Below are 57032 nucleotides of genomic sequence, written 5' to 3'. Positions count from 1 at the left end.
AATTGTTCTGACCGGGATGGGTAAGTCCGGACAGATCGCACGCAAACTGGCCAGCACTTTTTCTTCGACAGGGACACCAGCGGTGTTTCTGCATCCGGCGGAAAGTTCTCATGGGGATTTGGGGCTGGTGGAAAATAATGATCTGGTGATGGCCTTGTCTTATGGGGGGGAGTCGCCGGAATTTGCGGGCATCCTGCGTTTTGTGAATCGCAAAGGGATTCCTTTGGTGGCAATCACCGGGAAACCAGAGTCCTCTTTGGCTAAAGCCGCCCAAGTGACTTTGAATGTTCATGTGTCTGAAGAGGCTTGTCCGTTGGGACTGGCCCCTACGGCAAGCAGTACCGCGACGCTGGCAATGGGTGATGCCATTGCCATGGCTGTGATGGCGGAAAAAGGTTTCAGCTCTGACGACTTTGCTGAATTCCATCCGGGCGGTAGTCTGGGTTATCGTCTGCTAACCCGTGTTCGCGATGTGATGCACGGTGGGGAGGCTTTGCCAACAGTGACGTTGGATACGCCGGTTCGTCAGGTGTTCTCGATCATGACTCATAAGGATGTTCGTGGTGCTGCAGGTATTGTGGACGAAAAAGGGGATCTGGTTGGGGTTATAACGGACGGGGATATTCGTCGCCGTTTGGAAAAATCCAATGATCCACTGACGGGAGTGGCCAAAGATCTAATGACCACAAATCCACGAACGATTGATGCCAATGAACTGGCTGAAAAAGCCTTGTTTGTGATGGAACAGTTCCAAATTCAAATGGTCTTCGTATTGGATAAAGAATCCGCACAGCCGCGCAGGCCCGTGGGGATTTTGCATATTCAGGATCTTTTGCGCGCCAAAGTTCGCTAGATCTTATCGCTGCGGTCGAGGAGTCGTTCAAACAAACCCTCGATCGCGTCTTCCAGAATATCAATCACTTCATCAAAGCCGTCGGACCCGCCATAATAAGGGTCCGGAACGCCTTTGTGTTTTCTTTCAGAGCAATACTCTGTAATCAGGGATAATTTTGAAAGCAGAGCCGGGTCCGGGCAGATGCGTTTCATGAAATCCAAATTGGAAGAGTCCATCGCCAGAATCCAGTCAAAGTCATAAAAGTCGGACTCCCGAATTTGCCGGGAAACGCTGGTCAGGTCATAGCCGCGACGACGGGCATGCAGAATACTGCGCGGATCGGAAGATTCCCCGTCATGCGCGCCGGAGGTTCCGGCTGAGTCAGCCACCCAAGGCAGATCTTTCTGGCGAATAAGATGTGCCGCCACGGCTTCCGCAGTAGGGGAGCGACAGATATTTCCTAAGCAGACAAAGAGTAACTTTTGGCTTTTCATTTAAAAGATTTTAGGGCTATTATTGGATCTTGTCACTATGTGGGGCTGTAGCTCAGCTGGGAGAGCGCAACGCTGGCAGTGTTGAGGTCGTCGGTTCGATCCCGATCAGCTCCACCAACTTCTCTTTTTCCTTTTTGTAATTGTTTGTATTTTGGCTTCGTGGGTGGTTTTCCTTGGATCGGGATGCGAGCCCGACGACGTCGGGAGCCGACCCGCCTTCGCGGGGCGGCTCCTCCTTGCTCCGCACGAAAAAGCGCCACTGGCGCTTTTTCCCGCGGGCATAAGGTTCGATCCCTCGTACCGTGGGCGGTGAAGGATCGGTTAGTGGGTTATAGATATTCTTTTAAAAAAGGAATGATTGCTTTTGTTACTTCTTCGGCTTTTCTGTCGTAGAGGTCGAAGTGGCTGGCGCCTTCGATTTGTACTAGCTGTTTTTTGCCTTTGATTAGGTTGTTCCATTCTTTTGAGATCCACAGAGTGCCGGCTTTGCTTCCTGCGATCATGAGTGTTGGTTGCATCAGTAGTGCGGACAGATTTGCTGTGGTGTCGAATGCCACGATGTTTGCCAGACTTGAGAAGGTCATGTTGCCTTGTGAGTTTGGATGCATGCAGCGCGGGGTTTTGTAGTACTCGTGTCCTTCCTTCAGTTCCGCCAGAACAATGTCCTCCAATTTTTCCGGAATGTATTGGGCCATAGCGGGTTTTGTTCCCATGGCTTCTGCTTTTCTGGATTGGGCGACGGCATTTAGCAGGCCCGTGGCAGAGGTTGGATCTCCGTGGCCTTCCCAGCCTCTTCTTAGGACGGCTCCGTAGTCGGCGCCGCTGATTGTGACGACCGCTTTGATTCGGTGGTCTCTTTTTGCAGCTTCGAGGGTGTAACCACCACCAGCGCAAACGCCCAGGCCTGCGATGTTGTCAGCATCCACATAAGGCAGGGATTGTAGATAGTCCACAGCAAAGCTGACGTCCGTGCTGCGGGAATTTGGATCTTCTTTCTGACGGGGCTCGCCACCGCTGGCACCTTGATAAGCGGCATCGAATGCCAAAGCGATATATCCATTTGTTTTCTTTTTTAAACGTGACTTCTTTCATGTTTATCTCCTTGAGATGGTTCTTTTATGCAAACCATTTTTTGGTTCATATTCAGTATGTTCCTATAGAATAAATGACGGTATATCAGGTCTCCGAAGTTCTTGCCTAATCCTCCAGATATGCCGAAATTAATGTATTAACTGTCAACATTTGATAGTCTGTATCCACTATGAAACATCGGCTTAAAGAACTTCTGGAAATTGCCAAAAGGCTGGCTTCACAGGACGGGATCACCGAAACCAAGATCCCGCACCTGAAGGTGGCACGATATTCCCGAATTGAAAGAATTGATGATATCTATGTTCCTTCCATGTGCATTCTTTTGCAGGGCCGAAAAGATGTCGTACTGGGGGATGAGCTTTACACTTATGGCGCGGGTGAATACGTGCTGGCCTCGGCCCATCTTCCAGTGACCGGAAATATTGTCAGCTCCAGTGAAAAAGAACCTTATATCGGGTTTCTTTTATCTGCTTAAGTCAGAGCAGGGCGATGTGCTTAGACAACTGGGCATGGTGGGCAGTCAGGCCAGCCGGGTTCGAGCCGCTATTTCCAATATTGTTACCAACTATGCCAGGAAAATTGATATCGAGACCCTGAGTTCTGATGTGGGTATGAGCCCCTCGTCGTTTCACAAGTACTTTAAAGATGTGACGGCGATGAGTCCGATTCAATTCCAAAAGAACCTGCGTCTGATGGAGGCCCGTCGCATGTTGATGTCGGAATCCGGCGATGCTGCCAGCATTGCTTTCAAAGTGGGCTATGAAAGCCCGTCACAGTTCAGCCGGGAATATGCGCGCTTCTTTGGTGCTCCCCCGAAGGCGGATCGTGAAAGAATGAAAAAGAATTTTGAAACCTCCTTAAAACGCAAGGTGAAGAGGGCCGTATGAAGATTTTGATTGTGGCGATTGTTGGTTTGATAGTTCTGCTGGGCGGCCTGTTCGTTATTGCCTTCCCGGCAATGGGCACCAGCCCGGGGGATGAAGAAAAAAACAGACTTAAAAAATCTGCACAGTACAATCCGCAGAAGCATGAATTTCAGAATCGCATTCCTGATGTTCTGGAAAAAATGCGTAAAGAGGCGATGAGTGCCGGCACATTGATTGAATTCTTCGCGGGTGGCAAAGGGCGAGAGCCTGCAAAACGCCTGCCCGAAGTTAAGCCGGACCTGCAGGAGTTTTTAAAACCTTCGGACAAACTTAAAGTTATCTGGATGGGGCATTCAACCTTCCTGTTGAATCTTTCCGGAAAAATCATTCTGGTGGACCCCGTGTTTTCAGGAAGTGCTGCTCCGGTCAGTTTTATGGTCAAACGCTTCCAGCCGCCTCCACTAAGCCTGTCGGAACTTCCTAAGATTGATGTTATCGTGATTTCGCATGATCACTACGATCATCTGGATATGCAGGCGATAAAATTCTTTGCAGATAAGGATGTACCCTTCCTGACCCCATTGGGGGTCGGGGCGCACTTGCGTGGTTGGGGTATTGCGGATTCCCGGATTTCTGAATTTGACTGGTGGCAAGGTACAACTCTGGATGGCGTTGAGTTTATTGCCACGCCGGCACAGCACTTTTCGGGACGGGGTTTGCGTGACGGGAATAAGACCTTGTGGGCGTCCTGGGTAATTCGTTCAGAGACACACAATGTTTTCTTTAGCGGGGACTCGGGCTACGACATTCACTTTAAACAAATCGGCGACAAGTACGGTCCGTTTGAAATTGCCTTTATCGAAAATGGTCAATACAACGAAAAGTGGCGGGCTGTGCATGCCTTGCCGGAGGAATCCGTGCAGGCTTACTTTGATCTGAAAGCACAAAGATTTTTTCCGGTTCACTGGGGAATGTTCTCTTTGGCGTTCCATTCCTGGCGTGATCTGAAAGCACAAAGATTTTTTCCGGTTCACTGGGGAATGTTCTCTTTGGCGTTCCATTCCTGGCGCCATCCTGTGGACAGTCTGGTTCGTCTGGCCAAGGAACGCGGGGTTCGCATCATGACCCCTCAATTGGGTGAAATGGTTTACGTGGATGACAATTACCAAAATGTCGAATGGTGGCAGGATTTGGAATAAATCTCACGAAAACGATTTGCGGCGGCTGGCAAAGTCTGTGACACCGCAAATCGAATTGTTTTCAGTTGGGGCTGGAACAGTTCTGGCATCTGACGGAGGCATGAAAAAGTCATTGTTTGTATTGGTGTTGAGCGTTCTGGGTGGGACTCCGGCTTGGGCACAGGCCAAAGTATTTCCCGTGCAAGGTATTGAGAACTATTACTGTCAGCGTGAGCCGGGGCTTTATGACCGGATTTCCGATGACAATTTCGTATTGACGGTGGTCAGTGTGGAAACCAGTGGCCCCTATGCGGGCTACCCCAGAAAGATTGATATCTCCACCAGAGATGGCAGAATGCTGCCGGGTGAAGGCATCGTGGAGCATACTTTTGTGCAGAAGAATGGAAACCACGGTTACAGAGAAGTGGCCGCCAGCTATTCTTACAATCTCAGCACTTTGATCTGCCAGTTTACGAAATAGAAAAAGGAGGCCTCAGGCCTCCTTTATTTTTTTAGAGATCTGTAAATCCCATCCCAGTCAATGTCCTTGGTCTTGGTGAAGACCTGTTCTTCTTCATCCGCAGACAAGGCGTCATAGCCGCGATGCTGGCGCCATCCGTATCCCCAACGAAACGGTGTTTTAAATTCCGGCCCTCCGCCGACACGAACACCGACCCAGTATAAATCCCCGGTCTTTTTATCAGAGGCATTGCTAATACAGGAGCGCAGTTCTTCATCGGCACCGGCTTTTTGCTCAACAGTGCCGCCTTGCCAGTAGTGGTAGTCATGGCGGACACAGCATTGCAGAAAGGCCTCGGGTTCTTTGGGAGTGCCGTTGGGACTCATGCTGCAACCATCGCTTGTAAAGGGCAGCAGCTCATTGGATCTTTTCAAGACCGAGCTGCACGAGGTGAATATCAAGAGAACTAAAATAAGACCGGACAGTTGTTTCATCCCCTCAAGCATACGGGATATGCCGGAGGGAAAAAACTATTTTGTTTTCACGGATTCACCGCGAACCTGGCGGATGTAGTCCACGATCTGGGCTTCCGCCGCCAACCGGGCTTTGCCCTGGGATTTGGTTTGGGCGAATTGTCCGTTCATCATGACTTTTTGAATGGTTTCATCCACGACAATAGCATGACCGGTATTTCTTAAAATAGCCCGTGTATCCAGAACGGCTTTCAGGTAACGGGTCATTTCATTAATTTCAACATCGTTGTAACGATTTAGATCCAACGACCACTTCATGCCCAAAAGGCCCAGCTTGATCTTGTTCTTCAGGTTCTTGTCGATGTTGCTGGCTTTGGCAACCAGCATGGTCAGGATAAAGTTCTGACGGGCCTGAAGGATCTGGATCAGCTTGCTTTCGAAAGCAAGAAGATCGTAAGAAGCCGGAGCCAGATCATTGATGGAAATACGACCTGCATCCAGATCAACTTTTTGTTTTAGTGCACGCTCGATCAAAGACAGCATCGACATGTGCTCAATGCCTTTGGGATCAACACGGTTTTTCTGCTTGTCGTTGACTTCGTGCAGAGTTGTGACCAGTGCCAGGAAGTTCATATCGGTATTGTTGTCCGAGGTCGGGGAAATAAACTCTTCTGTCGGGGCATATTCATGAATTTCGCGGATGAATTCGCGCGCAGCGGAAGAAGCCAGTTCCTCACGACGATGATCATTGTCCAGACCCTGCATGGACCACAACTGGAATTCGTAAGCCCAGTAGTACTTCACACCCAGGCTGAGCTTCTTGGCCATTTCTTTGGATTCATTCATTTGTTGCAGGAACTCTTTGCGCAGTAGGGCGGCGTTACCCTGTCTAAGGGCATCGTAAAGCTCGGCGGTTTTATCATCCAAAGAGCCGGATTTTTTATCCAGCTCTCCGGTCTTTTCCTCCATGCGCTTGGTGGTTTCGCTCATCTCCACCGTGGCCTTGTGCATGTCATCCAGATTCTTTTTAACTTCGCAGGCTGTGGTCAGGCTGCCCACACAGGCCAGCACCAACAGGGTTTTCAAACGTGAATCCCGAATCATAGATCCTCCAGACAGATAGATATCTGGGGAGGTAAAGCATAAAGGATGCCATCAGCAATAGAGCTTGAATTCTAATACAGAGTTTTATACGGGTTTTTCTGAAATCTCTGTAATGCAAGAACTGTCCTTCTTTTTGACAGAGCGGCAGTTCTTGCAGTCACTGGAAATCAGAGGAAAACCTCATCAGCGTGCGATGTAGTAAACGCCGTCTTCAGGGGACGGGCAGGCGCCTTTGTACAGACGGCTGTGGGAAGGCACCAGATAGACGCGACTCCATTTGTATCCGTTGCTGGAAACCACGGTAGAGGAACGAGGATCAATATAGACGAGGTCCCCGCTGACTGTCTGACCGCAGACTTTGGCGTTGGTGCTGGGGGCTGCGCGGATGTTACGGGTATCCACGATTTTTACCTGAGAATAACGTCGATCTATATCTGTTGGCAGAGCAGAAAGCCAGGTGGCAATGATCTTGTTCACTCGTTCACCTTCGGCCGTGCCGTAGATCTGTTCTTTGTCTGCCGGAGGCATCGGGGTGTAACCCTCGACGCGTGCCACGGCTCCGTAGATTTTACTGCGTTCGACGTCGCCGGGCAGAATCCATTCGTTTTTTACCAGGAAATCCAAATTGCTGAAACGGTCATTGGCGATATCCTGTGCCTGCATATTGCCGTGACAGCCCAGACAGTGTTTTTGAATCAGGCCGCTTTGAATCTGGCGGTAGCCATCTTCCAGTTTTGCATTTTCGCGAATGGCTGAGCGCCATGCCAGCAATTGCACTTGCGGGTCCACGCCGGAACGCTGCCCTTCACAGGGCTCCTGATAGTTTGCAGTTTCAGTGCGGGCCAGACGCAGGATCGTGCGGTTTTCACGATCCTCGACAATCCACAGTGATCCGTCGGAGGCTTCGGTAAAGGCCACCGGAGCTCCCTTTGGACGAATGCCATTGACCGCATCCCACTTGGATATGATTTCGCGATAAGAGCCATGACGATCCATTCCGCCATGAGGGGCAAAAGCCTTTCGGGTCGGGCAGGAGCCTTTTTGATTGATATTGTAAGCCGAAGATTTCCCCTCGACGCGAGGGCGGCCCTTATCATCGACAGAGTAGGCCACCAGGCGATGACCTGCGGCCTGATAGCCGTGCCAGGTGACCAGCAGTTGTCCGCCAAAAAGATCGGCGAACATCCGGCCCTTATAGTAAGCCATATGCAGTGGTGCCACATGTGGTGGCATTAACAGCCACGGGGCTTGATAGTCGCCGACTTCACGGGGTTGAGCTTGTTCGCAGTCCACGGGTTTTTTGAACTGTTTGTGCAACGGAAGATTTCTATTTTCCGGGAACAGCCATTCAGGCGACGTGGCGTGGAAGTTATAGCAGTACGGCCAGCCATAATGGAAGCCCCGTCCGTGATCCAAATCCACAACATTGATTTCTTCATAAGGCTCTTCCAGCTCCTGGAAGTCGCGGCTGTTTTCCCCTTGAATCAGGAAGCCTGCATCGGAAACGGTCATCGCCATGGAGTTGCGCAAACCCGCAGCGGCCACTTCAAAGAAACGCAGTCCTTTAGGAGGAAGATTTTTGAGCAGCTCTGCTGGAATCCGGTAGATGGCGCCGTTGCCTTGTGCCTGTTCTTCCGGGCAGGTTTTATAAGCTCCGGTTCCCTGCACCACGCAGTGATCACTTGGTGATCCTGAGTTGATGTAAAGATCCCCGTTACGCGGATCAAACACGAACTGGGACAGCGGGTGCATGTAACCCTCTTTCCGGGAGATATCACCAATGACCAGAGTCCAATCAGTCACCTGGTTGTTGCGCAGATGGAATTTGGAAATACGTGTGCGTTCACCAATATAGAAATATCCATCAGGTCCCAAAGCCAAACCATGTGGAGTTTCCAGTCCCACTTTCAGGGCTTTGATTTCGTAAGGACCTGCAGCGGAAGGGGTTAGCAGGAACAGGCGGCCGTTCTGAGGACTCCAGCCGCCCATATCGACAACCAGAAAGCTGCGGGAGGTGCCGATCTGTAAAATCGTGCGAGGTTTGATAAAGCTTTTATCGGTGGTCTTGTCCAGTGCGCGATCGCGCGGCATGACCATTCCCAGGCAGGTGCCGGGCATGGTTTCCACTTGCAGGCGCGGGAAGCCATCGCAGGAAGTGTCCGTCGGATCATACAGATAACCACTTTTATCCAGCACCATGCGCGACGATGCGGCAGTAATCCGTTGAACGGTGTGGTTTTTACTTTGTAAATAGGAACACTGAACCAGGACCAAGGTCAGAACGGACAACAATAAAATGCGCATATTTTCCCCGGGAAAGAGTCTTTATTATAGAAGACCTTTCCGGGGTTTTAAAAACAATTCTGCTATTGCTTTTTCAGACTGACTGAAGGTGCAGGGGCAATGACGTTGTATTCAGCCAGATAGGACTGGGTATCGAACGCCAGTGGAATGAACTCAGTGTATTCAATCTTGCGTGGACCGGAGCGATTGTTAATCATCTGGGCCACTTTGTTTTTGATCATCTGAGTCGCCACACCACGATCAGAACTGTTTTGATCCATATCTGCATGCAGAAGAATTGCAAAGAAGAACTCACCGTCTTTGGTGGAAATGCTGCCAGCCAGGGTTTTGGCTTTATTCACGGTGCCTGTTTTTGCAATCATTGCACCGCTGGCAACACCGCCGAAATTATCCACGGTGGAATCAGAGTCCTTGTTGGCCACAGCGATCACATCGCTAAGTTTGTAACCTTTGGAGGTTAAAGCCTTGTTCAAAGCATAGATCGCTTTGACCATAGTTTCACAGCTGGCTTCGTTGTAAATCGGTTTTGCCGTGGTGCCTTCGTTATTGCCGGAACCATTGTGAAAGACGATTTGAGCGCTGGAGGCGTTCAAAGTGGATTGCGCGAAAGCATTGAAAGCTGTTGTGCCGCCCAGATTCCAGTAAAGGTTATCAGCGATATAGTTATTGGACTGGTTGTTCATGCGCTTTAATAGCATGCGCAAAGGCGCGGATTTCAGAACGACAGAGGCCGTCAACTGGTCCTTTTTATACTGGGATTTTGGCACGAACTCTACAGTGCGAACTGTGATGTTGGGCTTTTCCAGCATGAAGACATTGTTCTTCGTCGCTTTGGCGCGCAGGCTGGAATACATGCTCTTGTTGATGGCCGTGGCGAAGTATTCAAGCAGGTGCTTGCGAACCACAGCAGCTTGTTGCTCGATGGTGTCGTATTTCGGTGTGACTCCGCCAATCAATGGGGATTCCTCTGCCAGCCAGTGCATCAGGAAGTTTTCATCGAAAGTCAGCTTTTCGATATTGGTGATCTTCATGCGGTTCAATTCAGAGATCAGGAAGTAGCTCATGTTGCGACCAAACATAGGATCGCGGCTGCCTTCAATATGGACGTCCATACGGCCATTCGCTGTCGGAGTCAGATGTAGAATCGTCTTGTGGCGATAGTCCACACCCAGTTTGTCAATCGCCCATAAGGACGTAACGATTTTGGAGATGGAAGCCAAAGGATACTTTTTTGTGATATCGCCATCGCCTTTGATTTCCTTGGTATTGGCGGAAGTCTTCATATGGCAGACGGAGTTGACATAGACTTTTGCGGACGCGACAGAGGAAACCATCAGGGTTCCAGCCATCACCGTTAGAATATTTTTAGCGAACAGACGTACCATGGGCACTCCTTCCAGACGTTTGCCGCTGTTTCATAATCTGTGCCCGGCGGTTTTTCAATGTGCTGTCTTATATGGCGGGAAGGGCTGTAAAATACCCTGACAGGTGACAATAAAGGGACCCAAAAAAGGTCCCTTCTTAAGAAAAGGCAGATTCTTAGTAGCAGTAATCGACGGCATAGCGGGTGTTACCCCAGCGGTCCCAGGCCTCGCAATAGACACGATAGCCGGGGGTGTATTCAGCGTAGCAGCCATAGCCCCGGGCCCAGCAGGAAATTGTATAGCCATTATAGCAGCGTGTCCACGCTCGGCAGGTATAGGTTTCGGTTCCGGGTTCAGAACTAAGTCTTTCCGTTCCGCCACTGACATCCTGAGCGATATCCAAAACTTGATTCAAATAGTTCAGACCGGCACCGACATCATCGCTGGCTTGTGCAGAGGGAAGGCTGAACAGGAACGCAAACAAGGCGATTGCAAACAGAGTTTTCATAGATCCTCCTGGTTTGGAATATATGAGTCATCTGAATACAAGACTAAGCTGCGCCGATGAAATCAGCCAATCGGGGAAGGTCCTAGTGGCAGAATAAACATCAGATGATTTCCCGTGTGTAATCTGTCAGATAGCAGTGTGTGAATTGCCAGAACAAGCAGGGGCAGAGAGGCGATTAAGTCTCTGTCATTATGTTTTATTTTGGTTGAGATAGACTGTGATTGTTTGAAAAATGGGCCCTTCCTGACTAATTCTGTGGAGGCAGGGTATGCTGGATTTTGCGGTCCTTAATTCTTCATTTGCAAACCCGACTTGGATTTCTGTCGTCTATGCTTTTTTGCTCAGTTTTATTCTGGGCACAGCTTTGGCTGTGGCATATGTGCGCACTTTCCGGGGTCTTTCTTATTCACTTAACTTTTTGCACGGCTTGGTTCTGTTGCCGATTGTGATTGCCATTGCGATGCAGGCCATTGGCGACAATGTCGCGCGGGGTATCGGAATGATCGGGGCGCTGTCGTTGTTGCGTTTTCGTACCAATGTCAAAGACCCGCGGGATATGTTCTTTATTTTTGCCTCGCTGGCCGTGGGCCTTGCTTCGGGTGTGCATGCGTATGGCATTGCGATTATTGGTGCGGTCTGCTTTATCTCTGCTTTGCTGGTGTTGCAGAAATCGCCGTTTGCCTCTGGCCCGCAGTTTGATGGTTTGTTGCGTCTGAATCTGGCGCGTTCAGGGGATGATCAGCGCGAAGTCGAGGATATTCTGGGACGCTCCTGCCGGCATTTTGCCTTGGCAACCATCCGCGAGATGGCCCAGGGGGACCGTTTGGATTTTTCTTATCAGGTCCGTTTGAATGCGCGAGCCACTTCCGCAGAGCTGGTCGAGCAACTGGGGAAAGTTTCTTCAGTCAGAGGACTGAATTTTATGAATCAGGAATCGGTGATTGAGGTGTAGCTTGAAGATAGGCGAGGTCTTCGGGACCGAAAACCGATTTTTGCTGGGATGCTGGATTGTTGCTGTTGCTTTGGTGGTGGTGTTGGGACTCTTCCTTAGCTCTGATCCGGTGAATATCCTGGGTGTGGCGGAATCGCGCGAGTTTCAGGTCAATTTCGACAGCCCGGTGGAAATCAAACATATTTATGTCATGCCCAGCCAGATTGTGAAAAAAGGCGATCTGTTGGCAGAGCTGGGACAGTCTGAATGGGATGCTCAGTTACGGGTTTTAAAAAGTCGCTATGACAAGCTTCAGGCGGAAATGCGTCTGCGTCGCGAGATCGCCGGTATTGCTCAGGAACTGGGAACCACGGTGCCCAATGGCGCAGATCCGTTGCTTGTGGATTTGGAAGACACCAAACGCGAGATGGATCTGATTGAAGGTCGCCTGAAAAATCTTTTTGTCTTTGCCGAAGTGGACGGTGCTGTTGGTGCAGTTAACTTCAAAAGCGGTGAAAAAGCGCCGTCTTTTGCTCCGCTTATCACATTGCTGCCGTTAAATCCCACTTATGTAAATGGCTATGTGAACGAAAATCTGAACTCCTCTTTGTCGGTTGGGCAAGCGGTGGAGGTGGTTTCCAGTGGCGGCAAGTCGATTCGTGGTCAGGTGCTCAGTGTGGGATCACGGATTGTGCCTATTCCTGAACGTCTTCTGCGCATTCAGACCCTGTCGGCCTGGGGGCGTGAGGTGGTTATTAAAATTCCACCGACAAACGGCTTCCTGCTGGGGGAAAAGGTGTCTGTGCATAAACGCTGGGGCCTGTCTTTTGTTAACTTTGCGCAGGCTGATGAGGTGGTCGCTGATTCGGTGAGCGAACTGCCACAGGATTTGGAGTTGCCGGAGGAGGTTCTGACTCAGTTTCATCCTGAAATGTCAGGAATGGTTTTTATTCCGGAATTGCGTCAGTTTGTTTTAGTGTCCGATGATTATCCCGAAGATCGGCCAGTGCTTTTTCTGATGAATGAGCAGGGGCAGGTGCAGTCGCACCAAATTTCGATCACAGGTCTGGATCAGATGCAGGACATCGAATCCGTTTCGTTGGCGGGGGATCGTCTGTATCTGCTGGGTTCTTTGTCGAGAACAAAAAAAGGCAAATTGAAACCGGACCGTCATTTGTTTGCTAAAGTCCGCCGCAATGGTTTGCGCTATCATCTGGAACAGACCGTCGAACTGCGTGAAAAGATTTTGCAGGCCCTGTCTCAATCCAAAGAAGAGGTTCTGCGCAGGCTGGCAGGTCTGGATCAGCAGAACCCCAAAGCGGGTTTTGAAGTGGAAGGCCACGCCGTTGACGGAGAGAATCTGTATCTGGCCTTGAAAGGCCCGGCGCTGGCTTTAAATAAAGGTTTGATTCTGAAGGTCGATGATTTTCAGAATCTTTTTGAAGACCGTCCTTTAAGTGCGGATCGGGTCCATGTGGCAGCCGAGTTCGAGATGACTTTGCCGCATATAAAGGTCGAATCCGTGGTCACTGATCTGGTGAAACTGGGAGAAAACTTTTATGTCTCTTCCAGTTGCAGGAAGGCTTCATGCAGTGCTGTGTGGAAGGTGAAAGCGGGACAGGGCAAAGCCGAATTGGTTCGCGATTTTTCATATTCCCATCTGGAGGCTTTGGCTCTGCACCCGGACAGTAAAAAGCTTTTTGCAGTCTTTGAAGCAAAGTCCGGGGGACGTTTTGTTGTTCTACCCACAGCAGAAAAAAGGACACCTTAATGCTGTGGGTGTTGTGGCTTTCGCTTTTTTCCACTTCGTCGCAGGCGTTGACGGCTGAACAGGTTCTAAAAACCGCGTGGCAGGATGAAACAGTGCTTTCGCAGGAACAAATGCGTTCAACAGATTCCCGCAACCCATTAAGAAATGTGGAGGCATTTGCCTCGGTCGAAAAGGAAGATCAAAAGCGTGAATACGAAGTGGGTTTGAAATTTCAATTTCGTTCCTGGCCGGAATGGAAGCTGGGGGCTGGTGCGGAATCGCAGACGCGGATTGTGAAAGAGGCCTCTTTGGCCTGGGCCCTGCACGAACGCTATGTGCATCTGGTGTCGTTGGAAATCACCCGACAAAAGAAAGAGGCTTTGGAAAGGATTTTGAAACTGTCCGAAAGCTATCGGAAGGCGCAGGGGCTTTCCCTGCGGGCAGGCCGCAGCACCAGCAAGTCTTTTCTTGGGGCACAAGCGGACATTTACAAACTTAAGCGTCTGGAAAGTGTGGTGATTCAGGAGCACCAGACGGTTGTGCAGAAAATCAGGCAATGGGCGCCGGACTGGAAAGACGAAAATCTGACAAGTTTTGATTTGCTGGCGGTGGAGGATGTGCTGGAAGCGGTGAGTGCGCAGAAAGTGCATGAGCGTTCTTTAAGTGCGCGGCTGTTACAGGCGGAATACAAGGATCTGGGAAAAGAACTGGAAATTCTGCGTGCGCGAGAGAACCAATGGATCAAGGGCATGGACGTGTCCCAAAGCCGCAAGGACGAGGAAGTCGGCTATAAGGTCGAGCTGAGCATTCAGCTTCCCGGGCTGGGCTCGGATGATTTGTCCCGTCAGAAACAGAATGAACTGGTTTTAAAAAGAGCATTAAAGTTGAAAGAAGCCACTGGCAGTCAGGATCGTTTGCAAAGTCTGCGCAATCAGATTCAAAACTTGGGAAGCTTGTATAAGATGTCCAGATCCGGTTTGGTGCTAAGTCAAAAATCGCGAAGTGCGGATACGTTGACCGAGCTGGAAAACCGAATGTCATCTGAGCAGGCGCAGCTGGATTTACTTTCCCAGCAGCAGGAAATTTTGCTGTTGTATGTGGAATATCTTCTGGAAAATGAACGTTTAACGGAAGAACCCACACGCAATTTCTTAAGTCGAACCTTAAAAACGGTGTCTTTATGAGCGGTCCGGTTTCACCCCTGGCTTTGGAGCGCTACGAACTGAAGTATCTGATACCTCTTAGTCTGGTGGGGCCGATTTCCCAGTATGTGGAGCGCTATTGCGAGATGGATTATTACTCGCGGATTTCACCGGATTTGTTTTATACGATCAACAGCCTGTATCTGGACACTCCCAGTCTTTATATTATGCGTTTTAAGGAAACAGCGAACGCTTTTAATTTTAATATGCGTATTCGGTCTTATGGGGATTCTCCACGACCGCCCTATTTTTTTGAGATTAAATACAAGCTGCGGGACTTTGTGCGCAAAAAAAGAGCCAAAATAGATACGATGGACTGGGTCGATATTGTGGAGTGGGGGAACATTCCCTCGGATATGGAGCCGGGCTCTTTGGGGAATCTGGAAGATTTTTTGTTTATGAAGCAAACCTACAATGTCGGACCGGTTATTCTGACCCAGTATCGGCGCAAGGCCTATTTGTCGGTGGTTGATGATTATGCGCGAGTGACTTTTGATCGGGATCTGCGTTTTCAGGAAATGGATTACTGGTGTGTGAACCCGCAGGAGGAAAACTTGAGCCACTATGATCATCCCGCTTCTTTTGAAGAGCCGGGATGCAATGTCATACTGGAGCTGAAGTGTGAAAAAAAGATTCCCCTGTGGATGGTGGACCTGATTCGGTACTTCCAGCTGGAGCAGGGGTCTTTTTCAAAGTTTGGCAACTCTATGTTGACCCACTTGCAGATGCCGGAAGTTTTGCGACCCGGGATTCTTTACTGATGATGCAGTAGAACCTTGCTGAGGAACGTGCGAGTGCGTTCGTTTTCCGCTGCGCTGAAGATTTTTTCCGGCGGTCCTTGTTCCACAATCTGCCCCTGATCCATAAACATAATACGATCACTGACCTGACGGGCGAAGCCCATTTCATGAGTCACAACGATCATGGTTTTGCCTTCATGGGCCAGTGACTTGATCACATCCAGAACTTCACCGACCATTTCCGGGTCCAGAGCTGATGTGGGTTCATCGAATAACATCACCTGAGGTTCCATAGCCAGGGCTCGGGCAATCGCCACACGCTGTTGCTGGCCTCCGGAAAGCTCGCTGGGATAAGAGTCTGCTTTTTCGGCCAATCCCACTCGGGCCAGCAGTTCTTTACCCTTGGCTTCGGCAGCAGCGGCAGAAAGTCCTTTGACCTTCATGGGTGCCAGCATGATGTTCTCCAAAGCGGTCTTGTGCGGGAACAGATTAAAGCGTTGAAAAACCATGCCCGCATGGGCGCGTAATTTGTTTAAATCTGTTTCTGCGGAGGTCACAATGAAACTATCGACATCGATAGATCCGCCTTGGGCGGTTTCCAAAGCGTTGATACAGCGAAGAAAGGTGCTTTTTCCTGACCCCGACGGCCCGATGACGCAAACCACTTCGTTGTCCTTGATCTCGCACGAGACATCCTTAAGAACCTGCTTGCTGCCGAAATATTTCTGCAAATTCTGAATTTTAATCATGCGGATTGATACCTTTTTTCAAGTCGATGAACCATAAAGGACATGGCCAGCGTGATCACCAGATATAGCACGGAAATAAACAAATAAGGCTCCCAGTACCGGGCATAGGCTCCAGCGGCTGTGCGGGCGGCATAGGCCAGTTCTGCCAAACCAATTGCAGACACCAGTGAAGAGTCCTTTAGCAACGTGATGGCTTCATTTCCCAAGGGTGGCAGCATACGACGGAAAGCCTGGGGAATGATGATGGATTTCATCGTGTGGAAATAACTAAGTCCCAAAGAACGGGCGGCTTCAAATTGCCCGCGATCGATGGACTGAATCCCGGCGCGGAAGATTTCTGCGATATATGCGGCGGAATTTAAGCTTAAGGCCAGAGCACCGGAAATCATGGCACCGTATTCGCGTTTCAGATACAGGGCCCATTCACCTTGAATCAAAACACCGTCTTCGGGGTGAATTAACAGTGGCACCAGAGCAAAATGAATCAGCAGGATCTGAACAAACAGCGGAGTACCGCGAAAAAAACCGATATAGATTTGCGAAGGCAGGCGGATCATCAGTTGAACGGGCCATTTCCAGAAGCCACGTTCGACGTTGGCGATTTTTCCCAAGCCCAGGAAAAGACCCAGAATGGTGCCGAAGAAAATACCGATGGCGGTCAGGATCAGGGTTGTTTTCAGCCCCTGCAAAAACAAGGGCCAGTATTCGATGATAATGTCAGTACGAAACCACGCGAACATCAGTTTTTCTTTTCTCCGAAGTATTTCTTGTAAATGCTGTCATAGGTGCCGTCAGCTTTGATCTGGCTTAGGCCGGAATTGATTTTTTGCAACAGCTCGGCATTGCCTTTTTTTACAGCGATGCCATAGACCTCTTTGGAAAAGCTGGTGTCAGAAAGAACTTTAAAGTTCTTTGGATTGTTGGCGAAGAAATTGTTGATCACACCGTTGTCGGCCACCACAGCGTCCACACCTCCGTTGATAAGCTCCTGCAAAGCCAACGGTGTTCCTTCAAAGCGTTTGATACTGGAGCTGTCTTTACCCAGAAGCTGGGTGACAACACTGTCGCCGGTGGTCCCGATCTGGACACCGACCTTTAGTTTTTTCAAGTCATCAAACTTGCTGACGGTGGATTTGTTGGGAACCGCGATCAGTTGCACGGCTTCAAAGTAGGGGTCTGAAAAGTCCATGGACTTTTTTCGTTCGTCATTGATCGTGATGGCCGAAATCAGGATGTCGCGGTCGCCGGAATCCAGTTGATTGAACAAGCCCTCCCAGGGAGTGTTTACAATTTGAATCTGCAAACCCGTTTTGGCAGCGACGGCTTGGATGACCTCGATATCAAAGCCGCTTAATGTCTTGTCGGCATTTTCACTTTCAAACGGGGCATAGGCGGCATCCGTTCCGACAATGAGTTCTTTTTTTGAAGAGGATTTTTCCGCAGGAGAGGAGGCCGACTCCTCCTTTTTCTGGGTGCATCCGAAAGAGGCCACAAGAAGGAAGCTGGTCAAAAGAAGCGCGAGTCTGGTCATAGCGATCTCCATTTAGGCTCACTTGACCATCGCTTGTACTTTGAGTCAAATATCATTTCAGGAGTCATTGATGAAAACGGCATTGGCCAAGATTTTAGGTTCGATTCTGCGCAGTCTGTTTGTTTCGGTGGTCATGTTCGTCATTGTCTTTTCCGTCATAACCCGGGAGTTCCCGCCCAATTTTTCAAAACTGCAAAACTCCTGGCAGAGTCTGCAAAAGATGGCGCAGCTCAGTCGGCAGATTCATGATCAGCACCAACTGCTTAAAGGACAGCAGGCGGCTGGGGATGGTTTTGTCGAAGATGCCGATCTGGACAAACTTCAGGAGCTGAATTTGCGCCGGGCCGAACTGGGGGCAAGTCTTTTAAATGGCACATCCACTTCCGGAGCGGAGTCTTCCGCAGAGGACCAGGCCCTGAAACGTCGGGTCCAGGAATTGGAACAGCAACTCTTCAAATTGCAGCAGCGGGTGAATGAGCTGGAGGCTCGTGCAAAACACTCCGGCTCTTAGGCTTGTCCTACGCTGGACGTTCGTCGGTATCTGAATTAAACCCTAAGTCCTGTATCAGGGTGGGGCACTTGCCCCTTGATCTTTTATTTTTCACAATGATTCAGTGGGATTAGAAATATCAAAACTTAAAAATATCAAGATGTTGGTGCTCGACGTTGATGGCGTTTTAACTGACACGCGCTTATGGTTTGATGGCAAGGAATGGCGTCGTTTCTTTTCGATTCGCGATGGTGTGGGCATCAAACGCCTGACAGAAGCGGGTTATAAGATTGCCGTCATCACCGGCAGCAAAGCGGAAGACATTCGGGCCCGCGTAAAATCCCTGGGAATTCATTACTTTTACGAAGGTGCTCTCGACAAAGAGCCCTCTTTCTTACAACTGCAACAGGAATCCGGTATTTCAACAGGGGAAATGGCTTATGTCGGTGACGACATTTTCGATATTCCCATGATTCAGGCAGTGGCCTTTGGTGCAACCGTCCCCGAAGCGGTGGACGAGGTTATGGAAGTTGCTGATTATGTCACTCGCAGACCAGGTGGCTGCGGGGCTGTTCGGGAAGTTTGCGATTACATTTATAAATACGGTGCCTTTTCATCGGGTAGGTAATACATGCTAAAAAATGGTTTCAAAGCCGCGCTCATCATAGTTCTTGCGTTGATGCTTCATAAGGCCGCTTTTGCCGCGGAAGTTGTGAATCTGCCAACAGAGGAGCTGGCGCAAGAGTCCGTTCTTCCTGTGTTCGACAAGCCTGTCAGCGTGAAGAACCGCAATGTGGTGACTCAAGGCCGATTTGAAATTGACGGCTTTTATGGCTATGCCATGACAGAGCCCATTGCCAATGTCAGCAAACTGGGTCTGGGACTTTACTATAACTCCAGTGAAAATCATGCCTGGGGTTTGATTGTTGCCAAAAACTTCGCGGGTCTTTCCAGCTATGCGGATCAGCTGAACCAGCAATTCCAGCTGGATTTCAACCGCGCTCCAGCACCGGAAATGACGATCATGGGTGACTATAATCTGAAGGCCTTCTACGGCAAGATGAGTCTGACGAAGTCCATCGTCTTCAACACCCAGTTGTACGGCTCGCTTTCCGCGGGGGCGGTGAAGTATGTGCATAAAACCTACCCAGCGGTGGCTTTCGGGATTGGGCAGAAGTTTTATTTCACCAAACAGTGGGCTTTCCGTTTTGACCTTCGTTTATATGCCCATCAGGCACCGATTCCATTCCTGAACGGCAAGCTGAAACCGAATCAACCTGTTCCGGATTACGGTGATTTTCAAGAACGCGTTACTTACACGACAAACCTGGATGTGGGTTTGTCTTATCTGTTCTAAGAGGAGCTGACAGATGTTAAATAGAAAAATCTCTTCTTTGCTACTGCTGCTGACTCTGATGGCTCCGGGACTTTCATATGCTCAATCAGAAGGCGAAGAGCTGGATGTTATTGAGATGGAGCTTGAAAAAGAGGCTCCACGACCTGCGATCACCAACTCCGCTCCTTCCTATCAGGAAGCCTCTCCAAGGGACAACACCCTGACTGATTTCTCGGGCTTGGGTGGTTTGGCTCCTTTCCAGGAGATCTCTGTCATTCAGAAACGTTTCCTTCCCAAGACGGGCCGTTTTCAATTGTTTGGCGGTTTGACCACGGTGACCAATGATCCGTTCTTCCTGACATTTGGTGGTGTAGCGAAAGCCAGCTATTTCCTAAGTGAAAGCTGGGGTGTGGAGCTGAATTACTTCGGTTTGACCACTTCCAATCGTCAGGCGACTGATGAACTGCGCGAGATCAATGGTGTCAGCACAGAAAATCTGGTGTATCCGAAGTCCTTTATCGGCGCGGATCTGATGTACATTCCGGTGTACGGCAAAATGAGCTGGTTCAACGAAAAGATCATCCCGTTCGATCTGTATTTCTCTGCCGGTTACGGCACCACGAACACTCAGTCCGGTGAAAGCGCAGGAACAATCCATCTGGCCACCGGTCAGATTTTTGCGCTTAGCAAAGCCTATGCATTCCGCTGGGATTTCAGTTGGAACTTCTTTAACGCCAAAGGCATCGACGGTTCGACAAACTCTTTCAACAACCTCTTCCTTACCGTGGGTATGAGTTGGTTCTTCCCGGAGGCTAGCTACAGATGAAGAAATTATTACTATTCCTGATTGCAGCAAGTATCGTAACTCCGGTCATCGGGGACGCCCAGCAAAGAAAGACATTGCGCAAGCAGCCGGCGCGCAGCTCAGTCATGTCTGGAAATTCGCGAGAGGCCACCTTAAGAAATCAACTGAGCAACGCCCTTCGTATGGCACAGGGCGGGCAGTATGAATCCGCAGCCAATGCGCTGTTCTCTTTAAGTCGCCGTTCTGAGCTTTCTGCGGAAAGACCTCAGATCAAGTACATTTTGGGAACAATGCTGGTGGAACTGAAGCTTTATCAAACAGCGGCCTTCCAGTTTGTGGATGTCATTCGTATGAAACATCCAAAGTATTCCAAGATGGCGATTGAAAAGCTGTCTGTGGTGGCTGATACGCTGGGCGATGACACGATTCTGAATTATGCGGTTTCCCGCGTGGATCTGAACGATTTCCCGGCAAACCTGCGCGATATGATCAATTATCGTCTGGGTGAAATCCGTCTTAGAAACCGTGATTTTGCCAAGGCTGCAGAGCTTTTCAGCAAAGTCAGCTCAACCAGCAGCTATTACTTCCAGGCGCTTTATTCCAAAGGATTGGCAGAGCTTGAGGCTAACCAGACATCATTGGCGATTGGAACTTTCCGCAAGATGTTGGATGCTCGCCACAAGGCTCCGGTAACTGACACTAATAAGGTGGCAGCGCAGATGGGTCTGGCACGTGCCTTGTATCAAAAGCAGGACTGGGATCTGGCCGTTGAGGCTTACTCTCAGGTGCCTCGCGATACTCTGATGTGGCATGACGCTGTCTTTGAGCAGAGCTGGGCGATGTTGCGCGGAGCGCGCTTCCGTTCAGCCTTGAGTAACTTCCAAACTCTCCATTCGGCATATTACGAAGACTTCTATATGCCGGAGAGTTTACTTCTCCGTTCCATCGTCTATCTGTACATCTGTAAATATGACGAGATGGAAAAGGTCTTGAGTCTGTTTGAAAAAACTTACGGACCGGTTCGTGCCAAGATCGGGGATTTCCTGAAGTCCACGAACGAAGCGGGGGCCTTCTATAATGAGCTGGAAAAAGCCCACGTGATGAAGACCACAGATAAATCGGCGAATCTTCGTTTGCCGTACATTGTCCTGCGAAGTGTTCTGGATCAGGGCGATGTGAAACGTTCCATGAACTATCTGGAAAAGCTGAATCAGGAAAAACGGCGGGTGGAATCGAACTCCTCCTTCCGGGCTTCCGCTTTGGGGCAGTACTCGTTGAAGATTATTGCAAACCGCAGCAAAAACACCAAATTTGCGATTGGCGATATGGCCAAGGCACATTTGCTGAACATGCGTGTGGAGCTGCGTGATCTTTACGAGCAGGCCGGATTCATCCGTTACGAGATGATCACAGGCCGTAAGGAAAGCATTAAAAAGAAAATTGCCGGTAAGGACATCAGCGGTGATCAGATCGACGAAAACGTCAACCGCAAGTTCTATATCGAAAATGGTTATGAGTACTATCCGTTCCAAGGTGAATACTGGTTGGATGAAGTTGGAAATTATCACTACCTTGGAAAACAGAGCTGCGAGTAATATATGAAATTCAACAGGCATCAACTTCTTGTCTCAGGATTTTTAAGTTTTCTTCTGGCGGCCCCGGTAACGCAGGCTCAGACGAAGACTGTTAGAACCACTAAAACCGTGAAGAAAAAGACAGTCGGTGAACTGTTGTCGCAGGCTAGTAAAAAGACGGACACGTCGCTGCCGTCCACGAACATGGGCTTTAAACAGGATGTGCAGAATTATAATCTGGAATCTGTCAAGCCACCGCGATCCTCTGAAATCATGGAACACGACACGGGTGGCGGCAATAAAGCTGAATACGAGCGTGTGCTGGATCAGCAGATTCGTGAACTGTACAAGCTGACACAAAAATTCAAAACCAGTCCCAACCGCGGTGAACTGTGGTTGCGTCTGGCAGAGCTTTACGTTGAAAAAGCCAGCCTGATTGATTCCCGCAAGCAGGATGAATACGATGCAAGGCTTCGTGCTTTCCAGGCCGGAAAAACCAAAAGCAAACCTCGTTTGGACACTGCTGAAGCCCGTGAATACAACAAAAAAGCGGTTCAGCTGTATGAATGGTTCCAGCGTGATTTCCCACGTGACGAAAAAATGAGTCAGGCCCTGTTTTTCCTGGGCTACAACTACTTTGAACTGGGTGATGTGAAAAAAGGCGCGGAATATTACGAGCGCCTGACCAAAGGGTACCCTAATTCGCCGTTTGTGGGCGAAGCGCATTTCGCTTTGGCGGAATACTATTTTGAAAATGAAAAGTGGGCGAATGCCTACAAGGAATATTCTCATCTGATCAAGGAAAAGAGACATCGTCTGCACACTTTTGCTCTTTATAAGGGCTCATGGTGTTTGTTCCGTCTGGGTAAAGTTCAGCAGGCTATGAACTATCTTGAATACATTATCAAAGCAGGCAAAGCTGAAACCGGGGACCAACTGGCCAGCCGTCTGAAGGTCAACCGCACCCGTCTTGAAGGCGAGGCGCTGCGTGATATCGTGGTCTTCTATGCTGAAGGCGGCGATCCGAACAATGCCGCGAATTACTTTAAAAATCTGGTGGGGAACAACTACAGCCCTTACCTGGAAAGACTGGCTTATCAGTATTCCGACCGCGGTAACAAGGACGGATCCCGTGAGGTCTTTAAACTTCTGATTTCCCAGAATCCAACAGCCCCCAAGGCGTTTGAATACCAGTATCAGATCGTTCAGAACTATTTCTATGCGAAGAACACTCAACGCTTTAAGAACGAATTGTATGGTTGGGTGAAGGATTACGATTCCTCCGGCGCCTGGTATGCGGCCAATAAGAACAATAAAGAGCTGGTGGAAAATTCCTACAAACTGCGTGAAACCACTTTGCGCAACTATGTTTTGCAGCAGCATCAGACAGCACAGAACTCCCGTGCGGCGTTCTCGCAAACTCAGGCCTATGAAGGCTACCAGCTTTATCTGCGTGAATTCCCGGATTCTGCCAGTGCGGCGGACATGCACTTCTACTACGGTGAATTGTTGTACGATATGGGCAAATATGATGAAGCCGGAGCCCAGTACAAGTGGATCGTGGACAATGCCCCGCAAAGCAAGTTCTATGGCAAAGCCGCTCAGAACTTAATTCTGTCTGTGGAACGAAGCATCCCGTCTGATCAGGAAATGCAAAGACGTGTGGGGAATTCCACCGATCCGGTTCCTTTGGAGCCGAAAGTGGACCGCTTTATCAAAGCCGGTCAGTGGTATGTTGAAAAGTTCCCGACGTCTGAAAAGACTCCGGAAATCAAATTCCGTATTGGTCGATTGTACTATCAAAGCAATCACTTCGATCCGGCTACGACCCAGTTCCGTGAAATCGTGAAACAGTATCCAAACACCAAGCAGGCGGAATATTCAGCCAACTTGCTGTTGGACATCTATAATTTGCGCAAGGACTATGCGGGTCTGGAAAAAACCGGAGCGGAACTGCTGGCTGTGCCGGGGATTGCCTCTTCCAAAGCCGGTGCTGATATCCGCGGTGTGATGGAAAAAGCCTCTTTCAAACGCGGTCAGGATCTGGAACTGGAAAAGAAATACGCGGACAGTGCACAGGTGTTTGAATCCTTTGCCAAACAAAATCCAAAGTCCAGCCTTGCGGCCACGGCGATCTTCAACGCGGCTGTCAACTATGAGCGCGCCGGGATGAACGGTCCGGCCATTTCGGCTTATCAGGGTGTTTTAAGCTCAAAAGATCCTGCGGCAGATAAGTTGAAACCAAAATCCCGCCGTTTGCTGGCGAAGCTTTATCAGGATTCAGCGCAGTTTGAAGAAGCGGCAAAGCTCTATAAACAAGCCGCTCAGGAAAGCCCGAATGATCCTTTGTCTCCGAATCTGCTGTTCAATGCGGCGGTTTTGTATGAGGCACTGGGTAAATCTGATGAGGCCATCCGCGCTTATACAGAATTCACCAAGATCAATAAAAAGCACAGTGACAATATTGAAGCTGTGTACAGCATGGCGCAGATCCATCGCAAAGCCGGCCAGACCGGAGCGGCGATTTCCCGTTACACAGAGTATGTGGAAGGTGGTGGTCGCGATCAGGAACGCGTGGTGGAAAGTGCTTACTGGGTGTCGGAATTGTCCTCGCGTCAGCGTGCGACCACACGGGCTCAGGAATGGAAGCAGAAAACCCTGGCTATTCAAAAACGTTTTGCGCCTAACAAAAAAGGTGTCGGAGCCTCTTACGCTGCCAAGCTGAAGCTAGGCGAGGCGGAAGACACGTACAAGGAAATGAAAGCCATCACATTCCCGAAAGATCCGGCTAAACAGAAAGCGGCGGCCGATAAGAAAGTGGCCCTGTTGACTCGTTTGACCGGCGAACTGGCCGACGTTATCAAGTATGACAGTGCAGAGGAAATCGTAAGCTCCCTGGCTATTCTGGGGGATGCGAATCTGAACATGGCCCAGTCCATTGTGAATGCGCCATTGCCTTCGGGGCTGAATGCGGAAGAAACCAAACAGTATCAGGCGGGTGTGGAAAAGTTCGCGGAACCATTTAATGCCAAGGCTCGCGAAAGTTATAAAGCAACCGTGGATCGTGGTTTTGAGCTGGAAGTTTACAACGCCGGATTCAAGTCCGCTTATGAGTTTATGAACAAACATGATCCGAAAAACTACTACAACGGTGGCGAAGTTGGATCTGACATTCGTCTAGTGAATTGGATAGGTCAATAATGAAAAAGATCATCACTTGTTTTTCTCTGTTGGCTTTAGCAGCGTGTTCATCCAGTCCGACCAAGGAAACGTCATCAGAAGCCAAGACGTCAACGGTGTCGGAAGCCCCGCGGGCAGAAGTGGACGATTTCAAAGATCTGGAAAAGGTCGAGCCGGTTCGTCCGGTGACCCCACCGGCGCCATCTCAGTATGCGTCCTTGAATGAAGCGATCAAAGCTCAGAACGACGAGAAGATCTATCAGGCTTCCACGCAGATTCTGACTCAGTCACCGAATGATGCACGCGCATTGAATGCGCTGGCGATGTATCACTATAAACGCAGCCGCTTTGATCTGTGTCGCTATCTTTTGGGAAAGGCTATCGCTGCCAGCCCGAAAACGGCGGAATTGTATTCCAATATGGGGATTGTTCAGCTGGCTCAGGGCGAGCGCCGTGATGCCATCAAATCCTTCCGCAAGGCTTTGGATATGAATAATGATGAAGCCGTGGCGGCTGCTAATCTGGGTGCTATCTACGTCCAGGAAAAGGACTACAACAAAGCCAATGTTGTTTTGGAAACAGCTTATCGCAAAGGGGTTCGTGACCCAAGAGTTCTAAACAACTATGCGATCTCGCTAACTGCGCAAGGCAAGCTGGATCGTGCGGAAGAGTTGTACAAGGCCTCCTTGAAAGACAATGCGAACAGCAAGGAAGTGCTTTTAAATTACGCAATTCTTCTTGTGGACCACATGAAGAAGTATCAGGATGGTTTGGAAGTCATTAACAGACTAAAGTTTGTAGGTGGGCCTGCTGATAGCCGTAATCGCATTATTGCTTTGGAAAATAAGGCGAAAGCTGGTTTAAAATAGAGTGAAGGGTCGGGTGAAGACTATGATGCGATACCTAAAACACATGACAATTTTGCTAGCGGCTCTTCTGGTCTATGAAGTCAGCTTTGCCCAGTCCACTTCCCGCAGCACGACAACCACAACCACGACGACAACGACCGCCAAGAAAAAAGCGACGTTGAGTTTCGAAGACGAATTGGTTGAGGGTTCGACTCAAAAGCCGGAGCTTTTTTATCTCTTCCAGAAGAAAAACTTCAACTACAAGAGATTGATCAAGTTAAGAGAAAATTTTTTACCCGAGATGAGAAGAACAACAGAGGATATACAGCGGGTTCGGGGTGCTAATTGAGATCGCCGTTAATTTTTAGGATTTTCAAAAACAATCAGCTGGTGGGCGTGAAACAGTTTGACCAGGATCAAATCGTGGTCGGACACAACGCCGAGGTGCATCTGGATTTGGACGCTGATGGCGTTTCTCCGATTCACTGTCTGATCGAGCTTCGCGACAGCGGATGGTATGTCTGTGATCTGGGGTCCTCTCAAGGGACTTTTAAAAACGGACAGGCTGTGCTGGATGAATCCATCTCCTCCGGGGATGAAATTGAAGTTGGACCTTTCCGTATTGCCTTCTTCGTCGGCGTGCCAAAACCAAAAGTGATTCCGGGCGCGGCTCCGGTCGTGGCAGATGATGCGCCGGCTCCGGTTGTCGAGGCCAAGCTTCCTCCGGCAAAACCTGAACCATCCATGCCTCCGGCAGCGGTGGTTAAGACCGAGGAAATCAAGGTCACTCCGGTTATCCCGGTGGCGACACCCGTGATTCCGGTGGAAACACCAAAGGCCGAGGAAAAGCCGGTTTTGACATCGGTTCCGGTAAAGCCCGAGATTCGCAAAGAGCGTAATTCCTATAAAAAAGCCAAAAAGAGCAAAACATTTGCTCCGCCAAGTGAGATCAGAAATCTGAAAACTCACCTGAAGCCGGGCAAGGGTTCCACAGTTGAAGTCCTGGTGGCGTGGAAAGAGCGTGTTTTGACGACTTACCACTTTAAGGGCAATAAAACCATTCGTGTGAACACGGGTGGCGATCAACAGGTGGCGTTGCCTGAAGGACTGGTTCCGCGCGGTTATGCCCTGCTGGATATGTCTGCGGGTCTGCGTGTGAACACCACCAATGAAATGGAATCTGAACTGGTGACCTCTGCGGGCACTCAGTATGCAGAGGATTTGATTAAGGTTGGAAAAGCACAAAAAGGCGCAGGTGGTTACAGCGTTCGTGTGGATCAAAACGAAATGCTATGTATCACATTGCCGGGCGGGAACATCTGCCTGTACATCCGTTTCGTGCCGCAGGCACCGACGGTGCCGATGTTGCCTCCATTGATGTTGTCAGGTTCCGAAACGATGGGCGTCTTGATGTCGCTTATTATGGTCGGTCTGTTGGCATTGTATATTTCCGCAACGACTCCAAAAGACTGGGAGGAAAACAAGCAGGAGGAAGTGCAGCGTATTGCGCAGGTGGTTTTCAATAATCCGCCTCCGGCACCAACGCCGTCACCGACTCCGCCGCCTCCACAGCCGCCAACGCCGCCACCACAACCGGTGGCAACACCGACTCCTCCTCCGCCACCTAAGAAAGTGGTTGTTGCGGATCAGAATCGTGATGCGCAGAAGAAAGGTGCCAAGGCTCAGAACGCTGCTGCTAAAAATGAAGTTGCAGCGCGTGCCAGTGAAGTGGCTCCGAAGCCTAATGCGAAAGACCGCACGAAGAAATTCACCTCCACTCGTCAGGGTGGTGCGGTGAAGACTGGCAAAACAGCGGGTGCGAATGCACAATCGGCAAGCAAGGATTTGTCCAAGGTGGGTCTGTTCAGTGCCTTTGGCGGCGGCGGAAGCCGTGCCAATATCGACAAGGCTTATTCCGGTGCGGGTGAAGTTCTGGGGATGGCGGATAAAGCCACGGGAACTTCCGGCTTTAACGAAGACCGCGCGGGTGATGATCTGGGTTCCAGATTCAAAGACGCCGGAGCTGGTGGTAAAGGCACAGCGACTCAAGGTATTGCAGGTATCGGAACAAAAGGTCGTGGGTCAGGTCAGGCAGCGTATGGCGCGGCTGAAGGCTTTGGCTCTAAAACAACCGTGGCTATTGAAGGCGGCGGTAACGAAGAATCCTTCGATCCGACCATTGACAAGGAAGCCATCCGTCGTGTGATCCGTTCCAAGTTGAATGAAGTGAAGAGCTGCTATGAGCGTGCTCTGAACACCTTGGAGAAGGGTCGTAAGATGGAAGGTAAAGTGATTCTGGGATGGGAAATCATCGAACGTGGTCAGGCGCGCAATGTGAAAGTGGTCAGTTCCACTTTGGGCAATGCCGAGGTGGAGGAATGTATCCGCCGCCGTCTGGCCAGCTGGGTGTTCCCGGAACCGCCAACGGGCATGACTGCAGAAGTGCAGGCGTATCCGTTTGTATTGAATCAGGCTAATTAAAGTTTTTAATAAGTTTTTTAAGGAGGAGTTCTCGTGAACCCAACAGTTACAGTAGACAACATGAATTTCATCCAGCGTGCTTTCGCTGAGGGTGGTTTCGTCATGTACGTGATCGCAGTTATCGCCATTCTGGCGCTTTTTGTGATCATTGAAAGAATGATGAAGCTGAAAAATCTTTCCGTGGACAAAAAGGAGTTCACTGACCAGATCTTCCGTATGGTTGTTGCAGGTGACCTTCGCCAGGCGATCAGCTATTGCGACGCCCGTCCGGCTCCTCTGACAAACACAGTGAAAGCTGGTTTGGTTCAGGCGATGAATAAACGCCCGGACGAAGAAGTGCAAGTGGCAATGGACGCGGCGGTTATGCGTGAAATGCCCAAAGTTGAAGGCTGGACTTCCTTCCTTGCTGTGTTTGGTAACGTCGCGGTTCTGGCGGGTCTTTTGGGTACGATCATCGGTATGATCGGTTCCTTCCGTGCGGTGGCGGCTGCCGATCCGGCGACCAAAGCTTTGGAACTTTCCAAAGGTATTTCCCACGCCCTGAACTGTACGGCGTTCGGTCTTTTGGTGGCAATTGTTTCCATCGTTGCTTACGGTTTGTTCCAGCATCGCATTCAGAAAACTGAAAACGAAGTTGTTGAAACAAGCATGAGTCTTTTGAATCTGGTTGTTGCTAATAGAGAAAAAATCAAAGACTAGTAGAGGTTTTCAATGGCTCACATAGATAGCGGCGATTCCAGCGGCAGAAAGAAGAATATCGAGCTGAACCTCGTGCCTTTCATCGACTTGATGAGCGTTCTTATCACGTTCCTGCTTATCACGGCCGTATGGACTCAAGTGTCTATGATTCAAATTGGTAGTTCCCTGTATGGGAAGAAATCGGACACGCAGCCGAGCCCGACGCCTCCGCCTAACGCCGATGTGGTGTTGAAAGTGGATGTGAAGGAAGTCGGCTATGTTTTAACTGTTGGGAAACAAGTGATCAGTCTTCCCATGGTGAACGAACAATTTGATGAAGCAGGTCTTGTGGCACAACTGCAGCGCGTGAAACAGCTGTATCCTGAAAAAGTGGATGCGATTGTGACTGTTGCGGATATTATTCCTTACGAACAACTGATTAAAGCAATGGATAACTGTCTGGCCGCAGGCTTTTCAGCGATCTCTGTTGCGACGGGAGGGCCACAGTAATGGCCATCTTCAGACCGGGTGAGCGTCATCGCTACCACAATATTTTAAGCAAAAGAAAAGGGAAGCGTGACGTGACGGCGTTGCTGTCTTTGACAGCGATGGTGGATATGTTCACGGTTCTGGTTATCTTCCTTTTGCAGAATTACAATGCCACGGGTGAAATTCTTTATATCCCGAAGGAAGTGGTTCTGCCAAAAGCGGCTTCTGTCAGAGAATTGAAACCATCCCACGTCGTGACGATTTCCAACAAGGAAATTTTGTTGGACAAAGAGGTGGTGGCGACCTTTGATGAAGTCAAAGGCCAGGAAGACTGGATGATCGCAAGATTGAAAGACCAGTTGGTGGATGCTTTGCAAAAATCCAAGGCGGAACAGGACAGCAAGCTTCAGAACAAGATTCGTGATGTGGTGGAAACCGCGCGCGGAGAAGCTGAAGAAGATCCGAATGCCTGGAGCAAAGTGACCGTGCAGGCCGATAAGGGTGTGGACTTCGGCACAGTGAAAAAGGTGATGTACACGGTCACTGAAGCTGGTGCCAGCGAAATTAATTTCGCGGTTATGAAACTTCCACAAGAGCCCACTTCAAATTAAATACGAAACACAAAAGGCCCGGGATTCCCGGGCCTTTTTCTTTTCGCTCTGTGCAGCCCGGCTAGGCGATCCTTTTTGACCGATCCTGCGGGATGGTTTAAGCTTTCTTTCATCTATGGGTAAATATAAGAATATTATTTTTCTGGTTCTGCTTCTCGCATTGTTTGTCGAGATTCTTATCATTTTCCCGGCTCGTCTGGAGCATGAGGACGAAGCGGAAGTCCGCGCACGCGTGGAGCGCCAAAAGGCGGAAGCCAAAAAGAACAAAGATGCCCCGGCCCCTTCCAGTCTGGCAGAGCAGCGCATGGGCGGCGTGCATTTGGTGGAAAGCCAGTCCGGCAATCGTGACTGGGAATTGTTTGCAGTTTCCGCCGAAGGCAATCAGGGCGAAGGCACCTGGAAGCTGAAGCAAGTGCGTGTACTTTTCTATAACAAGGAAAAAGTGGAATTCACCGTGACCGGTGACGAGGGGTCGATTGATTCCAAATCGAAGGACCTCAGTGTCATCGGCAACGTGGTTACGAAGTCCGAGAACGGCTATATTTTCAAAACTCCGGCTATTTTCTATTCCTCGAAAACCCGTCGTATCGAAAGTCCTGAACAGGTGGTGATGGAAGGTCCCCGTGATGCTTCCGGGGCCGCTTTGTTCCTGAAGGGGGCCAGCATGAAAGTGCTGGTGGATCAGTCCAAGATGCTGATCGAAAAACGCGTGACCGCACAAAAGCCAATGAAGGATGGAAAAGCCTTCGATATCGTGGCTGACGGGGCAGAGTTCAGCGGTAAAAATCGTGAGGCCCGTTTTCTGGGGGCCGTGCGCATGAGCTACGATAATATGAAACTTGAGGGGCCCGAGGCCTCGTTCTTGTACGGCAAGGGAGCTGATATTTTAAGCTCTGTGGCCATCAAAGGCGGGGTTCGCGTCAGTGATGTGGATAAGTTTGCGACCGCAGAAAATGTGGATCTGGACCTGCTGACCAATAAATACACCTTCAAGGGCCGTCCTAAAGTGATTCAAAATAATGATGAACTGACGGGTGAGGAAATCATCTTTCTCGATGGCGGAAAAAAGGTTAAGGTAGAAAGAGTACGGGCCAAGGTGGAGAATAAAGACCAATGAGCATGCTCACCATCAAAGACATTTCCAAATCCTTCAAAAAGCGCAAAGTCGTTGATGGCGCGTCTTTCTCTGTGGAATCCGGCCAGGTGGTCGGTCTGCTGGGGCCCAATGGGGCAGGGAAAACCACGTCCTTTTACATGGTGGTGGGGCTGGTCCAGCCGGACGCGGGTTCAATCAATCTGGATGAAGTGAACATCACGCAAGAACCCATGTATAAAAGGGCTCGCGTGGGCTTGAGTTATCTGGCGCAGGAACCCAGCATTTTCCGTAAACTAACAGTGGCGGAAAATATCACTGTGGCTTTGGAAGCCCATGGTTATTCGGGCGCTCAGCGTTCGGAACGATTGGAGCAGCTTATCGGGGACTTCCACGTTGGCCATATCCGCGACAGTTACGGTTATGCCCTGTCCGGGGGGGAGCGCCGTCGTGTGGAGATTGCCCGGGCTTTGGCGGGATCACCGAAGTTCATTCTTCTGGATGAACCGTTTGCGGGGATTGACCCCATCGCGGTCGCCGATATTCAGAATATCATCCGCGAACTTAAGGCCAAAGGTATAGGAGTTCTTATTACCGATCACAACGTGCGTGAGACTTTGGGCATTTGTGATTATGCTTATATACTGAAGGACGGGAAGATCCAGGTCAGCGGAAGTTCAGATGAAATTGCAAATTCCGAATTGGCACGTAAGTTCTATCTCGGCGAAAACTTTAAGCTGTAAAGCTGACAGAGACAGCCTGTCTCCAGCTCAGCAGTTTCATGGGAAAGGGAAATTTTAATGGCTCTTCGACAGACGATGAACCTGAGCCAGTCTCTGGTAATCACTCCGCAGCTGCAACAGGCCATCAAGCTTTTGCAGATGTCGCGTATGGAGTTGGAATCGGCTGTTCGCTCGGAGCTGGAAGAAAACCCAATTCTGGAAGAGGCGGAATCCGCCCTGAAGGATGAAGACCTTCAGCGCACCAAGGAAGCTGCCAACGAAGTTGAACACTCCGAAGCCCCGGACCAGCAGAATATTCAGGATCCGCAAAAACAGGACGAATTCGAGTGGGAATCCTACATCGAAGCCAATCAAAAACCGCCTCAATCCGGTATGGCAGGTTCTGAAGAAATCATGAACTATGAGAACGTCATCACAGCGTCTCAAACCCTGCATGATCACCTTTACTGGCAAGTGAAAATGAACGGCTTTTCTGAAGAAGAGGAAAGAGCCGCAGACGCCCTGATCGGTGCTATCGACGATGACGGTTATATCAAAGTTCCTCTGGAGCAAATCGCGGAAGAGGAAAAAGTGGATCTGTCCCTGCTGGAGGATACCCTGACTTTGATTCACGAATTTGATCCCCCAGGTGTGGGTGCCAGGGATCTGCAGGAGTGTCTTCTGATTCAGGCCAAACACATGGAAGAAGACACCCATGATCTGGTGACGCTGATTAAAAATCACGTCAAGGATCTGGAAAAGAAAAACTACGAGGCGATTGCCAAAGCCCTGAACCGTGACGTGGAAGACATCGTTGAGATCTGCAAGATCATCTATGCGATGGACCCCAAGCCGGGCCGTGCGTTTGTCAGCAGTGACACGCACTATGTGACTCCGGACGTTTACGTTTACAAAGTGGGGGACGACTACGTTGTTTCCCTGAACGAGGATGGATTGCCTCGTCTGAAGATTTCCAACTTCTATAAAAACATGCTTAAAGGTGGTAAAACCACCGGTGATAAAACCCAGGATTATATTCAGGAAAAGCTGCGCTCGGCAGTTTGGCTGATCAAGTCCATCCATCAAAGACAGCGCACGATCTACAAAGTGACTGAGTCTATCGTGAAGCATCAGCGCGAGTTCTTTGAAAAGGGTTCTGAGCACTTAAAACCGATGGTTCTGCGTGATATCGCCAATGACATCGGTATGCACGAATCCACGGTCAGCCGTGTGACGACGGCGAAATATGTGCACACGCCGCAGGGTATTTACGAGCTTAAATACTTCTTTAATTCCGGTATCAGCTCTTCTGATGGAGATTCATTGGCTTCCGAGTCAGTGAAAATCAAAATCAAGGATCTGGTGGCCAAGGAAGATCCGAAGAATCCTTTGTCTGATCAGAAGATCGTGGATCTTTTGAAGGTCGAAGGCATTCAGATCGCACGTCGAACGGTGGCCAAATACCGTGATATGCTGAAGATCCTACCATCATCACAACGCAAAAAATACTTCTAGGGCGCGGTTGGTGAAAACGGCTCATCTGATACGTGCTTGGAGCACGCCTGCGCTGCGGGAGGTCCCTCCGCCTTGCAGCTGAACCGTTTTGACCAACCTTTAGGTTGATCTTATTGATAACCTTAAAGGTGGGCTTTGGATGACCTTGATAAGGGTTTGATCGGGGAGTTTTTATGGATATTAAAAGTCTTATTCGGGATGTGCCGGATTTTCCTAAGCCGGGGATTCTTTTTCGGGACATGTCGCCGTTGCTGCAAAATGCTGAGGCTATGAATTTTGTTTCCCGTCATCTGGTGCAGCGGATTGATCTGGCAAAAGTGGATTATTTTGCGGGAATTGAATCTCGTGGATTTATTTTGGCGGCTCATTTGGCAGCGACACATGGCAAAGGGTTTCTGCCGATTCGCAAGGCGGGGAAGTTGCCGCCACCAACCAAAAGAGTCTCTTATGCTTTGGAATATGGTTCTGCGGAAATTGAGCTTCCGCTGGGGCAGGGCAACATCATGATCGTCGATGATGTTCTGGCCACTGGTGGCACGTTGCAGGCGGCGATTGATTTAAGTCAGGCTGCGGGGTATTCGGTGGAAGGGGTGGCGGTTCTGGTGAACCTGACATTCCTGAATCAGATGAAGTTTAAAAACGAAGAGGTCTTTTCCCTTGTTCAATATTAATGACGTGGCTCTGATCATGGCTCTTCCCGGAGAGTCACAGGGGCTTTTTGAAAAAGAAAATATTCCTGTTATTTATTCCGGTATCGGTAAAGTGAATGCCACTTATGCGGCTTTGGAAGCGATTCACAAGACGAAATGCAAAGTGATGATCAATCTGGGGACGGCGGGCAGTTCGCGTTTTCAGACGCATGATCTGGTGGAGGTTTCCAGTTTCGTGCAAAGAGACATGGACATTTCCCCGTTGGGTTTCAAGGTTGGAGAAACTCCTTTTGATCCTTTGCCGGGGGCCATTGATTTGATTCCCTATTTCCCGGAATTAAGTTCTGGCATTTGTGGAACCGGTGATGCGTTTGAAACAGGAACTCCGAAAGTGGCCTGCGATCTGGTGGATATGGAAGGTTATGCGCTGGCGAAAGTCTGCCGCAAAATGAACGTGCAGTTGATTTCTTTAAAATATATCACCGACGGTGCAGATCATAATGCGCACAATGATTGGGAAGCCAACTTGCTTCACGGGGCCAAAAAGCTGCTGGAGTATTATAAAAAAATGGTGAACCTGTAAGCACTCCGGGCGAAGTGAGCTTTTTTCTTCGCCCGATTCTCGAATTGGAACATGGAATATCCTCATCTTTAGTCGGGGATTTCCGATAAGTTTCCTATGATCAAGCCAGCGCAATTCGCCATTTATGCTGTAGCCCTTGCCGGGCTGTCCTTGGGAATTCTTGCCAACCCATTTGGCTCTTCAAATAAAAAAATAGATCCGGCGGATATCGCCACCCGCATGGAGCGGGCGGAAAGCTATTTCCTGGCCGGGAACTATGAAGGGGCACTGGAAGCGTCCAAAAAGATCCCTCCGCATGTTCCCCGTTATTCTGATATCCGTGAGCTGCGTCGCAAGTCTGAAGAGGCTTTGCGCGAATACAAACGCAAAATCGAAACCGGGGAGGCTGAGCCCCGCACGGTGGACCGTTTGCCCGCAGCTTTGAGGGATTCTTACTTTGACGCCAAATTGGAATTCAGTCGAGGTCAGTGTCAGGAGGCCTATGCTTCTATGACCCCGGTGGCAAAATATCTTAAAAATCAGCAGGATGTTGAAATTTTTAAGGCCTGTCTATTAACCCAAAGAAAATCCAAATGAGTCTCAAAATAGGGCTCATCTTTAGTCCGGCTGGACCGATAAGAAGTCCAGGTACGAAAACCAAGGCCTTGAAAGGGGCCAAGAAGGAGAAAACATGAAACTCAACTATACCTTTAAGCATCTCGATCACTCCGATTCCCTGGTAAACTACACAGAAGAAAAAATGTCAGAGGTCGGGCGCTTCCTGCTTAAAGAAGGTTACGGCAGCGTGTATTTCAGTAAGCAGAAGAATGAATTCTGCGTTGAGATTTCCGTAAATACCCGTGAGAAGTATTTTAAGGCAACGGCTTACGGCCCGGATGTGTACAGTGTTGTGGATTCCGTGGCGGAAAAACTGGAAAAACAATTCCTGAAAGTGAACAAACAATTCAAAGATCATAAAAAACCGGAAAGCACAAAAGAGACTCGTCACGAGACATTTGCGCGCTGGAAAAAGGCGGCCTGATTTTCGTGCAATTTTTGTAGCGGCGAACTATAATAGAGAGGTGGGCTTATCCACCTCTTTTTTTGTCTGGAACGTTGCTTGGAACAGGAAAATCGACTGCATTGGGGCGCCAGTTTGTTCTCTTTGGATGTCAAAGAGGACGGTTTGGTTCGTCATTATAAGGGCCGCCTGCTGGTTCTTATCACGGTTCTTACGGGTCTGTTGATGTGGACCTATAGTTTGATTTCCTTATTTTTTGTGGAACAGCCTGTGTTGGCCCGGATCGGCTTCACCTGTTCGATCATTCATGCCCTGTCGCCGGTGGTTTACCGGGTGACCGGTTCCATGGCGGCTGCGGCCTACAACATGGTTCTGGCCGGGATGGTGTTTCAGTTTTCCTTTTCTTTCTTTACTGGCGGCTTTTTCTCTCCGACGCTGCTGTGGTTTGCGGTGCTGCCTTTGATTGTGGGGCTGCTGACCAACCGAACCCATGCGATTGCATGGACGTTCATTTGCGTCGCGGCCTATATCATCATGTTCTTTCTGCAAAATGGCGGTTGGGTGCCCGAACCGGCTATCAGCTCTTTGGGTAAAACACTTGCCCAGTTCATGATTGGAATGGGCCTGATTGGCCTGGTTGGAGGCTTTACAGTCTTTTTCCTTGAACTGGCGTATTTTTACCACCACAAACCCAAGGACCCTTGACCCCCGGAACCCCTTTTGTTAGGTTGGCCGCTCGCTAAAAGAGGTCTGCACTGCCGACTGAATTAGGATGGCCTATTTGAAGGGCCGAGCTCATTAACCACCTTCCCCTAATGAGGAAACGAAAGCTGTGAAAAACTATTTGTTTACGAGTGAATCTGTATCTGAAGGCCATCCGGATAAAATGGCGGATCAAATTTCTGACGGTATCCTGGATGCTATTCTGGCTCAGGACCCTAAGGGGCGCGTGGCATGTGAAACCATGCTGACAACGGGTTTGGTTGTTGTTGCTGGTGAAATCACGACTTCTGCGAAAGTAAACTTCTCTGAGGTGGCTCGTGATGTTGTAAAGCGCATTGGCTACGATCACTCTGACAAAGGTTTCGACTACAAAACTTGCGGCGTGATGATCGCGGTTGGTCAGCAGTCCCCGGATATCGCTGTCGGTGTAAAAGAAACTCTTTCTGATGATCAAGGCGCGGGCGACCAGGGTTTGATGTTCGGTTATGCTGTGAATGAAACTCCGGAATTGATGCCTTTAAGCATCGCCATGTCTCATCAGTTGGTGAAAGATCTTGCAGTTCTTCGCAAGGCCAACAAGGTGGATTGGTTGCGTCCGGATGCCAAATCTCAAGTGACTGTTCAGTACGAAAATGGAATTGCAAAACGCATTGATGCGGTGGTGATCTCCACTCAGCATGCGGACAGTGTTTCCAATGCGACGATCAAAGAATTCATCACTGAAGAGCTGATCAAAAAATCCATCCCTTCTCAGTGGATTGATGCCAAAACCAAATTCTTCATCAACCCAACAGGCCGTTTCGTAACAGGTGGCCCTATGGGGGATGCGGGTCTGACGGGTCGTAAGATCATCGTGGACACTTACGGTGGTCACGGGGCTCACGGCGGTGGTGCATTCTCTGGTAAAGACCCGTCCAAAGTGGATCGCTCTGCCGCTTACGCATCACGTCATATTGCGAAGAATATCGTGGGTGCAGGTTTGGCTGAGCGTTGCCTGGTTCAAGTTGCTTACGCGATTGGTGTGGCGGAGCCGGTGAGCATCACTGTGAACGATTACGGAACCAGCAAAGTAGGTCCGGAAGTTCTGGAAAAAGCGGTTCGCCAGGTCTTCGATTTGCGCCCAGCTCGCATTACGAAGGATCTGGACCTGCTAAGACCGATTTACAGCCCCACAGCGGCTTACGGTCACTTCGGTCGTAACGAAGAGTCTTTCACTTGGGAACGCCTGAATAAGGTGGAACAACTGAAAGACGCCGTTAAAACGCTGGCTTAAAAATCTTTAAAACCTTAATCATTGCGCCGAGTTGTTCCTAGCAACTCGGCGCTTCTTATTTATAATACCGCCCTATGGATCCTAAATTTATACGTAACTTCTCTATCATCGCTCACATCGACCACGGCAAATCCACTTTGGCTGACGGTCTTCTTTCTGCCACCGGCTCTTTGTCGGATCGTGAGAAAAAGGATCAGTTCCTGGACAACATGGAACTTGAGCGCGAGCGTGGTATCACCATCAAAGCTCAAACGGTCTGTCTGGATTTCAAATCCAAAGACGGCAACATGTATCAGATCAATTTGATCGATACACCGGGGCACGTGGACTTCTCTTACGAAGTGTCCCGTTCTTTGGCGGCGTGTGAAGGTGCGATTCTGGTGGTTGATGCCGCTCAAGGTGTGGAAGCGCAAACGCTGGCCAACGTCTATCTGGCTATCGAAAATAATCTGGAAATCATTCCGGTTCTGAACAAAATCGATCTTCCTTCTGCGGACCCTGAAGGGGTGGCAAAGCAGATCGAAGACACCGTGGGTTTGGATTGCACCGGCATCATCCATGCTTCCGCAAAAGAAAAAATCGGTATCACCGATATCCTGGAAGCTATCGTTGAAAAAGTTCCGCCACCCAAAGCGGACCGCACGCTGACTCCACGAGCATTGATCTTTGACTCGTGGTTCGATGCTTATCAGGGCGTTGTTGTTCTGGTTCGTATGGTCGATGGCGTGATCAAAAAAGGTGATAAAATTAAATTCATGGCCACAAATCGTGACTATGAAGTTCTGCGCATGGGTAAGTACAAACCCTTCCCGGCAATGCAGGACACTCTGGAAGCAGGCGAGGTGGGCTTCATCGTTTGCGGTATCAAAGACATCCGCGACGTTCAAGTCGGTGACACGGTCACTGCGGCCAAGCATCCGGCGACAGAGCCTTTGGCAGGTTTCCAAAGAATCAAGCCGATGGTTTTTGCCGGGATTTTCCCGGTGGTGGCGTCTGAATACGAAAACCTGAAAGACGCTTTGGATAAGCTGTGTCTGAATGACTCTTCCCTGACGTTTGAGGTGGAAAAGTCTGCGGCCCTGGGCTTCGGTTATCGTTGTGGTTTCCTGGGGCTTTTGCACATGGAAATCGTTCAGGAACGTCTGGAGCGTGAATTCAATCTGGATTTGATCACGACAGCTCCGACAGTTGTTTATCGCATCACCAAAACGGACGGCACTGAAATGATGCTGGAAAATCCGTCTGGAATGCCGACTGAGACGCTGATTGCAAAGTTTGAAGAGCCTTACGTGAAAGTGACCCTGCACACGCCGACCGATTACATCGGTGGTATCCTGAAGCTGTGCGAGGACAAGCGTGGTATTCAGTTGAAGATGGAATATGTCACCGACAAAAAGGTCATCATTGAATACAAGCTGCCAATGAATGAAATGGTAATGGATTTCTATGACCGTTTGAAGTCGATCTCTAAAGGTTATGCTTCTTTGGAATATGAATTCATCGGTTTTGAGGAATCTGATCTGGTCAAATTGGACATTCTGATCAACGGCGAGCCGATTGATGCGTTGTCTTTGATTGTTCACCGTTCCAAGGCACAAAATCGTGGACGTCTGTTGGCGGAAAAAATGAAAGAGCTGATTCCTCGCCAGCAGTACCAGGTGGCGATTCAGGCAGCTATCGGAGCTAAAATCATCGCCCGTGAGACACTGGGCGCGATCAGAAAAGACGTGACCGCGAAGTGTTATGGTGGTGATATTTCCCGTAAGCGTAAGCTTCTGGAAAAGCAGAAAGAGGGTAAAAAACGCATGAAGGCCATCGGCCATGTGGAAGTCCCTCAGGAAGCCTTCTTGGCCATCTTGAAAGTGGAAGACTAGGAGAATCATCATGAGTGACAACAAACCTAAAAGCTGGGACTTCAAAACGAAGCACTTTTGGACCGAAGGTTGGGGCTCTTTGTTCCTGGCGGTCTTTATCGCCCTGTTCATTCGCTGGGGCTTTATTGAAGCGTACGTGATTCCATCCGGTTCCATGCTGCCATCTTTGCTGATTCACGATCATATCTTTGTGAACAAGCTGACTTACGGTCTGCGTGTTCCATTCAGCGAAAACTGGCTGGTGAAGTTCAACGAACCAGAGCGTGGCGAAGTGATCGTGTTCAAGTTCCCGAAAGACATGAGCACGTTCTTCATCAAACGTATCGTGGGCGAACCGGGCGATAAGATTTATTACGAAAACGGAACTCTTTATATCAACGACAAACCGGTTGAAAAGAAAGTTCCGGCCAACATGGATGATTTTGCATGGCTGCGCGATGCGGATTTCCAGCGTGATGGCAACATCAACGATAACAAAGAAAACTATGTCGAGTTCACAGAAGCTTTGCCTGCGGGCAAAGGGGCTAAAGAGGGTAAAGAACACGCCATCCTTCTTCGCAAGGGTGATGTCTATGAAACCTTCGGTCCTGTAACGGTGCCGGATGATCATCTGTTTGTGATGGGTGACAACCGTATGAACTCTCATGACAGCCGTGGCTGGGGCTTCCTGCCAAAACAAAATATTCTGGGCCGTGCGATGTTTGTATGGTTAAGTTGTGAAGAAACGATTCCGAATCTTCCGTTCCTGTGCAACCCATTGACGATCCGCTGGGGCCGATTCTTCCACTCTGTTAACTAGATGTCTGAAGAAAACAGTACTCCCAATTTGAAAGGAACGTGGAATCAGGCGATTCTAACGTTCCTTTTTCCAATTTTACTGGTGATGGGATTGCGCTGGGCTTTGTTTGAGCCTTTTGTGATTCCTTCAGGCAGCATGATTCCCAATCTTTTAATTCACGACCACATTCTGGTAAAAAAGTTCGCTTACGGTTTGCACATTCCATTTAGTGACCGATGGCTGATGCAATGGTCAGGGCCATCCCGTGGCGACATCGTGGTGTTCAAGTATCCCGAAAACCCGGATGTCTATTACATCAAACGTTTGATTGGGTTACCCGGGGACCGCGTCGAAATCAAAGCCGGTCGCATTGCTGTCAATGGCAATCCTTTTACGATGACTCCTATATCGGACAAGGGCCAGGAAGCCGGTTTTCAGTACTTCACTGAAAACAATGGCGAGCGTTCTTATACGGTTCGTTTTCTGACTTCTGAGGATTCCGGTGACGTGCAGGTCTATAAAATTCCCGAAGGAGAATATTTCTTCATGGGGGACAACCGCGATCAATCAGCGGACTCGCGTGCCTGGGGGTTTGTGAAGAACGAATATCTGGTGGGGCGAGCTTCGGTGATCTGGCTTTCTTGTCATAGCACTTTGCCGACGATGACATTTGTGTGTGATCCTTCGCAAATCCGATTCGACAGACTCTTCCAGTCCTTGCATTGATTTCCGAAAAAGACCTTCTGTGTGCAAAATTCCTTTGGAGGCTCGTCCTTGTTCCGTTTAGGATTTAAGGATGAATCGCTGGCGGGAATATCTGACAACTTTGATTTTGGCTGTGCTGTGTGCACTGTTTGTGCGCCATTTTTTGGTGACAGCCTATAAAGTGCCGACAGGGTCGATGCAGCCCGCGCTTAAACCGGGTGATTTCATCTTTGCCTCCCGTATTTCTTATGGGGTGCAGATTCCTTTTGCCAGTCAAAGGTGGTCCCTGACCTTGCCTGAACGGGGCGATGTGGTGGTCTTTACTTATCCGAATCAACCGTCTGTGACATACGTAAAACGTGTGATTGGTCTGCCCGGGGACCGTGTGCAAATTATCAACGGCCGTTTGGTGTTGAACGAAGAACCCGTTAAATATGACAAGCTTGATTCGGCAACTGGTGATAATCCCAGTCCGGAGCTTTTCGATATTTATTCTGAAAAAGTGGGCGACACCGCCTGGCGGGTGATTTTCCAGAAAACCCCGGATGACAAGGATTTTGGCCCCTTGGTGGTGCCTCCCGGAGAAGTCTTCTTATTGGGGGATAATCGCGACGCCAGTGACGACTCGCGCTATTGGGGCACGGTTCCTATGGCCCAGGTGGTGGGCCGGGTGGCTTTAATTTGGCTCTCGCTGGATTGGCAGCAAAAATGGGGTGGAGATCGCTATCCTTCAGTGCGTTGGGACCGAGTTTTTTCCACGGTCCATTGACAAGAGTGCTCTTGGAACCTAGGCTTGGGTTCTAGATGTCGTCTAGGAAAAGTTTCTCTCTTATTGATCTTCGTTCTCTTGAAAAAACAAAAATCGATTTCCTATTCTCTTTCGCCGACCAAATCGCGGCGGGAAAATCGTCTGCTATTGAGGGCTTCGGAAAAACCGGAGCCCTTTTGTTTTTTGAAGCTAGCACGCGCACGCGTATGAGCTTTGAAACCGCCTGCGCCCGTCTGGGCATTCATCCGCTGCGTCTGGATGGCGGGGCCGGAAGCAGTCTGGAAAAAGGCGAAACACTGGAAGACACAGTTTTGAATGTCGAGGCCATGCAACCTTCTTTTCTGGTGATTCGCACGGGCGATGATCTGGATTTACACGCCCTTTCCGAAAAAATCTCCACTCCAATTCTGAACGCAGGCTGGGGTAAGAAAGGGCATCCGACGCAAGCTCTGCTGGATGCCTACACAATTCGTAAACATCTGGGGTCCTGTGCGGGACAAAAACTTCTGATCGTCGGCGATGTTCGCCACAGTCGCGTGGCGGCTTCGCACTTTGAGCTGGCAGAAAAACTTGGCTACGAAGTAGCGCTTTGCGGGCCTTTAGAATTTCTGCCCAAGCAACCACCATGTCAGGTCTTCGGCGATCTTTCGCAAGGATTAAAATGGGCGACCGCAGCCATGGCCCTGCGGGTTCAGTTAGAACGACACGAGCATAAGTATTCTTTGACGGACTATCGCGAACAGTTTGGGTTCACACAAAAGAACCTGAAAGCGCTATCGGAAAAAGCCTTGATCATGCACCCGGGCCCCATCAATCAGGGAACTGAGCTGGATGCAGAGGTTTTGCAAGATCCGCGCTGCCAGGTACTGGATCAGGTTCGTAACGGTGTTTTGGTTCGTCAAAGTCTGATTCACATGACAATGAAAGAGGTACAGTGATGCGCGGCTATCTGGTGCTTGAAAGTGGGGAAATCTACACGGGCGAATGGCAGGGTGGCACGGATCGCGCGGGCGAGGTTGTTTTTAACACGTCTCATTCTGGTTATGAGGAAATCGCTACCGACCCATCGTATTTTTCTCAGATTGTGGTGATGACTGCACCCATGCAGGGTAATTACGGCATCGAAGATGACGTGTGGGAATCACGTCAGTTGTGGATTGATGGCTTTATCTGTCTTGAGATTCAGGATTCCGAACGCGATCAAGCCTGGAAAAAGCGCCTGACGGAAAATGGAATTCCTCTGCTGACTGAAATCGACACGCGCATGTTGGCCTTGCGCCTTCGTCAGGGGGGAACTCCGTGGGGGGCTTTGGTGCAGGCACAGGATCAGGCGACGGCTGTGGCAAAAGCGCAAACCCTGATTGCCCAGAAAAAGACTTTGGATAAAGACTGGGTTTATATTGCCTCTCGCAAAGAACCCGAAGTGCGTCGTGGCGACAATATGGTCGGCCCGCGCGTGGCTGTGCTGGATTTTGGCAGCAAAGAAAATATCTTAAGAGAACTTCAGCATCGCTGTTCGGAAATCAAGATTTTCAACAGCCGCACTTCTGTGCAGGACATTTTGGCCTACAATCCTGACGGGATTATGCTGACCAATGGTCCCGGTGATCCGGCGGATGTGAAAGTGGCTATCGGGACTGTTCGGGAATTATTGGGTGTAAAACCCATCTTTGGGATCTGCATGGGGCACCAAATTCTGGGCCTGGCTTTGGGGGCAAAGACCTACAAGCTGAAATTCGGTCATCGTGGCAGCAATCACCCAATTCGCGACACTGTGCTTAATCAGATTTATGTGACCAGTCAGAACCACGGATACGCCGTGGAAGAGTCCACACTGCCTTCTGACGTGAAAGTGACTCATGTGAACCTTAATGATGGCACTGTGGCAGGATTTTATAGTGAAAAACGCAAGTGTTTAGGAATACAATATCACCCGGAAAGTTGTCCGGGACCGCACGAGGCCTCCGGGCTGTTTAGCTATTTTGTAGAGCGGATGATATGAACGAATACGAAAAACTGATCGAAAAAATTCTGAACCACTTTGTCAGCGATGCCTTCAAAGATGAACTGGCCATGGCCAAGAAAGAGTTCTTTGAAAATGCGGGTACATTGGATGAAAACTCCGAGCACTATGAATCGCGCATGGCTCAGTTCTATGACTGGTATTTTTTCACCAGAGAACTAAAAGGATTTGGTCAGACCCCGCTGGAAGCCTGCCTGCTGGTGCGTGAACTGCGTTTCTCAGAAGAGGAATTGCAAACTCTGGAAGTGCTGAAACAGCACCGTCATTCCATTTTTGAATTTGTCAGAATCAAGGACGGGGACGTTTATATCAAAGATCTTCTGCACGGGAAAAAAGGCCTGTTCGGAGCTGAAACTTTGGTGGTGAAGGCGTCGCCTTTTGTCTTTGGTTTTGATCCGGATGAACTTTTTGAAGTGCGCCTGATTCCTCACGGGGATTCTTATGTCTTTACCCGCGGCTTCTGCTTCCACCCTGAAAGTGCGAAGAAATTCATTCTGGCCGAGGTGAAACGTCACCGCAAAGATCCGGATTTGGACCCGGATCTGCTGATGCTTCGCCTGATTAAAATGCGTTATAAATTTGAACAGTACAAACACGTCAGACCCGAAATGATTTACTCCAACGAGGGGAAATTGGGGATCTGATGGCCGTGACCTAGGAGGAAAGAGTGCCGCGCAAGTCCAGTATTAAGAGAGTTCTTATTATCGGATCTGGACCCATCGTTATTGGACAAGCCTGTGAGTTTGATTACTCCGGCACTCAAGCCTGTAAGGCCCTGATGAAAGAAGGATTGGAAGTCATTCTGGTGAATTCCAATCCGGCGACAATCATGACGGACCCGGAAATCGCCACCCGGGTTTATGTTGAGCCACTGAAAGTGGACTACCTTGAAAAAATCATCGAAAAAGAAAAGCCCGATGCGGTTATCCCCACTTTAGGGGGCCAAACGGCTTTGAATCTGGCCTTGGATCTGCACGCCAAAGGCATTTTGCAAAAACATAAAGTTCAGCTCTTGGGCGCGACTCCGCAAGTGATCAAAGCCGGAGAGGATCGCGAAATCTTCCGCGGTCTTTTGGATAAGATCGGTGCCAAATATCCCAAAAGTCATCTGATCCGCACTTACGAACACGGCCTGCAAATCGCAGAAGAACTGGGTTATCCCATGATTCTTCGTCCGAACTACACCTTGGGCGGCGGTGGTGGCGGTATTGCTTATTCCCCTGAAGAGTATAAAAAAATGCTGGTGACTGCCCTGCATGAAAGCCCGACTTCCGAAGTTTTGGTGGAAGAAAGCATTCTGGGCTGGAAAGAATACGAACTGGAAGTCATGCGCGATCACAAGGGCACCTTCGTGGTTGTGTGCAGTATCGAAAATCTGGACCCTTGTGGTGTGCACACGGGTGACAGCATCACCGTGGCACCTCAACAGACTTTGAGCGATCGTGAATACCAGTCCATGCGTGATGAAGCCTGCAAGATCATCAACGAAGTCGGCATTCAAACCGGTGGGGCCAATATTCAGTTCGCTGTTCATCCCACCACGCGTGAACGTGTGGTGATTGAAATGAATCCACGGGTCAGTCGTTCTTCCGCGCTGGCAAGTAAAGCGACCGGGTTCCCGATTGCCAAAATTGCAGCACTGCTGGCGATTGGCTACAGTCTGGATGAATTGCAAAACGATATCACCAAAGTGACGCCGTCTTGTTATGAACCGGCTTTGGATTACATCGTCACAAAAATCCCGCGCTTTGCCTTTGAAAAATTTGTGGGTTCCAAAGACACCCTGACCACGCAGATGAAAAGTGTGGGCGAAGTGATGGGGATCGGCCGGACTTTGCAGGAATCCCTGATGAAGGCTTTGGCCAGTCTGGAAAAAGACCCTCAAGCCATCCCTGAGGTGGCGTTGGAAACGGGTAAGATCTCTTACCCGAACAGCCGCCGCATTTATCATCTTTTCCAGGCCTTCCGCGATGGCAAGACAGTGGCCGAGATCGAAGAACTGACACGTATCAATCCTTACTTCCTGGAACACATTGAGGCTTTGATCAAGTTTGAAAGAACTTTCAAAGCAGACTTCACTGACAACAATGCTGACTTGCTGTTGAAGGCAAAAAGAAAAGGTTTCACCGATGCTCGATTGGCGGCTTTGATCGGGAAAAAAGAAACCGATATCCGCGCTTTGCGTGAAAAGCACGGCATTCTTCCGCGTTATTCCCAAGTGGATACTTGTGCGGGCGAATTTGAATCCTCCACACCTTATTTCTATTCCTCTTACTGGCCGATGACTTCTGCGACGGTGAATGCACCGGATGCGGTGGTGATTATCGGCAGTGGTCCGAATCGCATTGGGCAGGGGATCGAGTTTGATTATAGCTGCGTGCGCGGAGTGAAAGGTTTCCAGAAAAGCGGCAAAAAAGTCATCATGGTGAATTCCAACCCGGAAACCGTGTCCACAGACTATGACACTTCGGATGTTTTGTTCTTTGAACCTCTGACGGCAGAAAGTCTTTGTGAGATCATGCGCTTTATCAAGCCGATGGGCTTTGTCGCGCAGTTGGGTGGTCAGACTCCGATCGGAGTAGCACCGGATCTGGTCAAAGCGGGCTATAAACTGCTGGGGTCTTCACTGGAAACCATTGATCTGGCGGAAGACCGCGGATTGTTCTCTAAGATCTGCCGCGAATTGAATTTCGCCATTCCAAATTCAGGCATGGCGGGCTCTTTGGAAGAAGCTTTGAAAATAGAAAAGACGGTCGGTTACCCGATGATCTGTCGTCCAAGTTATGTCTTGGGCGGGCGTCGCATGGAAGTCATAGAAAATACCGAAGAGCTTCTGTCTTACTTCCAACGCCATAAGGATTATATTTCTACCGATAAACCGTGCCTGATGGATCAATTTCTGGCCGGAGCTTTGGAAGTCGATGTGGATCTGGTTCGCGGTGATGACTGGGTCGTCGTCGGCGGTGTGGTGGAACATATCGAAGCCGCTGGGGTTCACTCGGGGGACTCGATGGGGGTTCTGCCGCCGCATCGCCTGAAAGATGAAACATGCGAACGCATTGAGGACCTTAGCAAGCAACTGGCAAATCGTATCGGCGTGATCGGGCATCTGAATCTGCAATTGGCAGTAAAAGACGATGTCGTGTACATGCTCGAAGCCAACCCACGCAGTTCCCGTTCCGTGCCGTTCGTGGCCAAAGCCACGGGCATTCCTTTGATTGATTTGGGTGTGTCGGCAATGCTTGGGAAGAAAAAGAAGGATTTGAAGCTGGATTCTTTGAACTGGAGAAACACGCAGACCGTTTCTGTTAAAGGCGTGGTCTTCCCGTTCAAAAAGTTCCCGGAATCTGATTCCATCCTGGGGCCTGAAATGAAATCCACAGGGGAAAGCATGGGCCGCGGAAGGAATTATTCCGAAGCTCTGGCGAAGGCCTTCCTTTCAAGTAACATAAGACTTCCAAAAATCGGTCAGGTGTTCTTCTCTTTGCGTGATAAGGACAAGGAAGTCATGCTGCCTTTGGCGCGCGAGCTGCAAAGAATGGGCTACGGGGTTTCAGCAACAACCGGGACCGCGAGCTTTTTCAATGATAAAGGTGTGAATTGTCTGTCGCTTCGTAAAGTCGATGAAGGACGTCCTCACTGCGTGGACAAAATTCGCTCTGGCGAGGTGGCGTTTGTGATCAATACGACCTCGGGTCGCCGTGCGATTGAGGCCAGCTTCGACATTCGTCGAGCTTGCACAGACTATAATATCCCTTGTATCACCGAAAGTGATGCGGCCGAGGCCTTTGTTCTTGCTTTGAAAAACGAAAGAAATGAGTCATCATCAGTCGAGGCCCTGGGGGCTATGGAGGCATTTTGAAACGACTCATTCTCGGCTTGCTGACAATTCTTTCGATTTCCACAGCACACGCGGCGGAAGGAACCACGGAAGCAGTTCCGCCGTCGATCACTCTGGGTGTGATCCCAGGGGGTAATCCCGAGAATTTGCGCGAGCAGGGTTTGGCCTTGGCCAAAGAGCTTCAGGCGAAGCTCAATATTCCTGTGAATATTTATATTTCCAAAAATTATGCAGGCCTTGTGGAGGCGATGAAAACCAAGAAGGTGGATTTTGCCTTCTTCTCTTCATCGACGTATGTTTTTGCGGAACAGCAGGCGCAAGCCAAGGTTTTGCTGAAAAAAGTGTGGAATCATCCTTACTACTACTCTGTGATTGTGACGCCTAAGAACTCCGGCATCAAAAAGCTGAAAGACTTAAAAGGCAAGCGCATCGCGTTTGTGGATGACAAGTCCTCTTCGGGCTATCTGTATCCGCAGGTGGCTTTGCGTAAAATAGGCTTGCAGGATAAAGACTTCAAGGAAGTGGCCTTCACTGGAAATCATCAGGCATCCATTCAGTTCCTGGAGGCCAAAAAAGTGGATGCAGCTGCGGTCTTTAGTGATGACGAAAAAGGTCTGGAAGGGGCTTGGGAAAAGTTCGGTACAGATAAAAAGGCCAAATACCGCATTTTGTGGATGAGCGCCCCGATTCCTAACGATCCGTTCTGTGTTCGTCAGGAATTTTACGATGCATACCCTAAAATCACACACACTTTGATGTTCTCGTTGATCGATATTCTGGAACAAACCCGAAATAAAAACATGTACTCCGAGATTTTGGGTTCTCGTGACTTGATACCAGCCACTTCTAAACAGTATGATCCTGTGAGGGAGATGGTAAAGGCTCTGAATATCGAGCTAAAGCCATAAACAAATAATGTCTGTATTATCTATTGAAAAGCTGAATAAGACATTCAAGGGCGGTCTTTTTGAAAAGGACCGTCATGTCCTGCGCGACGTCAGCTTCGTGCTGCCGGAAGGGCAGACTTCGGGTTTTGTCGGCAGCAATGGCGCTGGCAAAACCACCACAATCAAATGTATTTTTGATTTTATCCGTCCCGACAGCGGACAGATTCATTTCTTCGGAAAACCACTGACCAGTGAAAGTAAAACCCGTGTGGGGTACCTGCCGGAGCGTCCTTATCTTTACGAATTTCTGACGGGGATGGAATTTCTGCGCCTGCACTGGAACCTTTGTTACGGAGCCTCTTTAAAAGACTTCCATGAACGTGCCCACGAAGCTCTGAAAAAGGTGGATCTGTTTGAAGCTAAAGACCGTCGTTTGCGCACGTACTCCAAGGGTATGTTGCAAAGAATCGGGATTGCTCAGGCCGTTCTGACACGTCCGGATTTACTTATTCTGGATGAGCCAATGTCAGGCTTGGACCCCGATGGCCGGGCGATGGTGAAAGATATCCTGCGCGAGGAACAAAAACGAGGGGTCAGTCTGTTCTTCAGCAGCCACTTGTTACAGGACATGGAAGAGCTGTGTTCGCATCTGGTGGTGATCAATCGCGGGCAGGTTCTTTATGACGGGGTTTTAAACTCTTTCATGGCGGAATATCAAAGTCTGGAAAAAGCTTTCTCTGTGCTAAAGGGCAAGGAGGAAGGCCGTGTATAAGATTTGGACTTTGGCGCGCACCACCTTGCGCGAAATGCTGCGGGAAAAAATCTTTATGGTGGCGGTCTTAATTGCCGTTGCCTTGCTGGGATTGAGCTTTCTTTTGGGGGCTTTGTCTTTTGCGGAACAAAGAAAGATTCTGGCGGACTTTGGTTTTATGGCGATTCAGATTTCAGGTCTGGGGATTTCCTTGTTCGCGGGGGCTTATCTTTTGGCCAAAGAAATCGAAAAGCAGACGTGTTTATTGATTCTGTCCCGGCCGGTTAGCCGTGCTCAGTTTATTCTGGGAAAACTTTTCGGTGTTCTGGCATTGAATACTCTTTTGATGGGTGCATTGGGTGTGGTGCTGTGGGGTTTGCTGGGGTTGTGGAATGAACCCAAACTTTTCCCGGCATTCTTTGAAATTGGTCTAAGTCTTTGGTGTGAAAGCGCCGTGATTCTGTGTCTGGTGATTTTCTTCAGTCTGGTGGTGCGACCGGTGCTGGCGTTGGGGGCGGGCTTTATGGTTTTCCTGCTGGGGCACTGGCTGGGGGATCTGGCCTTCTTTGCAGAAAAAAGCCAGGAAGATGTTTTCGTGCAGGCCGTGAAGGTTCTGCATTGGGTGACTCCGAACTTCTATCGTATGAACTGGAAGTCCGCTTACTTCCTTGAAAATGGCATTCCGTTTGACAATATTTTGTGGATGCTGGCGCACATGACGGGCTGGGCTTTGCTGGCCATTTTGCTGACCAACTTCTTCTTCAGGAGAAAAGACATTGTTTGATATAGATACGGGCTTTTATGTCCTTTTCTTTGTATTGGGTGCTATTTTCGGCAGTTTCGGAAATGTCATCATTTACCGTCTTCCGCGCGAGGAAAGTATCGTCAAGCCACGCAGCTATTGTTATAGCTGCAAAACTCCGGTGAAGTGGTACGACAACATCCCCATTTTCAGCTGGTTTATTCTGCGGGGGCGCTGTCGCAAGTGTCATGCGAAGTTTTCATTCCGTTATCCTTTGGTGGAAATCATCACGGCGGTTCTGTTTGCTTTAAGCTATCACTATGCCGGTCTTTCCTGGACATTGCTTGAATACCTGATCTTTGTCTTTGGTTTGGTGGTTTGTACGTTTATTGACATTGACCACATGATTCTGCCGGATGAGTTCACGCTTTCCGGGATTGTGATCGGGTTGGTTGGTGCGGCTCTGAATCCGCAGCGGGAATTTCTGGACGCCCTTTTCGGTGTTTTGATGGGGGGCGGATTCCTGTGGGGGATGGCGTATGTCTATTATCTGCTGACCAAAAATGAAGGCATGGGTGGCGGGGATATCAAGCTTCTGGCCTGGATCGGTGCGATCCTGGGATGGAAGGCGATTCCCTTTGTGATTATGTCTTCAGCAGTTATCGGCAGTGTGATCGGTTTGATCGCTGCCAGAAAACAGAAAGCAGGACTAAAGACGGTGATCCCGTTTGGTCCTTACCTGGCCTTAGGTGCGGTTCTGTATTTGTTCGGCGGTGAAGCCATCGCTCTTTGGTACCTCGACCTGTTCCTTCCGGGACTGAGCTAAAATTTCGACCGAGGCTGGACCTTTGGGTATGGCCTCGACCCTTGTTTGACATTCCCCACCCAAGCAGAAATAATTTTAGTATGTTAGACTTGTGTCTAAAGACGTAAGTCTTTGAAAAGACATCTGAGTGGTACAACTGGGGAAGCAGCGAGAGCATGTTTTTTAAATCGAAAAAAGTCATAGGACTCGACATCGGATCGAGCTCCATCAAACTTGCTGAAATGGACGTCAGTGGCAAAGGCGCCCAGCTGCTCTCTTTTGGTTTTGCACCAACGCCTCCCAACGCCGTGTCTGGCGGGGAAATTGTCGATATCGGATCTGTCGGGGTCGCGATTCAGCAACTGATTGCCGAAGTTAAAACCAAGCGTAAAGGCATTGCCACCGCCATGTGGGGAACCGCCGTGATTGTAAAAAAGATCACCATTCCCAAGATGGATCGCAAGCTGATCAAGGATCAAATCCGCTTCGAGGCTGAACAATATATTCCTTTTGATATCAATAACATCAGTCTGGCTCACCATATCCTGAACACCAGTTCTTCCCCGGATGCGATGGATATCCTGCTGATTGCCGCACAGAACGAGCTGGTCAGTCAGTACACTCAGGTGATCGAAGTCAGTGGACTGAGTTGCAGTGTTTTGGACGTCAGCGGTTTTGCATTGGCCAATGCTTTTGAATTGAATTACGGAAAAATTCCCGGCGAAGTCGTGGGAATTTTAAACTTCGGTGCCTCCATTACAAACTTCGTGGTTTTGCAAAACGGCGAGGTCATCTTCTGCCGGGATATTCCGGTCGGGGGCGCGAACTACACCAATGAAATCCATAAAGCCATGGGTGTCACGGTGGCAGAGGCTGAGGCTTTAAAGCTGAGCGCTATTTCCCGTCGTGAAGTGCCTGACGAGGTTCACAGTATTATCAGTGCGACCAACGAAGCCGTGACCGAGGAAATCCGCAGTAGTCTGGATTTCTTAAGTGCCACCACAAACGGACTGGTTTTGAACCGCTGTTTCTACACAGGGGGAAGTTCAGCAACTTCCGGTCTGGTGGAAACGGTCTCCCGTGTGACTGGCATTTTGATGGAACCGTTTAATCCGTTCCTGCGTATAAAAGCGAACCCGAAAAAGTTCTCTCCTGAATATCTTGATCAGATCAGCTCGTTTGCGGGCGTTGTCACCGGACTGGCATTGCGCCAGCAGGGGGACGCGACATGATCAAGATTAATCTGGCAAATGGAACCGGTTCAGGTGTGGCAGGGGCGTCCTTGGGGGCGTCGCTGGGTATTTCCTCAGACTCTTTCATGGGAGCTGATGAAATCCGCAAAGAGGCGTTAAAGCGTCTGGTGCTTTTGCTGGTGGGGCCGTTGGCTCTCTATATATATGAAAGCCAGAATGTTCCGACCAAAGTGGCTGAATTGAACTCTAAAAACCAGATTCTGGCCGAGCTTCAATCCTATAATGCCAAGGCCGCAGACTCTGTGGCCGAGATCAAGAAGTTTAAAGAGGACGAAGCCCTGATGGAGGCGCGTATTTCCGCGCTGGAAAAAATCTCCAAAGACCGTCAGCGCGAAATTCGTGTTTTGGATCTGTTGCAAACTGTGATTCCGGAAAAAGCCTGGCTGACCCGGGTGCAGATCAATCCGGGCCGGGTGAACATTCAGGGGCTGGCGTTAAGCGACTTTGAAGTGTCCCAGTTTTTGGAAGCTTTGACGAAAAGTGTGTTTCTGATGGACGTCAATCTGGTGAGCTCCAGCGAGTCCGTGCAGGATGGCGTCAGTTTGAAAAAGTTTGAGATCAGTTGTTTGCTGGAGAGACCAAATGAATAAGATATTTGACACTCTCGCAGTTCAAACGATTGGAAAGATTCTGATTATCGGCCTGGCCCTGACCGGACTTTACTGGAACTTCATCTATGATGACGGTTCTGCGGTGGACGCTCAGATTGCGACTGTGAATCAGCAGTTGCAGGAAGAGGAAAATAAGAAAAAAGACACCGATGCGACTTTAAAACAAGTGCAGGAAATGCAGGAAAAAGTCGGCCAGCTCAGCCAGAAGTATCAGGAAATCTCCCGTCGCTTGCCGGCGGTGTTGTTCTCGATTGATATCAATAAGGCGATTGATGACTTTGCCCGTAATGCGGGTGTTAGCGTGAAGTCGAAAAAGCCGGGAGAGAACATCAAAAAAGAAGTGGTGGAAGAGGTTCCGGTGGAAGTGTCCCTGGAAGGCAGCTATGCCGAACTGGCACAGTTCACGTTCCTGGTTTCCACTGCCGAGCGTATGGCGCGTGTTCAGAACATTGTTTTGACCGAATCAGAGCCGGGATCGAAGAAATTGAAATTTGATGGACAGGTTGTGGGTTATAAACTGGCTCCGGAAGAAAAGAAACCTGCAACGACGGAGACTCAGCAGTGAAATCTGTAAGATGGATTGTATCTTACATTTTAGTGGCATCTTTGGGATTGTGGCTGGCCTTTGCGGTCAGCATGAAGTTCATGGCGCCAGCTCATTCTCAGGATGCCCCATCTAATGGGGATTTGCCTGCGGAGTTCATGAAAGAGGTTGAGTCCACGCAAGTGCCTCCGGCAGGTGGGACGACTCCTCCACCGGCGGCGACGACGCCACCTCCGGCTGCGGCGGAAACTCAGGTTCCTTTGCAGGTTGTGGGTATTTTGTGGGATGTGAGAACGCCTCGCGCGATGATCAGAGATCCCGATGGGGCTGTGTTTGTAGTGACTAAAAATTCCAAAGTCGGTCGTAGCGAAGGATTCGTGGCGACCATTCGCGAGGGTGAAGTCGTCGTGGTGGAAACCAAGTACGAGGACGGCAAGGCCTTTAAAGAGCCCCGCGTGATGGAGTTGAAAAAATAGTTTTTTAAGTTTTAGGAGGAGCTAATGAACGGATTCATTAGATTGTTAATCCTGAGTGCAATGATTGCATCTTTGACCTCTTGTGCCAGTCAGCCGGTGGAAGATGATCTGTCTTTGGATGGATTTGACACTTCTGCCGAGGTGGCGCCTGCTGATGAGGCTGCGCCATCCAGTGCTGAAAGTGATTTCGCCGAATTCGATGACATCGACAACCAGCCATCGCAAGCGGAAGCTGAGGCGGCTCCAAGTGGAGACCAGGATCTGGCGATTGAAGAGGAAGTGAATCAGGCCGGTGGCGGTGACCAGGTGGCTCAGGACACTCCTCCTGCTCCGGAAGAAAGCAATCCAACTGAAGATCCATTTGCTGACAATTCAGTGGCAGATGTGCCAGCACCGACAACGGAAGAACCAACAGTGGTGGAAACCACTCCGGACCCGTTTGCTGAGCAGCAACCAACTGTGACCGAAACAGCTCCGCCAGCACAGGACCCGTTTGCGACGGTGGCTCCATCCGGGGCTCCGGCAAATATCACGGATCTTAAATTCCGCGCCAATGATACAGGCGGAACTGTGATCGTGCAGGGGGATCGTCCGTTGACTTATACAACGCGTACCAACCCGGATCTGCACCAGTATATTATTGAGGTTGATAATGCCAATCTGCCGGACCGTCTGAAGCGTTCTTTGAACACGAAAGACATCAAAGGCAGCGTGGGTGCTATCGATGCATATCAAAATCCGGGTTCCGCCACAGCACGTTTCGTGATTCAGTTGCGCGATGGCGTTGGTGAACCAACAGTTCAGCAGGAAGGTAACAGCCTTTTGATCGTGGCAAGTGGCGCGGGCGCTGCTCCGGCTGAAACAGTGGAAGTGACGGATGTCAGTAATGCCATGGGGGATAATAAAATCCTGCCAAGTCAGAATCTGACAGAGTTCCTGGCTGGCAATACGAAATTCTACGGTAAGAAAATCTCCATCGAGACCAATAACATGGACATCCGCGACGCTTTGAACTTCATCACTGAAGAAAGTGGCGTGAACATGGTGATCTCTGAGGACGTGAAGGGTGCCGTCAGCCTGAAGCTGCGCCAGGTGCCTTGGGATCAGGCCTTGGTTGTTTTGATGCAGGCAAAAAAACTGGGCTACACCCGTCAGGGCAATGTTCTGCGTATCGCTCCGGTTCAGGATTTGAAAGCGGAAGAGGACGATGCTACGAAGCTGGCTCAGGCCCGCAGAAATCTGGAGCCTTTGAAAGTGCGCATGTTCCCGGTCAGCTACGCCAAAGTGGACGAGCTGGAAAAGAAGATCAAGGACTTCCTGGGTGATCGCGGCAAGGTGGTTGGCGACGTTCGTACCAATGCTTTGGTTGTAACCGATATCGAGGAAAATCTGGAGCGCGCGGCAAAATTGATCCAAAGTCTGGATACACAGCCCCCACAGGTTTCCATCGAAGGAAAAATTGTGGAAGCGTCTGAAAACTTCACCAGAAACATCGGTATTAACTGGAGTGCCTCTGGTGCGCCGATCAAACTGGGCAGTACAGCTCGTGGTCCGGTGAACATGAATCCAAGCTTTAACGTGAACTCTTCAGCTGCCGGTCAGAACGGGGCTTTGAACTTCGGTTTGAACGTGGGGACTTTGGATATTTTCGGAACTCTTTCCGCCGCCTTGTCTTTGAACGAAATCAACGATCAGGTGAAGATCATCTCTGCGCCAAGAATTTCGACCATGTCCAACGAAAAAGCTGAAATCAGTCAGACAACGGAAGTTCCAGTTCGTCAGGTGACTCAAAACGGGACGGCGACTCAGGAAACGTTCCAGTTCAAGCCATTGACTTTGAAGCTGGATGTAACTCCACAAGTGACAGCGGATGGTTCTGTTATAATGAAAGTGCTTGTGAACAGACAGTTCCGTGGAGCTGACGTGAGTAGTGCTGGTCAAGGGGCGTTTGCGGTGAACAGTCGTGAAGCCAATACCAGAATCCTGGTTAAGAACGGACAGACCGCCGTTATCGGTGGCATCTATCAAAGTGACGCGACTGACGGGGAAACAGGGGTTCCTTGGTTCCGCGAAATCCCGGTTCTGGGTCACTTGTTCAAAACCAAAAATATCACGAAAGAAAAGTCTGAACTGCTGATCTTCCTGACACCTCGAATTTTAGGTCAGGTGAGCTCAGGTGTGACAGCTCCGAACGCAACGGATCTATAGAAAGGGGCAATACATGAGATTTCTAAAAGTCCTGCTTTTGGCTTCAACTGTTGCCGTTCTTTTGCCAAGCTGCTCGGAAAACACCAGCGAACTGGCCGTGCAACTGGGTACGACAAGAACCTATGTCATCAACGCTTCTGCAAAGAGCTGTCTGACCAAGGAAACAGAGGACCCTTCCAACCCGTCGCCAAATGACGTGGGGGCGGCGTTCTTCCAGGTTCAGTATCTGAATATTGCATGGCCAAACACTGAAAAGACCCTGATTGTGGCAACCATTCGTCTGAAGTTCCAGGGGCCACAGTTCTCTGGCGGGACTTACCTTTGTGAGTTCGCGGGGGATAATCTTTTGGCCTTGAATGAAATTTGGTACAAAAAAGGGGAAGCCGCTGTCGGTGGACCGGAGATTCCAAGCTATAAAAGTCCAACCAATGCGGCGGAAAGATACACTCCGGCGCAGGTTATCTCCACAACATGTCCGATTATCTGCGGTGGTTTGAACGCCTCGTCGTCATTCCAGTCTTCAGGGGTGGTGGACATTATCGGTTTCTCTCGTGATGCCAAGGGGGAGCTGACTCCGGAAAGAACCACAGGCTTTATTTCCATTGAAAGTCTGGGCGACTAAGTTAATTCAAGTTCAGAATGCAAAGAAACAGGAAAAGGGCTCAGCAATGAGCCCTTTTTTATTTCTCCGCGCGCGGTCAGCCGCCTTTTTAGATGATTCCGGCCGGGGGATGGTTTATGACCCTTTCATGGATCTTTTTTCTGCCTCTGTAAACTCGGTAGGTGCCATTTTCGGTTTCCCCGACATTCATGGCTCCGAGCTGCTTACAAACCCCGATATGAGCCCCTCACATGCAAGAACAAGACTGAGTTTTTTCATAACTGATCCTTCCCTATACGCATGAAGACAAAAAAATGTCACTTCCTTGGCTGAAAACGGCCCCATTAGAGCTCGTCGCCTCAAATCTAAGAAAAGCAAATGCAGGGCCAGAGGCCTGTCTCAGAATGAGTCACCACCAAAAAGACTGTTCCCTCTGAATTTGCAACCATTTCATTCATAGCCCTTTGTTGCACTCATTGACAGGCCTGCTTGAGTTGACGTTTTGATCAGCAAAACTGTTCAGAGATAGCAT

At 49.6% G+C, this 57032-nt stretch carries 58 protein-coding genes and 1 tRNA gene (1 of these 59 running past the window's edge); 49 read left to right on the top strand and 10 right to left on the bottom strand.

Features of this window, described 5'->3' with window-relative positions; translation table 11 throughout:
- Positions 1–853 carry the 3' portion of an SIS domain-containing protein gene (locus tag EZJ49_RS00295; protein WP_262553386.1) on the top strand. The gene continues 128 nt to the left of window position 1, outside the view, so only the last 853 of its 981 coding nucleotides appear in the window; the start codon falls outside the window, past its left edge; the stop codon is at positions 851–853.
- Here the strand turns inward: EZJ49_RS00295 and EZJ49_RS00290 are convergent.
- Positions 850–1329, bottom strand: coding sequence for a low molecular weight protein-tyrosine-phosphatase (locus EZJ49_RS00290; RefSeq protein ID WP_262553385.1), 480 nt, complete (start codon positions 1327–1329; stop codon positions 850–852). The two genes, EZJ49_RS00295 and EZJ49_RS00290, sit on opposite strands and share 4 nt — an antisense overlap.
- Positions 1330–1370: 41 nt before the next feature.
- Here EZJ49_RS00290 and EZJ49_RS00285 point away from each other — a divergent pair.
- Positions 1371–1446, top strand: a tRNA-Ala gene (locus EZJ49_RS00285).
- A 212-nt stretch (positions 1447–1658) separates the two neighbouring features.
- Here the strand turns inward: EZJ49_RS00285 and EZJ49_RS00280 are convergent.
- A complete protein-coding gene (locus EZJ49_RS00280; RefSeq protein WP_262553384.1) occupies positions 1659–2375 on the bottom strand; it encodes an alpha/beta hydrolase in 717 nt (238 codons plus the stop codon).
- Positions 2376–2590: 215 nt separating this feature from the next.
- Here EZJ49_RS00280 and EZJ49_RS00275 point away from each other — a divergent pair, with 215 nt between their 5' ends.
- The 4 genes from EZJ49_RS00275 (at position 2591) to EZJ49_RS00260 (ending at position 4946) form a co-directional block, all read left to right on the top strand.
- Positions 2591–2896: an AraC family transcriptional regulator gene (locus EZJ49_RS00275; RefSeq protein ID WP_262553383.1), complete on the top strand. Its 306-nt coding sequence runs from the start codon at positions 2591–2593 to the stop codon at positions 2894–2896.
- 16 nt (positions 2897–2912) lie between these two features.
- Positions 2913–3308 carry a helix-turn-helix domain-containing protein gene (locus tag EZJ49_RS00270; protein ID WP_262553382.1) on the top strand — a complete coding sequence of 132 codons (396 nt, stop codon included), beginning with the start codon at positions 2913–2915 and terminating at the stop codon, positions 3306–3308.
- Complete coding sequence (locus tag EZJ49_RS00265; RefSeq protein ID WP_262553381.1) at positions 3305–4486, top strand: MBL fold metallo-hydrolase; 1182 nt, start codon at positions 3305–3307, stop codon at positions 4484–4486. The genes EZJ49_RS00270 and EZJ49_RS00265 overlap by 4 nt, the downstream gene beginning before the upstream one ends.
- 100 nt (positions 4487–4586) lie before the next feature.
- Complete coding sequence (locus tag EZJ49_RS00260) at positions 4587–4946, top strand: hypothetical protein (RefSeq protein WP_262553380.1); 360 nt, start codon at positions 4587–4589, stop codon at positions 4944–4946.
- Between the two features lie 23 nt (positions 4947–4969).
- On the opposite strand, the gene EZJ49_RS00255 is transcribed toward EZJ49_RS00260, so the two are convergent.
- The 5 genes from EZJ49_RS00255 to EZJ49_RS00235 form a co-directional block, all read right to left on the bottom strand.
- A complete protein-coding gene (locus EZJ49_RS00255; RefSeq protein WP_262553379.1) occupies positions 4970–5359 on the bottom strand; it encodes a helicase in 390 nt (129 codons plus the stop codon).
- Between the two features lie 96 nt (positions 5360–5455).
- Positions 5456–6502, bottom strand: a complete 1047-nt coding sequence (locus EZJ49_RS00250; protein WP_262553378.1) for a hypothetical protein — start codon at positions 6500–6502, stop codon at positions 5456–5458.
- 183 nt (positions 6503–6685) lie between these two features.
- Complete coding sequence (locus tag EZJ49_RS00245; RefSeq protein WP_262553377.1) at positions 6686–8806, bottom strand: PQQ-dependent sugar dehydrogenase; 2121 nt, start codon at positions 8804–8806, stop codon at positions 6686–6688.
- Positions 8807–8868: 62 nt separating this feature from the next.
- Positions 8869–10191 carry a D-alanyl-D-alanine carboxypeptidase gene (locus EZJ49_RS00240; protein WP_262553376.1) on the bottom strand — a complete coding sequence of 441 codons (1323 nt, stop codon included), beginning with the start codon at positions 10189–10191 and terminating at the stop codon, positions 8869–8871.
- Positions 10192–10345: 154 nt separating this feature from the next.
- Positions 10346–10678, bottom strand: a complete 333-nt coding sequence (locus EZJ49_RS00235) for a hypothetical protein (RefSeq protein WP_262553375.1) — start codon at positions 10676–10678, stop codon at positions 10346–10348.
- A 268-nt stretch (positions 10679–10946) separates the two neighbouring features.
- On the opposite strand from EZJ49_RS00235, the gene EZJ49_RS00230 reads away from it, so the two are divergent.
- From EZJ49_RS00230 to EZJ49_RS00215, 4 genes are read left to right on the top strand one after another with little or no spacing between them, the layout of a single operon-like run.
- Positions 10947–11630, top strand: coding sequence for a DUF4956 domain-containing protein (locus EZJ49_RS00230; protein ID WP_262553374.1), 684 nt, complete (start codon positions 10947–10949; stop codon positions 11628–11630).
- A 1-nt stretch (position 11631) separates the two neighbouring features.
- Complete coding sequence (locus EZJ49_RS00225; protein WP_262553373.1) at positions 11632–13380, top strand: DUF3616 domain-containing protein; 1749 nt, start codon at positions 11632–11634, stop codon at positions 13378–13380.
- Complete coding sequence (locus tag EZJ49_RS00220; protein WP_262553372.1) at positions 13380–14543, top strand: hypothetical protein; 1164 nt, start codon at positions 13380–13382, stop codon at positions 14541–14543. The genes EZJ49_RS00225 and EZJ49_RS00220 overlap by 1 nt, the downstream gene beginning before the upstream one ends.
- Positions 14540–15322, top strand: coding sequence for a polyphosphate polymerase domain-containing protein (locus EZJ49_RS00215; protein ID WP_262553371.1), 783 nt, complete (start codon positions 14540–14542; stop codon positions 15320–15322). Before EZJ49_RS00220 ends, EZJ49_RS00215 begins: the two co-directional genes overlap by 4 nt.
- Here the strand turns inward: EZJ49_RS00215 and EZJ49_RS00210 are convergent.
- From EZJ49_RS00210 to EZJ49_RS00200, 3 genes are read right to left on the bottom strand one after another with little or no spacing between them, the layout of a single operon-like run.
- Positions 15316–16050 carry an amino acid ABC transporter ATP-binding protein gene (locus tag EZJ49_RS00210; protein ID WP_262553370.1) on the bottom strand — a complete coding sequence of 245 codons (735 nt, stop codon included), beginning with the start codon at positions 16048–16050 and terminating at the stop codon, positions 15316–15318. The genes EZJ49_RS00215 and EZJ49_RS00210 overlap by 7 nt on opposite strands.
- Positions 16047–16790 (bottom strand): amino acid ABC transporter permease, encoded by a 744-nt coding sequence (locus EZJ49_RS00205; RefSeq protein ID WP_262553369.1) that lies wholly within the window; start codon positions 16788–16790, stop codon positions 16047–16049. Before EZJ49_RS00205 ends, EZJ49_RS00210 begins: the two co-directional genes overlap by 4 nt.
- Complete coding sequence (locus tag EZJ49_RS00200) at positions 16790–17581, bottom strand: basic amino acid ABC transporter substrate-binding protein (RefSeq protein ID WP_262553368.1); 792 nt, start codon at positions 17579–17581, stop codon at positions 16790–16792. The genes EZJ49_RS00205 and EZJ49_RS00200 overlap by 1 nt, the downstream gene beginning before the upstream one ends.
- A gap of 70 nt (positions 17582–17651) precedes the next feature.
- Here EZJ49_RS00200 and EZJ49_RS00195 point away from each other — a divergent pair, with 70 nt between their 5' ends.
- From EZJ49_RS00195 to EZJ49_RS00005, 39 genes are all read left to right on the top strand, one after another.
- The gene (locus tag EZJ49_RS00195; RefSeq protein WP_262553367.1) at positions 17652–18092 is read left to right on the top strand and encodes a hypothetical protein; all 441 of its coding nucleotides are present in this window, start codon (positions 17652–17654) and stop codon (positions 18090–18092) included.
- A gap of 139 nt (positions 18093–18231) precedes the next feature.
- Positions 18232–18699, top strand: a complete 468-nt coding sequence (locus EZJ49_RS00190; protein WP_262553366.1) for a KdsC family phosphatase — start codon at positions 18232–18234, stop codon at positions 18697–18699.
- A 3-nt stretch (positions 18700–18702) separates the two neighbouring features.
- Positions 18703–19428: an outer membrane beta-barrel domain-containing protein gene (locus EZJ49_RS00185; protein ID WP_262553365.1), complete on the top strand. Its 726-nt coding sequence runs from the start codon at positions 18703–18705 to the stop codon at positions 19426–19428.
- A gap of 13 nt (positions 19429–19441) precedes the next feature.
- A complete protein-coding gene (locus EZJ49_RS00180) occupies positions 19442–20233 on the top strand; it encodes an outer membrane beta-barrel domain-containing protein (protein WP_262553364.1) in 792 nt (263 codons plus the stop codon).
- Complete coding sequence (locus tag EZJ49_RS00175) at positions 20230–21807, top strand: tetratricopeptide repeat protein (protein ID WP_262553363.1); 1578 nt, start codon at positions 20230–20232, stop codon at positions 21805–21807. The genes EZJ49_RS00180 and EZJ49_RS00175 overlap by 4 nt, the downstream gene beginning before the upstream one ends.
- Before the next feature lie 3 nt (positions 21808–21810).
- Positions 21811–24987 carry a tetratricopeptide repeat protein gene (locus tag EZJ49_RS00170; RefSeq protein ID WP_262553362.1) on the top strand — a complete coding sequence of 1059 codons (3177 nt, stop codon included), beginning with the start codon at positions 21811–21813 and terminating at the stop codon, positions 24985–24987.
- Entirely contained in the window at positions 24987–25835 is an 849-nt protein-coding gene (locus EZJ49_RS00165) for a tetratricopeptide repeat protein (RefSeq protein WP_262553361.1), read from the top strand. The genes EZJ49_RS00170 and EZJ49_RS00165 overlap by 1 nt, the downstream gene beginning before the upstream one ends.
- A gap of 22 nt (positions 25836–25857) precedes the next feature.
- A complete protein-coding gene (locus EZJ49_RS00160; protein WP_262553360.1) occupies positions 25858–26163 on the top strand; it encodes a hypothetical protein in 306 nt (101 codons plus the stop codon).
- Between the two features lie 47 nt (positions 26164–26210).
- Positions 26211–28295: an AgmX/PglI C-terminal domain-containing protein gene (locus tag EZJ49_RS00155; protein ID WP_262553359.1), complete on the top strand. Its 2085-nt coding sequence runs from the start codon at positions 26211–26213 to the stop codon at positions 28293–28295.
- Positions 28296–28355: 60 nt separating this feature from the next.
- Positions 28356–28994: a MotA/TolQ/ExbB proton channel family protein gene (locus EZJ49_RS00150; protein ID WP_262553358.1), complete on the top strand. Its 639-nt coding sequence runs from the start codon at positions 28356–28358 to the stop codon at positions 28992–28994.
- 12 nt (positions 28995–29006) lie between these two features.
- A complete protein-coding gene (locus EZJ49_RS00145; protein WP_262553357.1) occupies positions 29007–29483 on the top strand; it encodes an ExbD/TolR family protein in 477 nt (158 codons plus the stop codon).
- Complete coding sequence (locus EZJ49_RS00140) at positions 29483–30073, top strand: ExbD/TolR family protein (RefSeq protein WP_262553356.1); 591 nt, start codon at positions 29483–29485, stop codon at positions 30071–30073. Before EZJ49_RS00145 ends, EZJ49_RS00140 begins: the two co-directional genes overlap by 1 nt.
- Positions 30074–30188: 115 nt before the next feature.
- Positions 30189–31190 carry an LPS export ABC transporter periplasmic protein LptC gene (gene lptC, locus EZJ49_RS00135; RefSeq protein WP_262553355.1) on the top strand — a complete coding sequence of 334 codons (1002 nt, stop codon included), beginning with the start codon at positions 30189–30191 and terminating at the stop codon, positions 31188–31190.
- Complete coding sequence (lptB, locus tag EZJ49_RS00130; RefSeq protein WP_262553354.1) at positions 31187–31909, top strand: LPS export ABC transporter ATP-binding protein; 723 nt, start codon at positions 31187–31189, stop codon at positions 31907–31909. The genes lptC and lptB overlap by 4 nt, the downstream gene beginning before the upstream one ends.
- Before the next feature lie 57 nt (positions 31910–31966).
- Complete coding sequence (rpoN, locus tag EZJ49_RS00125; protein WP_262553353.1) at positions 31967–33403, top strand: RNA polymerase factor sigma-54; 1437 nt, start codon at positions 31967–31969, stop codon at positions 33401–33403.
- Positions 33404–33576: 173 nt separating this feature from the next.
- Entirely contained in the window at positions 33577–34074 is a 498-nt protein-coding gene (locus tag EZJ49_RS00120; protein WP_262553352.1) for an adenine phosphoribosyltransferase, read from the top strand.
- A 16-nt stretch (positions 34075–34090) separates the two neighbouring features.
- A complete protein-coding gene (locus tag EZJ49_RS00115; protein WP_410468771.1) occupies positions 34091–34636 on the top strand; it encodes a 5'-nucleosidase in 546 nt (181 codons plus the stop codon).
- A gap of 96 nt (positions 34637–34732) precedes the next feature.
- Complete coding sequence (locus EZJ49_RS00110; protein WP_262553350.1) at positions 34733–35212, top strand: hypothetical protein; 480 nt, start codon at positions 34733–34735, stop codon at positions 35210–35212.
- 94 nt (positions 35213–35306) lie between these two features.
- Positions 35307–35657 (top strand): ribosome hibernation-promoting factor, HPF/YfiA family, encoded by a 351-nt coding sequence (gene hpf / locus EZJ49_RS00105; protein WP_262553349.1) that lies wholly within the window; start codon positions 35307–35309, stop codon positions 35655–35657.
- A gap of 78 nt (positions 35658–35735) precedes the next feature.
- The gene (locus tag EZJ49_RS00100) at positions 35736–36341 is read left to right on the top strand and encodes a hypothetical protein (RefSeq protein WP_262553348.1); all 606 of its coding nucleotides are present in this window, start codon (positions 35736–35738) and stop codon (positions 36339–36341) included.
- A 127-nt stretch (positions 36342–36468) separates the two neighbouring features.
- Positions 36469–37632 (top strand): methionine adenosyltransferase, encoded by a 1164-nt coding sequence (metK, locus tag EZJ49_RS00095; protein WP_262553347.1) that lies wholly within the window; start codon positions 36469–36471, stop codon positions 37630–37632.
- A 74-nt stretch (positions 37633–37706) separates the two neighbouring features.
- Positions 37707–39506, top strand: coding sequence for a translation elongation factor 4 (lepA, locus tag EZJ49_RS00090; RefSeq protein ID WP_262553346.1), 1800 nt, complete (start codon positions 37707–37709; stop codon positions 39504–39506).
- A gap of 10 nt (positions 39507–39516) precedes the next feature.
- Complete coding sequence (gene lepB / locus EZJ49_RS00085) at positions 39517–40305, top strand: signal peptidase I (protein ID WP_262553345.1); 789 nt, start codon at positions 39517–39519, stop codon at positions 40303–40305.
- Entirely contained in the window at positions 40306–41010 is a 705-nt protein-coding gene (gene lepB, locus EZJ49_RS00080; protein ID WP_262553344.1) for a signal peptidase I, read from the top strand. It abuts the gene before it with no gap.
- 70 nt (positions 41011–41080) lie between these two features.
- The gene (gene lepB / locus EZJ49_RS00075) at positions 41081–41758 is read left to right on the top strand and encodes a signal peptidase I (RefSeq protein ID WP_262553343.1); all 678 of its coding nucleotides are present in this window, start codon (positions 41081–41083) and stop codon (positions 41756–41758) included.
- Between the two features lie 35 nt (positions 41759–41793).
- The gene (locus tag EZJ49_RS00070) at positions 41794–42696 is read left to right on the top strand and encodes an aspartate carbamoyltransferase catalytic subunit (protein WP_262553342.1); all 903 of its coding nucleotides are present in this window, start codon (positions 41794–41796) and stop codon (positions 42694–42696) included.
- On the top strand, positions 42696–43760 hold the full coding sequence (carA, locus tag EZJ49_RS00065; RefSeq protein WP_262555968.1) for a glutamine-hydrolyzing carbamoyl-phosphate synthase small subunit: 1065 nt from the start codon (positions 42696–42698) through the stop codon (positions 43758–43760). The genes EZJ49_RS00070 and carA overlap by 1 nt, the downstream gene beginning before the upstream one ends.
- Entirely contained in the window at positions 43757–44425 is a 669-nt protein-coding gene (locus EZJ49_RS00060; protein ID WP_262553341.1) for a hypothetical protein, read from the top strand. The genes carA and EZJ49_RS00060 overlap by 4 nt, the downstream gene beginning before the upstream one ends.
- Positions 44426–44448: 23 nt before the next feature.
- Positions 44449–47643: a carbamoyl-phosphate synthase large subunit gene (gene carB, locus EZJ49_RS00055; protein WP_262553340.1), complete on the top strand. Its 3195-nt coding sequence runs from the start codon at positions 44449–44451 to the stop codon at positions 47641–47643.
- Entirely contained in the window at positions 47640–48530 is an 891-nt protein-coding gene (gene phnD / locus EZJ49_RS00050; RefSeq protein WP_262553339.1) for a phosphate/phosphite/phosphonate ABC transporter substrate-binding protein, read from the top strand. The genes carB and phnD overlap by 4 nt, the downstream gene beginning before the upstream one ends.
- A gap of 7 nt (positions 48531–48537) precedes the next feature.
- The gene (locus EZJ49_RS00045; protein WP_262553338.1) at positions 48538–49281 is read left to right on the top strand and encodes an ABC transporter ATP-binding protein; all 744 of its coding nucleotides are present in this window, start codon (positions 48538–48540) and stop codon (positions 49279–49281) included.
- The gene (locus tag EZJ49_RS00040; RefSeq protein WP_262553337.1) at positions 49274–50044 is read left to right on the top strand and encodes an ABC transporter permease; all 771 of its coding nucleotides are present in this window, start codon (positions 49274–49276) and stop codon (positions 50042–50044) included. Before EZJ49_RS00045 ends, EZJ49_RS00040 begins: the two co-directional genes overlap by 8 nt.
- Positions 50037–50828, top strand: a complete 792-nt coding sequence (locus tag EZJ49_RS00035; RefSeq protein ID WP_262553336.1) for a prepilin peptidase — start codon at positions 50037–50039, stop codon at positions 50826–50828. Before EZJ49_RS00040 ends, EZJ49_RS00035 begins: the two co-directional genes overlap by 8 nt.
- A 155-nt stretch (positions 50829–50983) precedes the next feature.
- Positions 50984–52039, top strand: coding sequence for a pilus assembly protein PilM (locus EZJ49_RS00030; RefSeq protein WP_262553335.1), 1056 nt, complete (start codon positions 50984–50986; stop codon positions 52037–52039).
- Positions 52036–52650 (top strand): PilN domain-containing protein, encoded by a 615-nt coding sequence (locus EZJ49_RS00025; protein ID WP_262553334.1) that lies wholly within the window; start codon positions 52036–52038, stop codon positions 52648–52650. The genes EZJ49_RS00030 and EZJ49_RS00025 overlap by 4 nt, the downstream gene beginning before the upstream one ends.
- Positions 52643–53236: a type 4a pilus biogenesis protein PilO gene (locus EZJ49_RS00020; RefSeq protein WP_262553333.1), complete on the top strand. Its 594-nt coding sequence runs from the start codon at positions 52643–52645 to the stop codon at positions 53234–53236. Before EZJ49_RS00025 ends, EZJ49_RS00020 begins: the two co-directional genes overlap by 8 nt.
- Positions 53233–53691 (top strand): pilus assembly protein PilP, encoded by a 459-nt coding sequence (locus tag EZJ49_RS00015; RefSeq protein ID WP_262553332.1) that lies wholly within the window; start codon positions 53233–53235, stop codon positions 53689–53691. Before EZJ49_RS00020 ends, EZJ49_RS00015 begins: the two co-directional genes overlap by 4 nt.
- A 24-nt stretch (positions 53692–53715) precedes the next feature.
- Positions 53716–55899: a type IV pilus secretin PilQ gene (gene pilQ, locus EZJ49_RS00010; protein WP_262553331.1), complete on the top strand. Its 2184-nt coding sequence runs from the start codon at positions 53716–53718 to the stop codon at positions 55897–55899.
- A 13-nt stretch (positions 55900–55912) separates the two neighbouring features.
- On the top strand, positions 55913–56521 hold the full coding sequence (locus tag EZJ49_RS00005; RefSeq protein ID WP_262553330.1) for a hypothetical protein: 609 nt from the start codon (positions 55913–55915) through the stop codon (positions 56519–56521).
- Positions 56522–57032: the final 511 nt, after the last annotated feature.

The organism is Bdellovibrio bacteriovorus, from assembly GCF_025558485.1.
GTDB classification, from domain to species: Bacteria; Bdellovibrionota; Bdellovibrionia; order Bdellovibrionales; family Bdellovibrionaceae; genus Bdellovibrio; species Bdellovibrio bacteriovorus_G.
Note: the sequence above shows the minus strand (reverse complement) of the source record. Positions and strands in the feature narration are given on the sequence as shown.

Coding starts and splice junctions, on each gene's coding strand:
- EZJ49_RS00290 (WP_262553385.1), bottom strand. CDS start 1,329: ATGAAAAGCCAAAAGTTACTCTTTGTCTGCTTAGGAAATATCTGTCGC.
- EZJ49_RS00275 (WP_262553383.1), top strand. CDS start 2,591: ATGAAACATCGGCTTAAAGAACTTCTGGAAATTGCCAAAAGGCTGGCT.
- EZJ49_RS00265 (WP_262553381.1), top strand. CDS start 3,305: ATGAAGATTTTGATTGTGGCGATTGTTGGTTTGATAGTTCTGCTGGGC.
- EZJ49_RS00260 (WP_262553380.1), top strand. CDS start 4,587: ATGAAAAAGTCATTGTTTGTATTGGTGTTGAGCGTTCTGGGTGGGACT.
- EZJ49_RS00250 (WP_262553378.1), bottom strand. CDS start 6,502: ATGATTCGGGATTCACGTTTGAAAACCCTGTTGGTGCTGGCCTGTGTG.
- EZJ49_RS00245 (WP_262553377.1), bottom strand. CDS start 8,806: ATGCGCATTTTATTGTTGTCCGTTCTGACCTTGGTCCTGGTTCAGTGT.
- EZJ49_RS00240 (WP_262553376.1), bottom strand. CDS start 10,191: ATGGTACGTCTGTTCGCTAAAAATATTCTAACGGTGATGGCTGGAACC.
- EZJ49_RS00235 (WP_262553375.1), bottom strand. CDS start 10,678: ATGAAAACTCTGTTTGCAATCGCCTTGTTTGCGTTCCTGTTCAGCCTT.
- EZJ49_RS00230 (WP_262553374.1), top strand. CDS start 10,947: ATGCTGGATTTTGCGGTCCTTAATTCTTCATTTGCAAACCCGACTTGG.
- EZJ49_RS00220 (WP_262553372.1), top strand. CDS start 13,380: ATGCTGTGGGTGTTGTGGCTTTCGCTTTTTTCCACTTCGTCGCAGGCG.
- EZJ49_RS00215 (WP_262553371.1), top strand. CDS start 14,540: ATGAGCGGTCCGGTTTCACCCCTGGCTTTGGAGCGCTACGAACTGAAG.
- EZJ49_RS00210 (WP_262553370.1), bottom strand. CDS start 16,050: ATGATTAAAATTCAGAATTTGCAGAAATATTTCGGCAGCAAGCAGGTT.
- EZJ49_RS00205 (WP_262553369.1), bottom strand. CDS start 16,790: ATGTTCGCGTGGTTTCGTACTGACATTATCATCGAATACTGGCCCTTG.
- EZJ49_RS00200 (WP_262553368.1), bottom strand. CDS start 17,581: ATGACCAGACTCGCGCTTCTTTTGACCAGCTTCCTTCTTGTGGCCTCT.
- EZJ49_RS00195 (WP_262553367.1), top strand. CDS start 17,652: ATGAAAACGGCATTGGCCAAGATTTTAGGTTCGATTCTGCGCAGTCTG.
- EZJ49_RS00190 (WP_262553366.1), top strand. CDS start 18,232: ATGTTGGTGCTCGACGTTGATGGCGTTTTAACTGACACGCGCTTATGG.
- EZJ49_RS00185 (WP_262553365.1), top strand. CDS start 18,703: ATGCTAAAAAATGGTTTCAAAGCCGCGCTCATCATAGTTCTTGCGTTG.
- EZJ49_RS00180 (WP_262553364.1), top strand. CDS start 19,442: ATGTTAAATAGAAAAATCTCTTCTTTGCTACTGCTGCTGACTCTGATG.
- EZJ49_RS00175 (WP_262553363.1), top strand. CDS start 20,230: ATGAAGAAATTATTACTATTCCTGATTGCAGCAAGTATCGTAACTCCG.
- EZJ49_RS00170 (WP_262553362.1), top strand. CDS start 21,811: ATGAAATTCAACAGGCATCAACTTCTTGTCTCAGGATTTTTAAGTTTT.
- EZJ49_RS00165 (WP_262553361.1), top strand. CDS start 24,987: ATGAAAAAGATCATCACTTGTTTTTCTCTGTTGGCTTTAGCAGCGTGT.
- EZJ49_RS00160 (WP_262553360.1), top strand. CDS start 25,858: ATGATGCGATACCTAAAACACATGACAATTTTGCTAGCGGCTCTTCTG.
- EZJ49_RS00150 (WP_262553358.1), top strand. CDS start 28,356: ATGAATTTCATCCAGCGTGCTTTCGCTGAGGGTGGTTTCGTCATGTAC.
- EZJ49_RS00145 (WP_262553357.1), top strand. CDS start 29,007: ATGGCTCACATAGATAGCGGCGATTCCAGCGGCAGAAAGAAGAATATC.
- EZJ49_RS00140 (WP_262553356.1), top strand. CDS start 29,483: ATGGCCATCTTCAGACCGGGTGAGCGTCATCGCTACCACAATATTTTA.
- lptC (WP_262553355.1), top strand. CDS start 30,189: ATGGGTAAATATAAGAATATTATTTTTCTGGTTCTGCTTCTCGCATTG.
- lptB (WP_262553354.1), top strand. CDS start 31,187: ATGAGCATGCTCACCATCAAAGACATTTCCAAATCCTTCAAAAAGCGC.
- rpoN (WP_262553353.1), top strand. CDS start 31,967: ATGGCTCTTCGACAGACGATGAACCTGAGCCAGTCTCTGGTAATCACT.
- EZJ49_RS00120 (WP_262553352.1), top strand. CDS start 33,577: ATGGATATTAAAAGTCTTATTCGGGATGTGCCGGATTTTCCTAAGCCG.
- EZJ49_RS00115 (WP_410468771.1), top strand. CDS start 34,091: ATGGCTCTTCCCGGAGAGTCACAGGGGCTTTTTGAAAAAGAAAATATT.
- EZJ49_RS00110 (WP_262553350.1), top strand. CDS start 34,733: ATGATCAAGCCAGCGCAATTCGCCATTTATGCTGTAGCCCTTGCCGGG.
- hpf (WP_262553349.1), top strand. CDS start 35,307: ATGAAACTCAACTATACCTTTAAGCATCTCGATCACTCCGATTCCCTG.
- lepA (WP_262553346.1), top strand. CDS start 37,707: ATGGATCCTAAATTTATACGTAACTTCTCTATCATCGCTCACATCGAC.
- lepB (WP_262553345.1), top strand. CDS start 39,517: ATGAGTGACAACAAACCTAAAAGCTGGGACTTCAAAACGAAGCACTTT.
- lepB (WP_262553344.1), top strand. CDS start 40,306: ATGTCTGAAGAAAACAGTACTCCCAATTTGAAAGGAACGTGGAATCAG.
- lepB (WP_262553343.1), top strand. CDS start 41,081: ATGAATCGCTGGCGGGAATATCTGACAACTTTGATTTTGGCTGTGCTG.
- EZJ49_RS00070 (WP_262553342.1), top strand. CDS start 41,794: ATGTCGTCTAGGAAAAGTTTCTCTCTTATTGATCTTCGTTCTCTTGAA.
- carA (WP_262555968.1), top strand. CDS start 42,696: ATGCGCGGCTATCTGGTGCTTGAAAGTGGGGAAATCTACACGGGCGAA.
- EZJ49_RS00060 (WP_262553341.1), top strand. CDS start 43,757: ATGAACGAATACGAAAAACTGATCGAAAAAATTCTGAACCACTTTGTC.
- EZJ49_RS00045 (WP_262553338.1), top strand. CDS start 48,538: ATGTCTGTATTATCTATTGAAAAGCTGAATAAGACATTCAAGGGCGGT.
- EZJ49_RS00030 (WP_262553335.1), top strand. CDS start 50,984: ATGTTTTTTAAATCGAAAAAAGTCATAGGACTCGACATCGGATCGAGC.
- EZJ49_RS00025 (WP_262553334.1), top strand. CDS start 52,036: ATGATCAAGATTAATCTGGCAAATGGAACCGGTTCAGGTGTGGCAGGG.
- EZJ49_RS00020 (WP_262553333.1), top strand. CDS start 52,643: ATGAATAAGATATTTGACACTCTCGCAGTTCAAACGATTGGAAAGATT.
- pilQ (WP_262553331.1), top strand. CDS start 53,716: ATGAACGGATTCATTAGATTGTTAATCCTGAGTGCAATGATTGCATCT.
- EZJ49_RS00005 (WP_262553330.1), top strand. CDS start 55,913: ATGAGATTTCTAAAAGTCCTGCTTTTGGCTTCAACTGTTGCCGTTCTT.